Here is a 54154-nt window from a genome sequence, read left to right as displayed (position 1 = left end):
ATCGAAGTGGGCAGCCACCTGGCGGACGCCGTGGACCGCGCGCACCGCGAAGGCGTCCCCACGATCATCACGCGCGACGGCGCGCAGGAAGCCGTCGTGATCGGCATCGAGGAGTACCGCGAACTTCGCCGGCTCGTGGACGAGGCCGAGGACGCGTGGCTGAACAGACTGGCCGACGAGGCCGAGCGCGCAGGGGCCGCAGGGGCCGCCACGCTCGACGAGATGGCCGCCGTCCTCCGCCACGAAGAGTGCTGACCGATGGGACCGACCGCCTACGTCGCCCGCCTCACCCGGCACGCACAGCGTGACCTGCTCGGAGTCCCCCGCCCTGACGCCCTGCGCATCCTGGAACGGCTGGCCGAGTTCCAGACGGCCCTCACGGCGGGGGACACGAGGGCCTTCGACACCAGGGCCCTGCACGGGCACCCCGCACGCCGGTGGCTCCGCCTCCACGTCGGCGACTACCAGGCCGTCTACACGATCGAGGACGGCCGGCTCCTCATCTGGGTGCTCGCCTCCGAGCACCACCGCGAACCGCACCGGGACCACTGAGGAATCACCCCGGGGACCCAGCGCGCTTCCCGGCGCCGCGCGCTACCTGTGGCGGACGACCTGATAGACCGTCTGGGACACGGGCGCCGGGTGCGGGGTCTCGGCCTCGTTCCATCCGATCTCCTCGGCGCGCTTCTCGATGGCCTCGTGTGCAGCGCGAGCTGCGGCTTCGTCCTCGAAGAAGGCGACGGACAGTCCGTTGCCGGTAGCAGGATCGACGAGGTGGTACGCGCCGTGGACGCCGGGCACGGCTGCGGCGGCATCCAGCACCCAGCCCCGGTCGTCAGTCGGCATCGGTTCCCACACGGCCACCCTCGCGATCATCGCTGCCTCCGTCTCACTGTTCGGAGCCTCCAGAATGCAGCAGCTCCGCCCAGACCGTCTTCCCGACCAGCCGGTCCCTGACCCACCAGTCGGCGGCGACGGCCTCGACGATGCGCATCCCGTAGCCCGCCTCGTACGCGTGCGGCCGGACGGCCGGGCGGCGGTCCGGACGGCCCCTTCCGGCTCCTCGAAACCGAGGAGAACGAGTGCATGGGCTACGTCGAAGGCCAACAGACAGGCCAGGTGATCACGGACCTGAAAGACATCAGCCTCCTCCATCAACCGCCTTCGCGGGCGGGGTCACCGGGCCCTGAGCTGCGGGTACTTCGTAGAGCTGCCTCCGCACTTGTTCCCATCCCGACGCAGGCCGACCAGCCGCCGGGTGATTAAGTGGGGATCTTCAAAGTGCGAAGAATGATGGGGAGTTCAGAGTGAAGTCCGTTGTGCGGGGGACTGTGTGTGCCGTGGCGCTGGTAGCGGCGCTGACCGGCTGTGGGAGTGACGGGGACGCCGCGGATTCGCCTGTGGGCGTCGTCGGGATCGGAAGCGGCGACGGGAAGGGCAAGAAGTCCGGCACCCTCTCGGTGGACCAGGTGCGGGCGGCACTGCCGACCAACGAGGCACTGGGCAGCGTCTTCGTCGGCGACGACTTGGCGGCGATCGAGGGAGACCCGGCGCGCAAGCAATGCGAGAGCGACACCGGCACTCCGTGCACCGGCGTGGTGGCCGCCGGCCACAAGGAGGCTGCCGCGAGAGGGAATGCGGACGACGACGAGGTCGAGTTCACCCTCTTCTCGTTCGATTCGAAGGAGGCCGCGAGTGCCGCGGTGAAGGGCCTGGCAGCCAAGATCGCGAGCCGTGATCCCGCACCCCAGCCGACGAAGCTCACCACCGGCGCGGACGAAACCCAGGCCTTCACCAACGGCAGGTCCAGCACCCGTACCGTCATGCGCGTCGGCAATGTCGTGGCGTACGTCCAGGCGAGCATCTACGACACCGAGCACAGGAACCACATGTCCACGCTGCAGGTCGAGCTGATCAAGAAGGCCGGCTGACGGTCCTGACGGCCTGACGTGGGCCGCACTCCCTCACAGCCCGGTGGCCAGCCAGATGGTCACGGCCGCGGTGGTGACGAGCCCGACGTTGAGTGCGATCCGGCGGTCTTCGCCCGTCAGGTGGACGGCTATGGCCCCCGCCTGGAGGAGGACGAAGCCGCCGGCCGCTGCCGATGCCAGCGGGAGCGCGATGCCCGTCAGCGGCGGCAGGATCAGGCCGGTCGCGCCGAGGACTTCGACCGTCCCCAGCGCCCTGAGGGCGGGCAAGGGGATGCGGTCCACCCAGGACATCATGGGCCGGAGCTGATCAGGGCTGCGGATCACCTTCAGCGTGCCCGCGTAGAGGTAGAAGAGGGCGAGCAGTCCCGCGACGATCCAGTAGGCGATGTTCATGGTTTCCGTTCATCGGTGAGGGGTGCGGGGGCGAGGGGTGAGGGGTCCCGTCGGCTGCTTCAGCCGAGGCCGTCGGCAGGCTCGGTCGCGTAGCGGCTCATCGCGGCGGCATGGGCCTCGGGCGTCGGCGGCCGGCCACCGGCGAGCCCCTCCTGGAGGTCCCGGAAGTACTGCACGTACAGGTCGGGGGTGAACGTGCTGAGCATGACGGCGGGTTGGCCGGTCGGGTTGGCGAAGGTGTGCGGGGTGCCGGGCGGAACCATCACGAGCGTGCCCGCGGTGGCGTCGTGGTCCTCGTTCCCGACGGTGAACCGCACGGTGCCCGAGAGGATGTAGAAGCCCTCGTCGTGCTGGGCGTGGCGGTGCTGCGGGGGCCCCTGGGTGTGCGGGGCGAGGACGGACTCGGCGATCGCGAGACGGTGCCCCGTGTGGCTGCCGTCCTCCAGGACGCGCATGCGTGTGGTGCCCAGAACGATCGTCTCGCCGTCGTCGGGGCCCACCACCGATACGGCGGGAACGGCCTGCGGCCCGCCGGCCTCTGCTTCTTCGGTCATGCCCACAAGTGCACCGCCGGGGGCAGGCCCGCGTCCAAGACCCATCACGCGGGGCCGATACCCGGTGGGTATCGTTGCAGCGTGGAGCTAAGAACCTTGCGCTATTTCGTGGCCGTCGCCGAGGAACTCCACTTCGGCCGGGCGGCCACCCGGCTGCACATGAGCCAGCCGCCGCTGAGCCGTGCGATCAAGCGGCTGGAGGCCGAAGTCGGGGCCCTGCTGTTCGACCGCTCGGCCGGCGGCGTCACGCTCACTCCGGTGGGCGCCGTCCTGCTCGACGAGGCACGGGCCCTGCTCGACCACGCCGACCGCGTCCGTGCGCGCGTGAGCGCGGCAGCCGACGGCGCGACCCTCACCGTCGGCATCCTGGGCGACGGCACCGACCCGGGAGTGTCCAGGCTGGCCGCCGCCTACCGCCGGACCCACCCCGGCATCGACATCCGCATCCGCGAGACCGATCTGACCGACCCGACGTGCGGGCTGCGCTCCGGACTGGTCGATGTCGCCCTGACCCGGGCGCCGTTCGACGAGACCGCCTTGACGGTGCGTACGCTGCGGGCCGACCCGGTCGGTGTGGTCCTGCGCGCCGACGATCCGCTGGCCCGCTGCGACCGGCTGCGGCTGGCCGATCTGAACGAGCGCCGCTGGTTCCAGTTCCCCCGGGGCACCGACCCCGTCTGGCAGTCGTACTGGAACGGCGGCACGCCGCGTGAGGGCCCCGTGGTGCGCGCCGTCCAGGAATGCCTGCACGCCGTGCTGTGGAACGGCACGGTCGGCCTGGCCCCCCTCGGACACGACCTGCCCGCGGAGTTGGCCGTGGTGCCGCTGGTCGACATGGAGCCGAGCCGCGTGGTGGTGGTGTGCAACGAGGGCGACACCAACCCGTTGATCCGATCCTTCATCGGGATCGCGGCAGCCGCCTACCGCCACTGAGCCGGAGCGGCCTGCCTCCGGGCGCGGGCCTTCTTCGGTCGGCGGCGGTAGAGCTCCGCGAGCTCCCCCAGGGCCCGGGCCGCACGGGCGGTGAGGTCGGCAGCCGGGTCCGCGAGGCCCTGGCCGATCTGCCCGGCCTGGACCGCCTCAGACGGTGACGGCCTAGGCCTTCGGGAGCGGCTTCCAGTCCCGGGCCAGGAGGCCGTACAGGACCTCGTCCAGGAACTCGCCCATCACCCAGGCCGAGGAGCGCAGCACGCCCTCGCGGACGAAGCCGTTGCGCTCGGAAGCGCGGATCATCGGGATGTTGTCCGCCAGCGTCTCGATCTGCAGCCGGTGCATGCCGCGTACGACGAAGCCGTAGTGGCACAGGACCGCGACCACGTCGGTGCTGTAGCCCTTGCCGCGCGCGGACGGCAGCAGCCCGAGGCCGGCGTGCGCGGTCCGGTTGTGGTTGTCGATGCCCCACAGCGTCGCGGTGCCGACCAGGGCTCCGCTCTCCAGGTCCACCACGGAGAACGGCACGTGGCCCTGCTCCTTGTCGTCCACCTGGAACGGCAGGGCCTCCGAGCCGGCCATGAGCGGCCGCCACGGGTTCGCGGTGGCCCGTGAGGCGGTGACCACGTCGTCGTGAAGACCTGCATGGAGGAGGGGGATGTCGTCCTCGTGCCGGGCCCTGAGCCCCACCGTGTTGCCTTTTAGCATGCGAGCTTCCTATCCGACCGTCCGGTCGGCGACAACCCGATTGTTGCCGGAGCGCCCCTGCCCGCCGCCCGCAGCCCGCCCGTCGGTCCGCCCGCCCGTCCGAAAATCCCTTCCCCTCCCCCCACCCGTCCGGAACGATGACGTGCATGGTGTCCACTGACCGGCTGCTGGCGTTCGCCGCCATGTCGTTGCTCTTGATCCTCATCCCCGGGCCGAGCGTGCTCTTCGTCATCGGCCGTGCGCTGTCCCAGGGGTGGCGGGCCGCGCTGATCACGGTGGCCGGGAACACGCTCGGGGCGTACGTGCTCGTCGTCGCCGTGGCCTTCGGGGTGGGGTCCGTCGTGGAACGGTCCGTGCTCGTGTTCACGGCGCTCAAGCTCGCGGGGGCCGCGTACCTCGTCTACCTGGGGATCAAGGCCTTCCGGCAGCGGCATGCGCTGCGCGCCGAGTTCGGGGCGGGCGGAGCCTCGTACGGGAACTGGCGGTCGCTGTGGGAGGGGTTCGCCGTCGGAGTGGCCAACCCGAAGACGATCGTGTTCTTCGCGGCCGTCCTGCCGCAGTTCGTGGACCGCGACCAGGGGCACGTGACGGCCCAAATGCTCACGCTCGGCCTCGTGTTCAACCTCATCGCCGTAGTCTGCGACAGTGCCTGGGGCATGGTTGCCGCAACCGCCCGGAGCTGGTTCTCGCGGTCGCCGCAGCGGCTCTCCGCCATCGGCGGGGCCGGCGGGCTGGCGATGATCGGTCTGGGTGTGACCGTCGCCGTGACCGGGCGCAAGGACTGATCCGGAGCCCGACCCGAAACCTTCCCAGGGGGAAGCATGCGCGTCCGCTTACCGCTCGTGTCACTGGTCACCGTCGGCGCCGCCGGCGCCGCCCTGCTCACCGGATGTGCGGGGGAGCCCGAGGTCACCCCGCCGAAGACGAACGTGAGCTTCAAGCCCGCGCCGACCTTCACCGCCCCGACCCCCAGCGCCACGGGGCCGGTGGACCCCGGCCCGGGCGTCATCCAGTGGTACGGCACCGGCGGCGAGAAGCTGCTCCACGGGCTGATCTACCAGGCGCGGAGCGCCCAGGGCCAGCACGAGGACGGCGAGATCCTCATCGACCTGGGCCCCCTGTCGGCCCAGCTGGAGGAGGCCCGGGGGTACACCGTCGCCTACATCCCCGAGCAGAAGACCCAGGACACCTGGACCAAGGCCCGCGAGCGCCTCTCCTCCGGCATGGCAACGGTGCTGAACTCGTCGGGCCTCGCCGTGTCGCCGGCGAACAAGGAGAAGGCCGCCGAGGCCGCCGCCATCGGCTGGGCGGAGATCGGCGAGGGGATCCGGGGACTCAAGGAGACCGACGACCGGCTCCGCGCGCTGGGCTGCATGCCGACCAAGGACCCCTGGAAGTAACGGGGTTTCGGCGGGGCCGGATGATCTACTGAGCCGATGACCGGTCGGGGACTCAGTACGGGGTACGGGGGTATGGGCGTGGGCGCGGACGGAAACGCGGACGTGAGCGTGAGCGTGGACGTTGACGTGGCCGTTGAGGCGAACGCGAGCGGCGACGCGCACGCCGACCCGGACGCGCAGCGCCTCCTCGCCCTGCGCTTCGAAGAGCACCGCTCCCATCTGCGAGCCGTCGCCTACCGGATGCTCGGGTCGATCGGTGAGGCCGAGGACGCGGTCCAGGAGGCCTGGCTGCGGTTGAGCCGCACCGACGTCGGCGACGTGGAGAACCTGGGCGGCTGGCTGACGACGGTCGTGGCCCGGCTCTGCCTGAACGGGCTGCGCGCCCGCGCGACCCGCCGGGAGGACTCCCTCGACGACCGGCTGGACGGGGCCGGCCGTGCTCCGCGGATGCCCGACCCCGTCCTCGCCCGGGAGGGCGGCGTGGTCGACCCCGAGCAGGAGGTGCTGCTGGCCGATTCCGTCGGGCTGGCGCTGCTCGTGGTGCTCGAATCCCTCGCTCCGGCGGAACGGCTGGCGTTCGTGCTGCACGACATGTTCTCCGTGCCCTTCGACGAGATCGCCCTGATGATCGACAAGACACCGGCGGCCACCCGGCAGCTCGCCAGCCGTGCGCGGCGCCGCGTCCAGGGGCAGGCTCCCGCGCCGGATCCGGACCTGGCTCGGCAGCGCGAGGCGGTCAGCGCGTTCTTCGCGGCCACCCGCGACGGGGACTTCGACGCCCTGCTCTCCCTGCTGCACCCGGACGTCGTCCTGCGTTCCGACGGAGGCACGGCCGGTGCCGGCCAGTCGGTGGTGCTGACCGGCGCCCGGATCGTGGGGTCCCAGGCGGCCCTCTACAGCGCCCTCGCACCGTTCGTCCGTCCCGTGCTCGTCAACGGGGCCGCGGGCGTGCTGTGCGTGGTCGAGGGCCGGCTGATGTCGATGATGGCCTTCACGGTCACCGACGGCCGGATCACCGCCATCGACGTGCTCACCGATCCCGACCGGCTGGAGCTCGTCGACCTCGCCCCCCTCACCTGACGGGGCCGTACCCTCTCCTTCATGATCGACTCACGCGCGCACATCCGGATCGCCCGGCCCTCCCTCGACCTGGCCGCCGCCGAGCGGTTCTACGTGGGAGGGCTCGGGCTCGACGTGCAGTGGCGCACCACCGAGCGGGTCTCCGGGCACCACGACCTGCTGATGGTCGGGCCCCCCGGGGGCGGCTGGCACTTCGAGCTGACCCGCGACCCGGAGAACCCGGTGGCCCCCTCCCCCACCCCCGAGGACCTCTTCGTCATCTACCTCGGCGAGGCCCCCGACGAGGCCCTCGTGGCCCGGCTCGTGGAGCACGGAGGGACCCGTACGCCCGCCCACAACCCGTACTGGGACACCTACGGGGTCACCGTCACCGACCCCGACGGCTACCAGCTCGTCCTGTCCTCCCGTACCTGGGGCTGAGCGACGGCGGCGGGGCTGCACGCGCCGCGCGTCCGCCCCTACCGCCAGAACTGCGCCAGTGCCGCGTCCTTGTACGGCGCCGGGCTGACGCTCAGATCCCCGGCGAAGGGCCGGTCGAGGGCCATCACGAGCAGCAGGCTGAAGCCGATCAGCCCCGCCACCGCCGAGACGAACAGCAGCTGCATCTTCAGGCTCCGCAGACCGAAGAGGAAGGTCAGCGGGAGGATCACCAACGCGCCGCCGTACACGAGCACTTGGAGCAGCGGCGGCAGCGAGGTCTCGGCCATCGTCACGCGCGCCCGGCGCTGCGCGGCCACGTCGTTGAGGCGGCCGACGGCCTCCCCGTAGAAGGTCTCGCTCCGGGGGCCGGCGGGCTCGTAGGCCTGGAGGGCGGTGTACAGGGCGTGCGTCTGCTCGGCGGTGGCCTCGTAGCTGGGCCGGCCCTCGCGCATGAGGGGCCACTGGACCTCGACGACGGCGTGGACGTAGTCCCCCACCGCCCGGTCCACGCGGGCGCGTTCGGCCGGCGGGAAGACTTCGGCGCTGCGGACGACCAGGGCCAGGTCGGTGGCCTCGGTCGCGACGATGGTCTGGGTGTTCTCCAGTTGCGTCCACAGGGTGACGACGACGAAGGCGAGGATGATGCCGTAGATCGCGCCGAACATCCCGAGGGCCACCCCGACCATCTCGTTGTGGTCGCCGTCCGCGAGGTGCGGGAAGCGGCGGCGGGCGGCCAGGCTGCCGCCGATGGCGAGGGCGACGAAGCCGCCGACGAGCAGGACGCCGAGGACGGATGTGCTGAGGTGATTGAGCAACCAGAGGATCATGTCCTGCCCAACGAGCCCCCCGCCTCCTGAGCGTCGAGCAGTTCGTCCCAGTGCTCCCGCGTCCAGTCGCACGCCGCGTCCAGGGGGCCCAGCAGGCCCCGGCCGAGCGGGGTGAGGGCGTACTCGACCCGGCGCGCCGGGGTCTCGTACTCCGTGCGCACCACGAAGCCGTCGCGCTCCAGCCCGCGCAGGGACTGGGTGAGGGACTTGGCGGTGATCTCGCGCAGCGGGACCTTGAGCTCCGAGAAGCGGCGGGGGCCGTCCTGGAGGCAGCGCAGGATCAGCGTGGCCCATTTGTCGCCGATCCGGAACGGCACCAGCGGCGAGGGGCAGACGGGGTCGAACATCTCGGGATCGAGGGGTGGGGGCGGGGGTGGGGGCGGCGGCGGTGGCGGTGGCGGCACCTGCTTCTCGGTCATGATCCACACGGTAGGGCGGTATCCGATCGGTAACCACCCCTCCCCCTAGGGTCCGTGACATGACGAACCAGGGGACCACAATCAAGATCATCGTCTTCGGTGCGGGCGGCCGCGTCGGCCGGGCCGTCGTCGCCGAGGCGCGGGCCCGGGGCCACGAGGTCACCGCGGCCGGGCGGGCGGACGGGGACGTCACCTCGGCGGCGGACGTGGAGCGGCTCGCCGCCGGACACGACGCGGCGGTGGCGGCGGTGTACGACACGGGGGCCGTCCCCGGCGCGTTCTTCCCGGCGGCCGCCCGCGCGCTGGCGGCGGGGCTGGGCGGGGCCGGGGTCGGACGCCTGGTGTCCGTCGGGCTGGCGTCCGTACTCCCCACGGGGTCCGGGGAGCCGCTGATGGACACCCCGGGCTACCCGCAGGAGTGGCGGGAGTTCTACGTCGGCCACGGCGCCGGCACCGAGGCCCTGCGGGCGGCCGCACCGGCGGGCCTGGACTGGGCGGTGCTGAGCCCGTCGGGCGACTTCACCGCCGAGGGGGCGGGGACCGGGCGCGGCTACGCCTTCGCTCCCGCCGACGCCGGGGCCCGGATCCCGCACGCGGACTTCGCCCGGGCCGTCCTGGACGAGCTGCTGGCCCCGACCGTGCACCGGACCCACGCGGGGGTGACGGGGGCATGACCGGCACCCCGCCCGCGGCGCCCGCGACGCCCGCGCCGAGGGGCCCGGCCCCCACCGACAGCCCGAACCCCTGGGTGGCGGACCACATCCGCCGCTTCGAGGAGACCGGCGGGGTGCCGCGGCCCGGGATCCGCGACCTGCTGCTGACCACGCGGGGGCGCCGCTCCGGGGTGCCGCGGCGCACGGCGCTGGCCTACGTTCCCGACGGGGAGGCCGCCGACGCGGCGTACGTCCTCACGGCGTCCAACGCGGGGGCCGGGCACCACCCGGCCTGGTACCTGAACCTGTGCGCCGACCCGGCCGTCACGCTCCAGGTCGGCACTGAGACCTTCCCGGCGCTCGCCCGCCCCGCGAGCCCGGCGGAGACGGAGCGGCTGTGGCCGCTGGTGGTGGCCGCGATGCCCTCGTACGCGGCCTACCGGGACACGGCCGCCCGGACGGCCGGCCGTGACATCCCGCTGGTCCTGGTCACTCGCACGGGCGGCTGAACCTCGCGTGGCGAGCGCTCAGGCACGCACCTTCGGCGGCTTCGGCAGCCCGGACGACAGCGCGGTCCCGGCTCCGCCGAGGGAGGCGTCGGTCGCCTTCGACGCGTTGCCGGCGGCCGAGGCCGTGATCTCCACCGCCGTCTTCGCGTCCTTGACGGCGCCCCCGGGGTGGTCGACGATCTCGCCGACGCGCTGGGTGATCGGGGGCCCCTGGATGGCGGGCTCGTCGGCGGCGTGCGCGACGGCGGGACTGAGGGCGAGGGCCGCCCCTCCGGACAGGACGAGGGCGGCAAGGCTGCGCTTGATGGCGTTCATGCCCGACCCAACGACTCTCCCGACCCCGAGTCACCGCCCGGCCCCACCTCCTCACACGAGTCGAAGAACGGCCGTCTGCGACTCCCGTTCCACGACATAACACGTGCGTAATATGTCGTAAGGGTCATAGTCGACACAGCAGGAGGAGGACACTCCGTGAGTCCGACACCCGACCGCAGCGCCAAGGCAGCCCGCTGGGACGACCTCGTCGAGGAGTTCGCCTTCTCGCCCGCCGAGCAGGCGGAGATCGACCGGGGGGCGGCGGAGATGATCTCCGTCGTGCGCGCCCACCGCTTGGCGGAGGTCCGCAAGCGGCAGCACACCACTCAGGTCCAGGTCGCGGAAGCCATGGGGGTGACCCAGGCACGCGTTTCCCGGATCGAGAACGGCGAGCTGGAGCGCAGCGAGGTCGAGACCCTCGCCGCCTACGTGCGCGCCCTCGGCGGCAAGCTCAAGATCGTCGCCGAGTTCGGCGACGAGCAGTACACCCTCGGCTGACAACGCCCGCGGCCCCGGATCGGAGGATCGATCCGGGGCCGCGGGCGTGCATGACACAGCGGGGGGGGAGGGGCCGGGGGCCCCGGGGTCAGTCTTCGACCACCAGGGACGGGGTGGACTTCGTCAGGACCTCGCCGCGGAAGAAGGCGGGGCTGCGGCGTTCGGTGACGAACATGACGACCAGGCCGAGGGCCAGCAGGCCGACGCCGATGACGAAGACGTTGCCGACGTCGAGGCCGGGGAGCGTGGAGCCCGAGCCGTAGGACGGGTCCCACGCGTCGTACAGGGTCTTGAAGAAGACGGAGGCCAGCAGCACGCCGCCGAGGACCGGGAAGACGCCCTTGAAGAACAGGTCGCGGGCGGACTTGCGCAGGTCGCCGCGGAAGTACCAGACGCAGGCGAAGGCCGTCAGCGAGTAGTAGAAGCAGATCATCAGGCCGAGCGCGAAGATCGTGTCGGTCAGGACGTTCTCGCTGACCAGGGTCATCACCGTGTAGAAGACGCCGGTGGCGACGCCCGCCATGATCGTGGCGCGGCCGGGGGTCTTGAACTTCGGGTGGACCTTGGCGTAGGAGGGCGGCAGCGCCTCGTACGTGGACATGGCCAGCACCGTGCGGGCCACCGGGATGAAGGTGGTCTGCAGGGAGGCGGCCGCGGAGGCCAGGACCGCGACGAAGAGCAGGACGCCGAGCACCGGGCCCATGACCGGGCCGGCGAGGGCGGCGAAGACGTTGCCGGAGGTCTCCTCGTTGGCGAGACCGAGGCCTTCGGTGCCGGAGCCGACGACCATCTGGGCGGCGATGCCGGTGGCCAGGTACGAGCCGACCAGGACGACCATCGCGATGAGCGAGGCGCGGCCGGGGGTCTTCGCGGAGCCGGTGGTCTCCTCGTTGGTGGCCAGGCAGGCGTCCCAGCCCCAGTACATGAAGATCGACAGCGAGAGTCCGGCGGTGAAGGCCGCCATGGACTCGACCGCGAAGGGGTTCATCCAGGACCAGGAGAAGTCCAGGCCGGTGTCGAAGGTGCCTGCCGAGGCCTTCTGGAAGGCCATCGCCACGAAGATGGCGAGGACGGCGAGCTGGAGGCCGACGAGCGCGTACTGGACGCCCTTGGTGGCCGTCATGCCGCGGTAGCTGATGGCGGTCGCGGCGGCGATGAGGGTGAGGCAGGTGACGATGTGGACGAGCTTGTTGTCGTCCAGGGCGGCGATCGATTCGTTGCCCGTGACCTCCCCGGCCAGCAGCCAGAAGTAGGAGGTGGCGACGCCGGCCAGGTTGGAGAGCACGATGATCGTGGCGATCACCAGGCCCCAGCCGCACATCCAGCCGATCCGCGGGCCGAAGGCCTTCACGGTCCAGGTGAACGAGGTGCCGCAGTCCGGCATGGCCTTGTTGAGCTCGCGGTACGCGAAGGCCACCAGGAGCATCGGCAGGAAGCCCGCCAGGAAGATCGCCGGCATCTGCATGCCGACTTCACCGGCGGTGGAGCCGAGGGTGGAGGTCAGGCAGTAGACGGGGGCGACGGTGGAGATACCGATGACGGCGCTTCCCACGAGGCCGACGGAGCCCTTGCCGAGGCCCTTGCCGCGCACGTCACCATCGGAGCCACCCCGGGGGGTGGCTCCGCTTACCGTGTCTCCGGCCTGGGGCCGAACGTCCAGCTGTGTCATACGTCAGGACGTTAGACGCTGCGTTTTCCACATACGGAGGACAAAAGTCCGGTCCCTCACACGCCGAAAGCCCTTCGAATCTCGAGATCGAGACTCTTCACGAGGATGTAATGGAAGGTTCACAGGCCTGCCGATCATCGTTTCGGCAGGCCTGGACCTTTTGTTTCACCATGCGGAAACCGCAGCACTGTCCGTTTTGACCGGTTTCAAACTTTCCGGGTCAATATTTGGTCAAGCCCAGACGATCGACTGCATCTCGCTGTATGCGTGCAGTGCGTACGAGCCCACGTCCCGGCCGACCCCCGAGCGCTTGAAGCCGCCGAAGGGCGCCTCCATGTTCCGCCCGATGGTGTTCACGCCGACCCCGCCCGCCCGCAGCCGCCGCGCCACCCGGAAGGCGCGCGCCGCGTCCGCGGACCACACGTAGCTGATCAGGCCGAAGTCGCTGTCGTTGGCCAGCGCCACCGCCTCGTCCTCATCCCCGTCGAACGGCACCACCACGACCACCGGCCCGAAGATCTCCTCCCGGACCACGCGCATGTCGTTCGTGCAGTCGACGAGCAGGGTCGGGGCCACGTAGAAGCCCTTCCCCTCCGTACCGACCACCGGACGCTCGCCGCCGAAGGCGATCCGGGCGCCCTCCTTCTTGCCCAGCTCGACGTACGACTCCACGCGGTCCCGGTGCGCCGCCGAGATGACCGGGCCCACCACGGTGCCGCGCACCGACGGGTCCCCGACCTTCATGAAGGCCAGGTAGCCCTCCAGCTTCTCCACCAGCTGCTCGTACACCGACCGGTGGACGATCACCCGGGTCGGAGCCGTGCAGATCTGCCCGGAGTAGAAGGAGAAGGTGGTGCCGATCCCCATCACCGCCGCGTCCAGGTCCGCGTCCGCCAGGACGATCGCCGCACCCTTGCCGCCCAGCTCCATCAGCTGCCGCTTCATCGTGCGGCCGCAGACCTCGGCGATGCGCTGCCCCACGCCCGTGGAGCCGGTGAAGGACACCATGTCCACGTCCGGGGAGTCCACGGCCGCCTCGCCGACCTCCACCGAGGTGCCGGAGACCACGTTCACCACGCCCGCCGGGACCCCGGCCTCGTGCAGCGCCTCCGCCATCCGGAACACCGACAGCGGGTCCTGCGGGGCCGGCTTGACGACCACCGTGTTGCCCATGGCCAGCGCCGGGGCCACCTTGCCCGCCGGATTGGCCCACGGGTTGTTGTACGAGGTGATGCAGGTGACGACCCCGACCGGCTGGCGCACCTCCAGCGCCCCGAGGATGCTCGCCGCACCCATCGGGCCCGCCTCGGTGACCTGCGGCGGCAGCCCGCGCTCGACCGGTTCCAGCGCGCCCTTCGCGTACCGGCGGAAGCGGGCCACGCCCACCCCGACCTGCATGCCGCGCGCGATCCCGGTGGGGGCGCCCGTCTCGGCCTGGGCGAGCGCCGCCCAGGGCTCGTACTCGCGCTGGATGATGTCCGCGGCCCGGTCCAGGATCGCGGCCCGCTCCTCCGGCTTCGTCCGGGACCAGCCCTCGAAGGCCGCGGCCGCGGCGCGCGCCGCGTCCTCGACCTGCCCGCGCGAGGCCTCGGGGGCCAGGCCGACGACGGATTCGTCGGCCGGGTTGACCACCTCGTAGTGCCCGCCCGCCGGCTCGACCCACTCGCCGCCGATGTAGAGCTTCTGGGGGGTGTCGGAGCTCATCGGGTGCTCACCGTCCTCGTGTCCCGGCCCGAACGGAGCACGATCCCCGGGATCGCCCCCGTGACCTCGTCGTCGCGGATGGTCTCCACGCCGTTGACGCGTACGGACACCATGCCGATCGCCCGCGCGTCCAGCCGCGGGCTGTCCCCGGGCAGGTCGTGCACCAGGGTGGCCGGTCCCGCCTCGATCCGCTCCGGGTCGAAGAGCACCAGGTCCGCGTGGAACCCCTCGGCGATCCGGCCGCGCTCGCGCAGCCCGAACAGCTGGGCCGGGTCGTCGGTGAGCATCCGTACCGCCTGCTCCAGCGGCACCAGCTTGCGGCCGCGCAGGCAGTCCCCGAGGAAACGGGTCGTGTACGGGGCTCCGCACATGCGGTCCAAGTGGGCGCCGGCGTCGGAGCCGCCGAGCATGACGTCCTCGTGCTGCCAGGTCTCGGCGCGCAGCGCCCAGCTCGCCGGGTCGTTGTCGGTCGGCATGGGCCAGAGCACCGTACGCAGGTCGTCGTTGGCGCAGATCTCCACCAGGCACTGGAAGGCGTCCTGGCCGCGCTCGGCCGCGATGTCGTTGACCACGCGGCCGGACAGGCCCTCGTTCGCCTCGCTGTAGGTGTCGCCGATGACGTAGCGGCCGAAGTTGGCCAGGCGCCGGAAGACCCCGGCCTCCTTGCTGGCCGCGCGGCGCAGCATCTCGGCGCGCACCTCGGCGTCGCGCAGCTTCGCGATGCGCTCGGGGACGGGCAGGCCCAGGATCTCGCCCCAGCCGGGGATGAGGTTGAGGGCGCAGAAGGTGCCCAGCGACATGTTCATGGGGGTCAGGATCGGCATCGTCAGCGCGACGATGCGGCCGCCGGCCTTGCGGGCGCGCTCGCTGGGGATCAGCTGGCGCGGCACGCGCTCGGGGACGGAGGCGTCGATGGTCAGCACGTTCCAGTTCAGGGGCCGTCCGGCGGCCGCGCTCATCTCGACGAAGAGGTCGATCTCCTCGTCCGCGAACTGGTCCAGGCAGCCGGCGACGATCGCTTCGAGCTGGGTGCCCTCGTGTTCGGCGACCGCCCGGGAGAGCGCGAGGAGCTCTTCGGGCTTGGCGTGCCGGGAGGCGACGGGGGCGCCGGAGCCGTCGGAGTGGGTGGAGGACTGGGTGGTCGACAGGCCCCAGGCGCCGGCGTTCATGGCGTCGTGGAACAGGTCGAGCATCGCCTGCATCTGCTCGTCGGTGGGCTGGCCGCCGACGGCGTCCTCGCCCATGACGTGCCGGCGCAGCGCGCAGTGGCCGACCATGAAGCCTGCGTTGACCGCTATGCGGCCGTCGAGCGCGTCGAGGTATTCGCCGAAGGTGGACCAGGTCCAGTCGACGCCCTCTTCGAGGGCCTTGAGCGCCATGCCCTCGACCTTGCTCATCATGCGGCGGGTGTAGTCGGCGTCCTCGGGGCGGGCGGGGTTGAGGGGTGCCAGGGTGAATCCGCAGTTGCCGCCCGCGACGGTGGTCACTCCGTGGTTCATGGAGGGGGTCGCGTACGGGTCCCAGAAGAGCTGGGCGTCGTAGTGCGTGTGGGGGTCGATGAACCCGGGGGTGAGGACGAGGCCGGTCGCGTCCTCGCTGGTCGCCGCGGGTTCGCTGACCGCTCCCGGCTCGGCGATGACGGCGATGCGGCCGTCGCGTATCCCTACGTCGGCCACGCGGGCCGGGGCGCCGGTCCCGTCCACGACGGTGGCGCCCTTGATCAGGTGGTCGAGCATGACGTCCTCTCTGCCGGTGTTCGCATTGCGCGCCGTCTCCCGGGGCTCCGCCCCGGACCCCGCTCCTCAAACGCCGGAGGGGCTGGATGTTCCAGACCACCGGCGGTCACGTGCGGGCCGGATTCCCCGGACCGCCAACGGCCGCATGCGGGCCGGGTTTTGCCGACCGCCGACGGTCACGTGCGAGCCGGTGCCCGCCGAAATCCAGCCCCGCCGGCGTTTGAGGCGCCGCCGGAGGCACATGTGGCCGCGCCCACGAGCGAGACGCGGGAGGAGGCCGGCCTCAGCCGAATCCAGCCCCTCCGGCGTTTGAGGAGCGGGGGTCCGGGGGCTGGTCCCCGGCAGCGGCGCCGCACGGGTACCGCCGGGAGCCCCGGTCGGGGTCCGCCGGGCCGGCCGCAGCCACGGCGTGACTCCGGCCGGGGCCGGTTGTGGGGCGGCGGTCCGGGAAGACGCCGCCCCCGTTCCCCCGCGGGGCTATGCGCCTTCGCGGAAGCGCGTGGTGCGGTGCACCGGGTCGGTGTCGATGTGCGGGATGACGTGCTCGCCGATGAGCTTGATGGTGGTCATCGTGTCCTCGGGCGAGACGCCGGTCGGCAGACCGAAGGAGAGCTGGTCGGCGCCGGCCTCCTCCCAGCGCTTGCACTGCGCGCGGACCTCGGAGGGGTCGCCGCAGATGAGCAGCTCCTCCTCGATCAGCAGCTCGACGATCTCCGCGTTGTACTCGGGGAGGATCTCGGGCCACTCGGGGATGATCTCGGGGCGCGGGAAGGTGTCGTGGTAGCGGAAGACCAGCGACTGGAAGCGGTTCATGTTGGCGTTGACGGCGATCTCGACGGCCTTGTCGTGGGTCTCGGCGCAGATCGCGGTCGAGGTGACCATGACGTTGTCGTTGACGAAGGCGCCGATGGCCTTCGCCTCCTGGATCGCGGTCTTGTACTGCTCCAGCACCCAGGCCATGTCGGAGACCTTCTGGACGCTGAAGCCGAGGACTCCGAGGCCCTTCTTGGCGGCCATGGCGTACGAGGAGGGGGAGCCGGCGGCGTACCACATGGCCGGGTGGGCCTTGCCGTACGGCTTGGGGAAGATCTTGCGCGGCGGGAGCGACCAGTGCTTGCCCTGGAACCCCTCGTACTCCTCCTGGAGGAACATCTTGGGGAACTCGGCGATGGTCTCTTCCCAGATCTCCTTGGTGCCGTTCATGTCCTCGATGCCGGGAAGGAAGCCGAGGATCTCGTGGCTGCCGGCGCCGCGGCCGGTGCCGAACTCGAAGCGCCCCTTGGAGAGGTGGTCGAGCATGGCGACCTTCTCGGCCACCTTGACCGGGTGGTTGACCGGGGCGAGCGGGTTGAAGATGCCGGAGCCGAGGTGGATGCGCTCGGTGGCGTGAGCGAGGTACCCGAGGAACACCTCGTTCGCCGAAAGGTGCGAGTACTCCTCCAGGAAGTGGTGCTCGGAGGCCCAGGCGTACTTGAACCCGGACTTGTCCGCCTGGATGACGTACTCGGTCTCCTCGATCAGCGCCTTGTGCTCTGCCTCGGGGTCGACCTTGGACCGTGCCTCAGGCACGTATCCCTGCACAAAGAGCCCGAATTCCAAGGGGATTCACCGTCCTTCTGTTTCTGACGTTGCGTCAGATTCGATGTCACGACTGTTCCATCGCGGGGGCGGGAGCGTCAATACCTGACGCTCCATCAGATATGGTCGGGCGGAGCTAGAGGATGCTGACGCCAGCCATCCAGCCCCCGTCGATCACGAACGGCTGGCCGGTGATGTAGGAGGAGTCCTCGCTGGTCAGGAACAGCGCCAGCTTGGCTATCTCCTCCGGCCGGCCCACCCGGCCCATCGGCACCACGCGCTGGTAGAGCTCCGCCATGGCGTCCCGGGCCTCTTGGGGCAGGTCCGCCGGATTCGTGTTCCCGGGGGTGGCCATCGCAGTGTCCACGGCCCCCGGGCACATCGCGTTGACCCGGATGTTCTTCGCGGCCAGCTCCAGCGCGGCCACCCGGGTCAGGCCCAGGATCGCCGCCTTGGTCGCCGCGTACGTGCCCACGTACGCCATGCCCGTCAGGCCCGTGTACGAGGAGGTGTTGACGATCGTGCCGCCGCCGGCCGCCTCGATCTCCGGGGCCACCGACTTGATGCCGAGGAAGGCGCCGACCTGGTTGACCTGGACCACGTGCTGGAACTCCTCCAGCGGGGTGGCCGTCAGCTCGTTGAAGCGCAGGATGCCCGCGTTGTTGACCAGGCCGTTGACCTCGCCGAAGACCTCCTTCGCCGCCGCGATGGCGGCCGCCCAGTCCTCCTCCCGGCTCACGTCCATCCGTACGTACCGGGCCCGGTCCTCGCCGATCTCCTTGGCGACCGCCGCGCCCTGCTCGTCCAGCACGTCGCCCAGGAGCACCTTGGCCCCCTCCGCGGCGAAGAGCCGGGCCTCCTGCTCGCCCTGGCCGCGCGCGGCACCCGTGATGATGACGACGCGTCCGTCCAGCTTGCCCATACCCGTGGCTCCTAGTCGTTGAGGAGTGGGCCCACTTCGGACCCGAAAGCGGTGATCTGGTCGATTAGTTCGGCCCGGTCGCGGTTGCGGAAGCGGACCTGGATCTGGTCGATGCCGATCGTCTTGTACGCGCGCAGCGACTCGGCGAGCGCCTCCGCCTTGCCCGTGAGGGTGCGCCGGCCGGTGTCCCAGCCGGGCTCGCCGACGTACAGCGGCGCGGTGATCGCGCCGAACTCCACGGGTCCGGTGACCCCGGCCTCGGCGCGGAGCTCCTTGATCCGGGCGATCTGCGCCGGAAGCTTGTCGAGCGGGTCGCCCTGCGGCAGCCAGCCGTCGCCGCGCACGGCGGCCCGGCGGACGGCGGCGGGCGAGGAGCCGCCCACCCAGACCGGGATCCGGGCCTGGACGGGGCGGGGCAGCTGCCCGAGGTCCTTGAAGGAGAACAGCTCGCCCTCGAACTCCGGGTACTCCTCGGGCCCGAGGGCGGCGCGCAGCGCGTCGAGGGTCTCGTCGAGGACGGCGCCGCGGCGCGCGAAGTCCACGCCGAGCACCTCGAACTCCTCCTTCACGTGCCCGGCGCCGACGCCGAGGATCAGCCGGCCGCCGGAGAGGTGGTCGACGGTGGCGTACTGCTTGGCGCTGAGCAGCGGGTGGCGCAGGCCGAGGATCGCGACGTGGCTGAGCAGCCGCACGTTCTCGGTGATCCCGGCCAGGAAGGAGAGGGTGGCGATCGGGTCGTACCAGATGGTGCTCATGGGGCCGGCCATGTGCCGCGGGATGGCCACGTGGTCGCAGGTGGCGACGTAGCCGAAGCCGGCCCGGTCGGCCGCGCGGGCGACCGCGGCGAGATCGGCCGCGCCGGCCGTCGCCTCCCAGGGCTCGGCATAGATGGTGCTCTGCGACTGGATCGGGAGCTGCATCCCGTAGACCAGCCGACCTTCCGGAAACACGCGCGCCATGGGCCGTACCCGCCTCGTCCTCGACTGCCGATTCGTCATACCGGTGCGGGGGCCATCGTCGTAGCTGACGGGTCGTCAGGCAAGGGGTGGGTGCAATACACCCGATCGGGTGTTGCGGGGTGCCACCAAAACTGCGGCCGGGTAGCCGAGTCGGCTCGTACCGGTCCGCAGCCCGAAGGGATGTCTGAATCCCGGGTACCCCGCTAGGGTGCCGCCCGTGGATCTCTTTCTGACCCTGATCAGCGGGCTGGCCTGGACCCTCGTGTACGTCGAGGCGATCCGGGTGGGGCTGCGCGACCGGACGTACGCGATGCCCGTCGCGGCGCTCGCGCTGAACTTCGCGTGGGAAACCACCTACGCCTACTACGAGTTCCACAACTCCGGAGTCACGGCGCAAGCCGTCGTTAACGTAGTGTGGGCGGTCGCCGACATCGTCATCGTGTACACGTACCTGCGCTACGGGCGGGCCGAGTTGCCCGGCTTCGTGACCCGGCCGCTGTTCGCCGTCTGGAGCGTGCTCGTCTTCGGATGCGCCTTCGCCGTGCAGTGGCTCTTCGTCGCCCACTTCGGCACGCACGACTCGAGCCGGTACTCGGCGTTCCTGCAGAACCTGCTGATGTCCGGCCTGTTCATCGCCCTCTACGCGAGCAGGGGCGGCCGGCACGGGCAGTCGCTGGTGATCGCCGTCGCCAAATGGCTCGGCACGCTCGCGCCGACCTTCCTCTTCGGGATCATCGAGGACGCACCGTTCATCCTCGGGCTGGGGCTGCTGTGCGCCGTGTTCGACCTGGCGTACATCGCCCTGCTGGCCCGCGACCCGGCTGCGAAGCCCGCGGCGGGCGAGCCCGTCAGAAGCCCTGCGGCCCCATCACGATGACCGGCTTGGCCGCCGGGTCGAGGGTCTCCAGGACCTTCTGCATCGCGGCCTTCGGGATGCCCACGCAGCCCTGCGAGGGGCCGTCGTGGTCCACATGGAGCCAGATGTTGCCGCCCTTCTCCTCGCCCTCGGGCTTCGTCGGGTCGAGCGGACTCACCCCCGTCTTGCGGTTGAAGTCGATGGCGACGACATAGTCGAAGGAGCCGCGCAGCGACTCCCCGTTGACCCCACGGCCCGTCGCCACGAAGGAGCGGTCCTGGTCGTACGGGAACTTCGTGCCGGGCGGCTTCGCCAGCAGCCCGCCCGCGTCGGTGAGCGCGAACACGCCCTCGGGGGAGGTCAGGTCCCCGTACGTACGCTCCGTGGACCAGCCCTTGGCTCCGTTGCGTGCGGGCCAGCTGTCGCTCTTCGCCCAGTCGGCGCCGGCCGCCGGACGGGTGTACAGGGCCGCGGTGGACTCCGAGGAGTCCTTCGCCTTGCCGGTGACCAGGATGAGCTGGCGGGCGTCCGCGGGGATCTTCGCCCGGGTCTGCTCGCTGAGCGCGGGCAGGCCCTGGAGGGGGTCGCGCTCGGCCGCCCGCGCGGCCCGCTCCTGCGCCGGCGGCCGGGCGTCGGCCGCCACGCGGGCCGCGGCGTTGGCCGGCGGGTCGTGGGCCAGGTACACCCAGCCCGCGCCGAAGCCGAGCAGCCCGAGGGCGGCCGCGAAGGCGAGCGGGCGCGAGCCGCGGGCGCCCCGAGATCCCCGGGAGCCCCCGTCGGCGCGCCGCGTACCGCCGGCGCGGGAGCGTCGGGACGGGCGGGTCGTACCGGGTGTGCGGGACGGACGGGTCGCGCGGGAGCCGGCTCGGGCGTGCTTGCTCATTGACCCGACCGTACACAGCCGATCTTCATTTTTGTTGACCGGTCAAGCGCCCGGCGTTTCCCCGGCGGGTCGCGCAGCCGGTGACCCGGCCGGGAACCAGACCCGGACCATCAACCCGCCGCCCGGCGCCGGGTTGGCCCGCGCCGTCAGTTCCGCGCCGTGCGCCCGCGCGATCGACGCGACGATCGAAAGCCCCAACCCGGCGCCCTCGCCCGCCGTATGCTGCCGCTCCGCCCTCCGCCGGAAGGGCTCCAGCAGCCGCGGCACGTCCCCCGGCTCGATCACCGGACCGGTGTTGGAGACCGTCAGCACCCCCTCCCGGGAGGTCGCCACCTCCAGACGGCCGCCCGCGCGGTTGTGACGTACGGCATTGGCCAGCAGGTTCCGTACGAGGTGCCCCAGGAGGGTCCGGTCGCCCGCTACGGTCAGCGGCGCGAGGTCCCGTACCACCACCAGGTCCTGAGGGGCCGTCCCCTCGATGCCGGCCAGCTCCGCCTCCGCGAGCTCCGCCAGGTCCACCGGCTCCGTCGCCTCCAGACCCTCCTCCGAGACGGCGAGCAGGAGCAGCGACTCGACGAGGTGCTGACTGGAGTCCGCGACCTCGATCAGCTTGGAGCGGATCCGGGCCACCTTCTCCGGCGGCGGCTCCCCCGCCAGCCCGATCTCGGCGGCCGCCCGCTGCACGGCGAGCGGGGTGCGCAGCTCGTGGGCGGCGTTCGCGGCGAACCGGCGTTGCGCCCCGACCAGCTCCTCCATCCGGTCGAGCATCCCGTCGAAGGTGTCCGCCAGCCGCTTGAGTTCGCCGGGCGGGGCCCGGAGGCCGATCCGCTCGTGGAGGTTGGCGCCGGACAGCCGCCGGGCCGTCTCGGTGATCACGCCGACGGGGCGCAGGACGCGGCCGGCCATCCACCAGGCCAGCCAGATGGACAGGACGGCGAAGACCGCGAGGGCGACGAGGGAGACGACCAGCAGCTCGTGGAGGGTGGCCTGCTCGACGGCGGCGGAGAGGTTGCGGGTGGCCTGCCACTGGGCGAGCTGCTCGGGGCTCGCACTGGCTCCGGTGCCCGGAATGAGACCGGTGCCGGAGTCGAGCTTCTCCGCGGGCACGGGGACCCGCTGGCCCGGGATCACGGACGGCGGAGTGCCCTTGATGGCCGGCGCGACGGTCGTGACGGCGCCGCTGATGCGGCTGTAGAGGCCGTTGCGGAGCAGGATGTTGATCAGTGCGATGAGGCCGCCGCCCGCGAGGAGCAGCAGGGAGCCGTAGAGGACGGTGAGACGGGCGCGCTCGGAATGGAGCACTGCTCTCATCGCGGATCGCCGATCCGGTATCCGGCGCCCGGGACCGTCTCGATCAGGGGCGGCTCCCCCAGCTTGGCGCGCAGCTTGCTCAGGGTCACCCGTACCGCATTGGTGCTGTACGAGGTGTCCTCCTCCCACACCTGCTCGATCAGGTCGTCACTGCTGAGGACCGCGCCCTCCGCGCGCAGCAGCGACTCCAGGACGGCGAACTCCTTGCGCGAGAGCGCCAGCCGGCGCCCCTCCCGGGTGGCGGTGCGCCGCGCGACGTCCACGGACACCCCCGCCCGCTCCAGCACCGGCGGCAGGGCCGGCTGGGCGCGCCGGCCGAGCGCCAGGACCCGGGCGAGCAGCTCGTCGTAGGCGAACGGCTTGGTGAGGTAGTCGTCGGCGCCGAGGCCGAGGCCCTCCACCCGGTCCCGTACGGTCCCGGAGGCCGTCAGCATCAGGACGCGGGTCAGTAGCCGCTCGCGCACCACCTGGCGGCAGACCTCGTCGCCGTGCAGGCCCGGCAGGTCGCGATCCAGGACGAGGACGTCGTACGCGCCCAGGCGCAGACGGCGCAAGGCCTCCAGACCGTCGCTCGCCTCGTCGACGGCCAGCGCGTCGCCGCGCAGCCCCTCGGCGATCATCTCCCGCAGGAACTCCTCGTCCTCCACCACCAGAACTCGCATGGCGTCCTCTTTACCGGAGCGGCGCATTTCGCCGTTGTAAGCACGAGCCGTTAGAGAAGCGAAACCCGCTGTTCGCGCAGTCTCGAGCCCATGAAGCGATCAACGACCATGACCGCGGCCGCGCTCCTCACCGGCCTGACCCTCTTCGTCACCGCGTGCACGGGCGGCGCCGGCGGCTCGGACAAGAAGGAGGACGGCTCCTCGCAGTCCGGCGGATCGGGCGGCTCGGGCGGCGGCGCGGACGCCGACAACGCCCTCAAGCTGCGCAAGTGCCTGCGCGACAACGGCGTGGACGCCCCCGACCCGAAGCCCGGCGAGGACCCGCGCGGTATGACGGTGGGTGCGGGCGCGGACCAGGAGGCGCTGAAGAAGGCCATGGAGAAGTGCGGGATGTCGGCCCCCGGCGGCGGCGGTGGCGAGATATCGCAGGCCGAGAAGGACAAGGCCCTCGCCCAGGCCAAGTGCATGCGGGAGCACGGCTTCGACATGCCGGACCCGGAGTTCAACGGGAACGCGCGGACGGGGTTCTCCCTCCCCGAGGGGGCCGACAAGGACAAGTTCATGGACCAGCTCAACAAGTGCGGCGCGGACAAGTGAGCAAGCGCAGGAAATGGGTCCTGGGCTCGCTGTTCGTCGTGCTCGCCGTCACCGGCGGCGGGTACGCGGTCGTGGCCCAGCCGGCGACCGACGGCGGCGGCGCGAAGCAGGACCGCTCGGACGGGCTGCCGGGGGCCACCTCGCCGGTCACGCGCGGCGACCTGAGCTCCGGCTTCAAGGCCGACGGGACCCTCGGCTTCGCGAAGGAACGCAAGCTCAACGCGGTGGGCACGGACGCGCCCGGCGGGGCCGGAGGCGCCCCGGGCGCCGGCGGGGCCGGAGGCGCCCCGGGCGCCGGCGGGGCGGGAACGGGCTCCGGCTCCGGCTCCGGCTCCGGCTCCGGCTCCGGCTCCGGCTCCGGCTCCGCGACCCTGACCTGGGTGGCGCCCGCCGGCTCCTCCGTAGAACGCGACGGCAAGCTCTACGAGGTCAACGGCAAGCCGGTGCGCCTGATGTACGGCTCCACCCCCATGTACCGGTCCATGAAGTCCGGGGACAAGGGCGAGGACGTCAAGCAGCTCAAGCAGAACCTCCAGGCCCTCGGCTTCGGCACCGGCCTGGACACCTCCGACGGCACCTTCACCGACGGCACGGCCACCGCCGTCAAACGCTGGCAGAAGTCCCACAAGACAAAGGAGACCGGCGAGGTCGGCAAGGGCGACATCGCCTTCGCCTCCGGACCCCAGCGGATCCAGAAGAACGACATGGCGGTCGGCGACGAGGCGGCCGCCGGCAAGCCCGTCATGACCCTGACCGGCACCGAGCGGATGGTCCGCCTGCAGCTCGACGTGGCCAAGGCGGGCAAGGTCAAGACCGGCGACCCGGTGACCGTGAGCCTGCCCGGCGGCGGCACCGCCAAGGGCAAGATCAGCTCGATCGGCACCACCGCCAACGGCGACGACCCGTCCTCGGGAGGCGGCGGCGGGGGCGGCGGTGGCGACAAGAAGCCGAAGGTCGACGTCGAGATCGCCCTCGACAACCCCGCCGAGGCCACGGGCCCCGACCAGTCCCCGGTCTCGGTGGGCCTGACGGGCGAGGTCCGCAAGGGAGTGCTCTCCGTACCGGTCAACGCGCTCCTCGCCCTCGCCGAAGGCGGCTTCGGAGTCCAGGTCGTCGAGGACGGCAAGGTCCGCGAGGTCAAGGTCGAGCTCGGCATGTTCGGCCAGGGCCGGGTGGAAGTGAAGGGGGACGCCCTCAAGGAGGGCATGCTCGTAGGAGTCCCCGCGTCATGAACCAACACGCCCACGCGGTCGTCGAACTGACCGGCGTCACCAAGGAGTACCCCGGCGGCGTCGCGGCCCTGCGCGGAGTCGACCTCACCGTCCTGAACGGCGAACTCCTCGCCATCGTCGGCCCGTCCGGCTCCGGCAAGTCCACGCTCCTGCACATCGTCGGCACCCTCGACCGCCCGACCGCCGGCCGCGTCGCCATCGCCGGGTACGACATCGCGACCCTCTCCGACCGCGCGCTCTCCGCCCTGCGCTCCCGCCACGTCGGCTTCGTCTTCCAGTCCTTCCACCTGGTCCCCGGCATCAGCGCCCGCGCCAACGTCGCCGAAGGCCTCCTCTACTCCGGCCTCTCCCGCACCGAACGCGGACGCCGGGCCGAACGCGCCCTGGAGCGCGTCGGCCTCGGCGACCGCATGGACCACCGTCCCCACGAACTGTCCGGCGGGCAGAAGCAGCGCGTGGCGATCGCCCGCGCGGTGGCGGGCGAACCGGACCTGCTGCTCGCCGACGAGCCGACGGGCGCCCTGGACACGGCGTCCGGCGCGTCGGTGATGGAACTGCTGCACGAGCTCAACCAGGACGGGGCCACCATCGCCGTGATCACCCACGACAACGAGATCGCGGCGAGCCTGCCCCGGCAGGTCCGCCTCCGCGACGGCGAGATCGTGGCCGACGTGTGGAACGCGGACGCGCTGGGGGTGGGCGCGTAATGGGTGCCCGTACGAAGCCCCGCGCGGCCGGCAAACCAACACGCAAGCTGTCCCCTCCCCGGCTCGGCCCCCGCGACGTGTTCCACGTGGGATCGGCGGGGCTGCGCTCACGGCCCATGCGCGTCTTCCTGTCCGCGCTCGGGATCGCGATCGGCATCGCGACGATGATCGCGGTCGTCGGCATCTCCTCGTCCAGCCAGGCCAAGCTGCTCCGGGAACTCGACAAGCTCGGCACGAACATGCTGGTCGCGACGCCCGGCCAGTCGATGTTCTCCGGGCAGGACACCACGCTCCCCAAGGACGCCCCCGGCATGATCGCCCGGATCGACGGAGTCGAATCGGTCGGCACGACAGGAGACGTAAAGGAATCCGTCCGCCGCAGCGAGAACATCCCCAAGGAGGACACGGGCGGCATCGCCCTCAAGGCGGCGAAGGACGACCTCCTGAAGACCCTCCGCGCCCGGATGCAGAGCGGCACCTGGCTCAACGACGCCACCGGCCGCTACCCCTCCGTGGTCCTCGGACACGTCACCGCCGAGCGCCTGGGCATCACGGGGCCGGGCGGGCAGGTGTTCATCGCCGGGCAGTACTTCACGGTCATCGGCATCCTCGACCCGATCCCCCTCGCGCCGGAGATCGAACGCTCGGCACTCATCGGCTGGGACGCCGCCCAAAGCCTCCTGGGCTTCGACGGCCACCCCACCTCCATCTACGAACGCTCCGCAGACGACCGCGTCCAACAGGTCCGCAACCTCATCGCCAAAACAACGAACCCCGAGAGCCCGAGCACGGTCTCGGTCACGGACCCCTCGGCGGCCCTACAGGCGAAGGCCGCCACCGAAGGCGCCTTCAGCACCCTCCTCCTAGGCCTGGGCGGCATCGCCCTACTCGTCGGAGGGGTCGGCGTCGCGAACACCATGATCATTTCAGTCCTGGAACGCCGCCACGAGATCGGCCTGCGCCGCTCCCTGGGCGCCACCAAGGGCCAGATCCGCATCCAGTTCGTCACGGAGTCCCTGCTCCTGTCGGGCCTGGGCGGCCTGGCCGGCATCGCCCTGGGCGGCGCCGCCACGGCGGTGTACGCCCAAGCCGGCGACCTCCCCTGGGTCGTCCCCCTCTGGGCCGTCACCGGCGGCTTCGCAGCCACCCTCGCCATCGGCACGGTGGCAGGCCTCTACCCGGCGGTCCGCGCAGCAAAGCTGTCACCGACACTGGCCCTGCAGGCGGGGTAGGGAGGGCACGCGCCGGCAGCGGAGCGAGAGGATGGGGCCATGGCGAGCAAGCCGGACGAGATCGAACTGACCGAAGACGAGCTGCGTGCGATCACGGGCTACGCGGCGGATTGCGCACGGAGGGTCCTGCCGGTCTTCGAACAGGACCATCCCGGCGATGCCCGCCCTCGCGAGGCCATCGAGGCAGCAGACGCATTCGCCGCGGGCGGCCGCCGCACGGCCGCCCTGCGGCAGTGCGCGTGGGCGGCGTACAAGGCGGCGCAGGAAACCGATTCACCCGCGGCGATCGACGCGGCACGAGCGGCGAGCCACGCAGCCGGCGCCGCCTACCTCCACCCGAAGGCAAGCTCCCACCAGATCAAGCACATCCTGGGCGCAGCAGCCCACACGGCACGCGCAGAAGAACTGACCTCAGGACCAAACCCCCAGGCCGCTACCCAGACCCTCGAATGGGCAAGCCATCACGCACCCCCCGCGGTCGCCCGGGTACTCGCCCGCATGCCCGCCCCACCCACCGGAGGCGGCCGCGTAGGAGAGCTCATCCGCGCACTCGACGCCGCCCTGAGACCCACTCCCTGAGGGGTGGCTTAGGGTCTCCGCCATGACCCGAACGACGCCGCCGCGCCCCGTGCACGTTGAGGAGCTCTTCCCGGAGCTGGGGGCGTTTCGGGGTGTGACGACGCGACTGCACCCGCGGCCGGGACGTCCGGACGCGTCGGTCAGCTCGGTCGGTGGTCCGCTGCTGTGGCCGGCCGACGAGCCGTGGCCGGTCTGCACCGCGCCGCACAAGCGCAGCAGCGGGTACCGCGTCGCGGACATTCATCGTGGGCGTCAGGTCCTCGCGGATGCCTGGGCCCGTGACCGGCCCACCGACGAGGAGCAGGTCCTCCTCAAGGAGCTCGGCCACAGGCACCGCGAACGGGAGATCGCCGACACCGATCCGATCCCGCTGATCGGCCTGGTCCAGCTGTACCGGCGGGACGTGCCCGGCCTCCCGCCGGGCCCGGACGGATGCGACCTGCTCCAGGTGTTCTGGTGCCCGTTCGAGGCACACGGCCCGAGCCGCTACGGCCTGGCCCCCCATGTGCGCTGGCGCCACTCCGACCAGGTGGCCGTGCCCCTGGACGCTCCGCCGCAGCCGGCGCTGGTCGGCTTCGAGGGCGCGGTCGCCGAGCCGTGCGTGCTGCACCCCGAACAGGTCGTCACCTACCCGTACGCCGGCTCACTGCCGACGGGGCTGTGGAGGAGAATCGACGCCTGGGAGGATGCGGAGGAACGCAAGGCGGAGAAGCGCGGCCCGGACGACGAACCGGTCACGTACCACCATGACCTGTCCATTCCGCAGGGATGCCGAGTGGGCGGATTCCCCTCCTGGCACACGACCGACCCCCACCCGATGAACTGTGAAGCCTGTGCCGCACCCATGGTCCTGCTGCTGACCGTCGACAGCTGGGAGTGGAGCGGCGCCGACGGCAGCTGGATGCCCACCGAGGAACGGGACGTTCCCGAGCACCTACAGGACCGCTGCCCCACTCGACTCACGATCGGCCGAGACGGCCTGCTGAACATCTTCGCCTGCCCCACCGAACCCGGGCACCCGCACCGATGGAGCCTGCAGTAGGCGGGGCCCAACCCGCAGCCCGAGCCACCCACCCCCGGCCTCGAACACCCCCGCCCCCTCCGACCTCTCCCGCCCCCGGACCCCCCGTCGTACGCTGGTCTGATGCACACTTCACCGCGAACTCCTCGGCAGGCAGCCAGAATCGTCGTCCTCAACCCCGCCGGATCCGTGTTCCTCTTCCGCGAGAACAACGTGGAAGTCGGCATCCACTGGCTGCCGCCCGGCGGTGGCATCGATCCCGGGGAGACGCCCGAAGAGTGCGTGCGGCGGGAGTTGCGGGAAGAGACGGGGTGGACCGACCTGGAGCCCGAGCGGCTGCTCTGCACCTGGGAGCATGACTTCACCCACCAGGGCATCCCGGTACGCCAGTACGAGCACATCTACGTGACCAGCGGCCCGCACCGCGACCCGGTCCCGGAGTACCCCGAGGCCCATTGGCGGTGGCTGTCGCCGCGGAACCTCGCCACCCTCGGCGAACCGCTGTGGCCGCCGCGCCTCGCCGAGCTGCTCGACGAGGCCCCCGCCGAGCCCGTGCACCTGGGCCTGCTCGCCTGATTCAGCGCGGCATCCTCCCGGACAGCTCCCGGGCGGCCGCGCGCAGCGCTTCCTCCGCCGAGGCCTCGTAGGAGCCCGGGAGCGGCGGGACCCGGAGGCCGTCCACTCCCGCCCGCTCCGCCAGTACCAGCACGGTGGCGACGAAGCCCTCCGAGAGGGCGCGGATGACGGCGTGGCCGGCGTGGCCGTGTTGGGCAACGAGGGCTTCGGCGAAGACGCCGAGAGCGGCCGGGTCGATCTGGCACTCGTCCATCTCCATCGGGCCGATGCCCGACGGGAGGCCGAGTTCCTCCTCGAAGAGGGCCACTTGGCGGTGGAAGAGCCGGGCGGCGCCGCTCGAAGGGTTCCAGAGGGTCTCGTCCCCGACCTCGTAGTACTGGCTCACCGGCCGACGGTCCCGCCTGCCGCCCCGGTCCCCCCGGCCGTCGCGCGCGCGTACAGCTCCGCCGCGTAGCCGGTCAGGATCGTGCTCGTCGAGACGTCGTCCGTGTCCCCGCCGGTCAGGACGCCGATGATCTTCCCGTCGGCGGCGATCCACGAGCTGCCGCTCGTGCCCGTGGGGAAGTCCGCGCAGTCGAAGCGCTGTTCCGTGGCGCTGAGCCGCACCGCGCGGGACAGGCAGGTGCGCGGGACCTTGCGGTCCGACGGGTAGCCCGTCACGGTGACCTGCTCGTCCGTGCGACCCGTGGTGTCCAGGACGGCGGCGCCGGTGACGTCCTCGATGTTGCGGCCCGAGGCGTCGGGGGCGAGGCGGGCGAAGGCCAGGTCGTAGTCGTCGTTCGTCGCGTCCGACCACCGCGGGTCCTCGAAGACCTCCGCGAGCTTCCAGGTGCCGTACGGGGCCCGCCCGTCCGCGTACGCGGGTGCGAAGGAGGCTCCGCCTTCTCCGGCCCGGCCGGCGCGCAGGCAGTGGCCGGCGGTGACGATCAGGTTCCGCCCGGGGCTGTGCACGACGGTCGCCGTACAGAAGTGGTCACCCGTCACCTCGCCCTCGAAAAGCGCCCCGGCGAAGGCGGTGGGCCCGCCCGGCGCGGAGGGCGAAGCCGACGCGCCGGGCGTCCGGGCGGCGGACGACCGAGACGCGTCCGGCGCCTGCGGCCGCAAAGACGACTGCGCTTGCGATGGCAACGGAGTTGCAGTGGGCGACGCCCCTCCAGGCGCCGCCTTCACCTGCCCGGAGGCCTTGCCGTCGTCGGCCGGAACCACCTTCGTCATGGCAGCAGACGCGCCCAGCGCCGCCATCACACACAGCACCGCGGTCACCACGGTCCGCTTGTCCATCGCCGACAGCCCTCCCCAATTTGCTCCGGCGAAGCATGCCTTGCCCGCGGCGACCCCCGCAAGGGGGATCCCCGCCCGCAGCCATTGACAGCACCGCCACCACCCCCCACACTCATCCGTATCCACTGGAAACAGTTTACGGAGGACACAAAAATGATCGCCACCGCCGCCGCCATCACCGCCACCGCCGCCCTGGCCACCCCCGCGGCCGCCCTCCTCACCCACCGCGCCCTGCGCCGCGCACAGGCCGCCAAGACCCTGCGGATCGACTCCCCGCACGGCATCGACGAGCAGGGCTTCGTCCGCATCGGCGGCATCGACCAGTGGATCTCGGTCCGCGGCGAGGACCGCACCAACCCGGTCCTCGTCGAGATCCACGGCGGCCCCGGCGCCGCCAACTCCATCTACACGACCCGCACCCGCAGTTGGGAGCAGCACTTCACGATCGTCCGCTGGGACATGCGCGGCGCCGGCAAGACCTTCGGCCGCAGCGGCCCGGCCGGCCAGGGCGAGGCCACCTTCGAGCGGCTCTACGAGGACGCCCTGGAGGTCACCCGCTACGCCCAGGACCTGCTGCGCGCCGAGCGGGTGATCCTCCTGGCCAACTCCTACGGCAGCGCCTTCGGGCTGCGCCTGGCCCGCAACCACCCCGAGCTCTACTCCGCCTACGTGGGCACCGACCAGAACATCCACACCGCCGGCCGCGACACCTCCGCCTACGACGCCCTACGGGATCGGCTGCGCGCCGCCGGGAAGACGAAGCCGCTCGCGCAGGTCGAGGCGATCGGCGCCGACCAGCACGCGTGGACTCCGAAGGAGCGGGCGACGTACGCCAAGTTCTGCGCGCAGAGCGACCCGCTGACGTTCGCCACGCTCAAGAAGGTGGTCATGGGCTCGATGTGGCTGTCGCCGCTGCACTCGCTGCGCGATCTGCGGGACTTCTTCCGCGGGCAGAACTTCTCGGAGCAGATCACCGAGGGCACCGCGGACCTCGACGACCGGGCCGACGGCACCCGCTTCGAGATCCCGTTCTTCGTCTTCCACGGCGAGCACGACGTCATCACCCCCACGGCCTCGGCCAAGGCCTTCTTCGACGAGGTCGAGGCCCCGGTGAAGCGGTTCGCCCTCATCGAGGACTGCAGCCACTTCGCCTCGTTCACCCGCCCGGACCGCTTCCTGGAGCTCCTCCAGACCCACGTCCGCCCGGCGCTGACGGGCGAGCACCGCTCGGCCGTCTGACCACCCTGGCCCCGCCCTGAACCTCTCAGTCGGCCGTCCCCCGTGGCACGACCCACCGCATCGGCTGGCCGGTGACCTCGGCGATCATGTCGCAGTCGCCGTCACAGTGCAGCACGGTGGCTCCGTTCCGACGACCGGCGGCCCCGGGGGAACTCCCCCGGGGCCGCCGCGCCACCACCGTGCAACCGCCCCGCGCGCTACGCCCCCGGCCAGAGGCCTTCCGGGGTCAGGCCCAGGAGGTCGATCGCGTTGCCGCGGACGATGCGGTCCACCACGTCCGGGGCCAGGTGGCCCATCTGGGCCTCGCCGACCTCCCGCGACTTGGGCCACGTGGAGTCGGAGTGGGGGTAGTCCGTCTCATAAAGAACATTGGCGACGCCGATGGAGTCCAGGTTCTTCAGGCCGAAGGCGTCGTCGAAGAAGCAGCCGAAGACGTGCTCCGCGAAGAGCTCCGACGGCGGCCGCAGCACCTTGTCGGCGACGCCGCCCCAGCCGCGGTTCTCCTCCCAGACCACGTTCGCGCGCTCCAGGATGTACGGGATCCAGCCGATCTGGCCCTCCGCATACATGATCTTGAGGTTCGGGAAGCGCTCGAACTTGCCGCTCATCAGCCAGTCCACCATCGAGAAGCAGCAGTTGGCGAAGGTGATGGTGGAGCCGACGGCCGGCGGGGCGTCCGCCGAGGTGGAGGGCATGCGCGAGGAGGAGCCGATGTGCATGGCGATGACCGTGCCGGTCTCGTTGCACGCCTCGAGGAAGGGGTCCCACTCGTCCGTGTGGATGGAGGGGAGCCCGAGGTGGGGCGGGATCTCCGAGAAGGCGACCGCACGGACCCCGCGCGCAGCATTGCGGCGGACCTCGGCGGCGGCCAGCCGGGCGTCCCAGAGCGGGATGAGGGTGAGCGGGATGAGGCGGCCGTTCGCCTCCGGGCCGCACCACTCCTCCACCATCCAGTCGTTGTACGCGCGCACGCCGAGCAGGCCGAGTTCGCGGTCCTTGGCCTCGGTGAAGGTCTGGCCGCAGAAGCGCGGGAAGGTCGGGAAGCAGAGGGCCGACTGGACGTGGTTGACGTCCATGTCGGCGAGCCGGTCGGGAACCGAGAAGGAGCCCGGGCGCATCTGCTCGTACGTGATGACTTCGAGCTTGATCTCGTCGCGGTCGTAGCCGACGGCCGTGTCGAGTCGGGTGAGGGGTCGGTGCAGGTCCTCGTACACCCACCAGTCGCCTATCGGTCCGTCGTCGCCCTTGGCCCCCATCACGGGGGCGAACTTGCCTCCGAGGAAGGTCATTTCCTTCAGGGGGGCGCGGACGACGCGGGGGCCGACGTCGTGGTACTTGGACGGGAGCCGGTCCCGCCAGACGTTGGGGGGCTCAACCGTGTGGTCGTCCACCGAGATGATCTTCGGGAAGGTCTCCATGCCCTCACGGTAGCGCCAATCTGACGAACCGTCAGCTAGTTGAGCGCTGCCGGATGGCAGATCCACGGTGATCGGGTGCCGGATCCGCGCGGACCGGGCATCGGATCCGTAAGGACTGGGTCCGTTACGGACTGACGTGTACGCGCAACACAGGGCAGACTGGCCCTTACACCTAGGGAAGGCAGGGGGGAGACCAGATGGACGGCACACCGGCCATCCCGCACCAGCGGAACCACCCCGAGTCCGGTGACACCGCCATTGCCGCAGCCGCCGGACCCGGAGTCGACGCAGGGCCCGCCGCGGAAGCCAGAGCCGACGAAGCCGTCAACGGGACCCCGACCCCCTCCGCCGACGGAGGCAACCGGTTCGCCGTGCTCGGCCCCATCCGGGCCTGGCGCGGCGGCGAAGCCCTGAGCTCCGGGACCCCGCAGCAGCGGGCGCTGCTCGCCGTGCTCCTGCTCCGCGAGGGCCGCACCGCCACCGCGCCCGAGCTCATCGACGCCATCTGGGGCGAGGACCCGCCGCAGCAGGCCCTCGCGACCATCCGCACGTACGCCTCCCGCCTGCGCAAGATCCTCGAACCCGGGCTCCTCGTCAGCGAGTCCGGCGGCTACGCGATCCGCCTGCCCCACCCCGCGGCCCTCGACCTGGGCATCGCCCGGGCCCTCGCCGCCGACGCCGAGGCCGCGCGCGCCGGGAAGCCGCAGGGCGACACCCCCGGAAGGGGTGCCCGCAGCACCCCCGGCACCCCCGGCACCCCCGCCGACAAGGGCGACCGCGAGCTCGCCCGTACGCTGCTGACCCGCGCCCTGGACGTCTGGGACGGCGAACCGCTGGCCGGCGTACCCGGGCCGCACGCCGACACCGAGCGCACCCGGCTCGCCGAATGGCGCCTCCAGCTCCTGGAGACCCGCCTCGACCTGGACCTGGAGCTGGGCCACCACGCCGAGGCCGTCTCCGAGCTCACCGCCCTCACCGCCGCCCACCCGCTGCGGGAGCGGCTGCGCGAGCTGCTGATGCTCGCCCTCTACCGCAGCGGCCGCCAGGCCGAGGCCCTCGCCGTCTACGCCGACACCCGCCGGCTCCTCGCCGACGAACTCGGCGTCGACCCGCGCCCCGAACTCTCCGAGCTCCAACAGCGCATCCTGCGGGCCGACTCCGAGCTCGCCCGCGCCGAGGACCCGGCACCGGCCGCCGCGCCCGTCCACGTGAGGCCCGCCCAATTGCCCGCCACCGTCTCCGACTTCACCGGCCGCTCCAGCTTCGTCCGGGACCTCGGCGACATCCTCGCCGGCGCCGAGGGGCAGGTGATGGCGGTCTCCGCCCTCGCCGGCATCGGCGGTGTCGGCAAGACCACGCTCGCCGTGCACGTCGCGCACGCCGCCCGCCCGCACTTCCCCGACGGGCAGCTCTACGTGGACCTCCAGGGCACCGAGGCCCGCCCCGCCGAGCCCGAAGCCGTCCTCGGCTCCTTCCTGCGCGCCCTCGGCACCCCCGACTCCTCCATCCCCGACTCCCCCGCCGAACGGGCCGCGCTCTACCGCTCCACCCTCGACGGGCGCCGCGTCCTGGTCCTCCTCGACAACGCCCGCGACGCGGCCCAGGTCCGCCCGCTGCTGCCGGGCACCGCGGGCTGCGCCGCCCTCGTCACCAGCCGGGTCCGGATGGCGGGCCTGGCCGGCGCGCACCTCGTCGACCTCGACGTGATGAGCCCCGACGAGGCGCTCCAGCTGTTCACCCGGATCGTCGGGGACGAGCGGGTCGGCGCCGAGCGCCAGGCCGCCCTCGACGTGGTCGGCGCCTGCGGGTTCCTGCCGCTCGCCATCCGCATCGCCGCCTCCCGGCTCGCCGCCCGCCGCACCTGGACCGTCTCCGTGCTCGCCGCGAAGCTCGCCGACGAGCGCCGCCGCCTGGACGAGCTCCAGGCCGGCGACCTCGCCGTCAAGGCCACCTTCGAGCTGGGGTACGGGCAGTTGGAGCCCGCGCAGCAGCGGGCGTTCCGGCTCCTGGGGCTCGCCGACGGGCCGGACATCTCCCTCGCGGCGGCAGCCGCCGTACTCGACCGGGCGGAGCACGACACCGAGGACCTGCTCGAAGCCTTAGTCGACTGCTCCCTCCTCGAATCGGCCGCGCCCGGCCGCTACCGCTTCCACGACCTCGTACGCCTCTACGCGCGTGCCTGCGCCGAGCGCGACGAGCAGCCGCCGAGCGCGCGCGACGCCGCCCTCGACCGGGTGCTGGACTTCTACCTGGCCACCGCCGCCGGGGTGTACGGCCTGGAGCGGCCGGGCGACCGGCTCGTGGCCCACCTGTCGGCCACCCGCCACCCGGGGCTGGTCTTCACCGAATCGCGCACCGCGCAGGACTGGCTCTACGCGGAGGCCGACCCCCTGCTCGCGTGCGTCCGGCAGGCCGCCGTACGCAGCCCCGGCCGGGAGGACCTGCTGCGCCGGGCCGTCGACCTGCTGCTCGCCGCCAAGGACCTCGCGGAGTCGGGGGCCAACTCCAAGCAGTACGAGTCGGCCGCCACCGCCGTGCGGGACGCCGCGCACGCCGCACAGGACCTGTACTCCGAGGGCCGGGCCCGCACCACGCTGACCAACACCCACCTGGTCGCCGGCCGGTTCGCCGAGGCCGATGACGAGGCCCGCCAGGCCACCGTGCTGGCCCGCGCCGCGGGAGACCTGCTGTCCAGCTGCTGGGCACCGAACGACCGTGGCATCGCCGCCATTTACGAGGGACGCTACGAGGACGGCGAACGGTACCTCCTCGAGGCCATCGCCAACTTCCGGGCCGACTCCAACCACGTGGGCGAGGCGAGCGCCCTGTGCAACCTGTCCCGCATCCACGTGGAGCAGGGCCGGCTGGGCAGTGCCATAGAGCTCGCGCAGCAGGGCATCGACATCTACGACCGGATGGGACTCACCCTGCGCCTGGCCAACGGCCGTTACGCGCTGGGCATCGCCCTCACCCAGGCCGACCGGCTCTCCGAGGCGCACTCCCAGCTCAGCAAGGCGCTCTCGTTGTTCCACGAGAACCGACAGCCGCTGTGGGAGGGCGTGACGCACTTCCGGCTCGCCAAGGTCCACTTGGCCGCGCGCCGCCCGACGCTGGCCGCCTCGCACGCCGAACAGGCCATCGCGCTGCGCGGCATCGGCGGCGAGTGGCGCCGCGCCACCGTGCTGACCGTACTGGGCCGGGCGCTGCGCCAGTTGGGGCAGCGGGACCGGGCGCGGGTGTGCTGGCGGGACGCCGAGGTGGTGTTCACTCAGCTGGGCTCGCCGGAGCTGGACGAGGTACGGGCGCTGCTGGCGGCGGAGATCGCCGCATAGGGCTCCTCATCAGCTGAACGGCACGTTCATCGTTCGTTTATCGCCACCGGCCAGGATGGTGTTCATCGACTCGGCGTGTCGGGGGGCAGCCCGGGTCGGCTGGAGACACCCGTTCGGCGGTCCGCGGGGGAATCGCCGAACGGGCCCGACCCACCCATCAGGAGATCCGATGACGACGAACGACAACACCCTGCCGACCGCCGCCGACCTCGCGTCGCTCGACGACCCGGCCGTCCCGGCCACGGCGCCGAAGCCGGCCGACAACCTCACCTCGGGCACGCCGGCCAAGCCGCTCGACAACCACGTCTCCGACGAGGACATCGTGACGCTGGACAACCACGTGTCCGGGCCGCCGCGCCCGTAAGCCGGGCCACTGAGACGCGTACGACCCGGACCGGGGGGGCCGGGGGGCCAGGGGCCCGGGTCGTACGGCACGACGTACCACGGGGGGACCGGGGGTCGCGGGGGGACCACCGGAGGTGCACGCACGCATACGGCGGCCGCGGTGGCCAGGAGGGGGACCACCGCGGCCGCCGTATGCGTGCGTGCAGGCGGGCGGGGGGCCGGGCGCCTCACCCGCCGAGCTGGAGCCGCCGCTGTACGCCCCGCGCGGCTTCCAGCAGCGCCGGGGCGAACCGCTCCAGCTCCGCCCGCGTGCTCAGGAGGGCGGAGGCGGTCAGACCGACCCCGCCCACCGGCACGCCCGCCCGGTCGAAGACGGGCACGCCCAGGCAGCGGACCGAAGGCTCGTGCTCCTCGTCGTCGACGGCGTAGCCGCGCTCCCGGACGGTGCGCAGTTCGTCCGCGAGGTCGTCCCGACCGGTGACGGTCCGCCGGGTCAGGGCCGGCATCCCGGTGGCGCGCAGGATGCCCTCGGTCTCCTCGGGCGGCAGGTGCGCGAGGACGGCCTTGCCGATCGCGGTGGCGTGCAGGGGGACGCGCATGCCGACGCGCGAGGAGGTCGGGTGGGACCGGACGGTGCTCTCGATCTTGCGGATGTACGTGAGCGCGGTGCCGCTGCGCAGGGCCAGGTGGACGGCCTGACCGGTGCACTTCTGGAGGAATTCGAGCAGCTCGACGATGCCCTCGGGCCGGTCGGCGGCGATTTCGGCGGCCAGGGTGCGCAGCCGCAGGCCGACGCCGTAGCTGCCCTGCCCGTCGGTGACGGCGTAGCCCTGCTCGACGAGGGAGACCAGGATCCGGTAGGTGCTGGACTTGGGGACCCCGGCGGCGGCCGACAGTTCCGCGAGCCGGTGCGGGCCGCCGAACGCGGTCAGCGCCTCCGTGATCCGCAGGGTCTTCTCCAGGGCGCTGCCGCTCGTGGAGCTCCGGCCCACGCTCTGACCCGGCACCTCACTTCGTATGGCATTGACCACGGAATCCCCAAGGGTTGGCAAAACGTATCGATTCACCCTACGTCACGTGATGCCCGTTTTGCCCGGGGCCGAAGGGCCCGAAATGCCGGGCGCCCGCGCCCGCGCTGACTAGGCTGACCGTGTGTTCACCTCCCAGGGCCCGACCCTCCGCGAACTGGCCGTACAGGCCATGTCCTCCATCGAGCGGGGCTACGACCTGCTGGCCCCGAAGTTCGACCAAACCCCCTTCCGCACCCCCGACCGGATGCTCGACGCGGTCGAGGAGACGCTCGCCCGGCACGAGGCCCCCTTCGACGCCGGGCTCGACGTGTGCTGCGGTACGGGCGCGGGCCTCGGCATGCTGCGGCGGCTGTGTCGGGGGCGGGTGACCGGGGTCGACCTGAGCTCGGGCATGCTCGCCGAGGCGGGACTCGCCCACCCCGACGCGGACCTGCTGCGGGCCGACGCACGGCACCTGCCCGCCGCGCTCGGGGACTCGTACGACCTGGCGGTCAGCTTCGGCGCCTTCGGCCACTTCCTCCCGGAGGAGCGACCCTCGGTCTTCTCCGGGGTCCACGCGGCCCTGCGCCCCGGCGGGGTCTTCGCCTTCCCGATCGGCGCTCCGATCCCGCCGAGCCGCCCGGCGTGGTGGGCCCTGTCCGGCTTCGACGCGGCGATGCGCGTGCGCAATGCCGTCTGGCGCCCGCCGTTCGTCATGTACTACCGCACCTTCCCGCTGGGCGGAGTCCGTACGGACCTGCGCGCGGCCGGCTTCACGGTGGAGACGCTCCCCCTGGACCACTTCGGCCGCCGCCCGGACGGGACACCGAGGTGGCGACTGGTGCTGGCGCGCAAGGCGGCCTGACCCTGCCGCCCGCGCCTTGCCCGCCGTACGCGCGCCGAGCTCAGGTGGTTGATCCCGAGCCGCGCCACCGACGTAGTCCGGTACGCCTTCGGCGCCGCTATCTCGGTCTCTGCCCCATTTATCACGAAACGCGCCCGTGACCCAGGTCACATTTGCCATTTGCCACAGGGCGCGGGGGCGCCGTGTCGTTAGAGGGAGAACAACGAGCACCACACACCGAACGCCGCACCACAGCAAAGGAATCCGCCATGGCCGCTCGCCTGAACCTCTTCGCCGACCCGGTCGCCGTCAATGCGTGGAAGCACATCATCGCCGCGAGCAAGGCGCTGGGGGACTCGACCCTGCCGGCCTCGACCCGCGAACTGGTGATGCTCCGCGCCAGCCAGATCAACGGCTGCGCCGGCTGCATCGACATGCACACCAAGGACGCGGCGGCGGCCGGAGAGACCGCGGTGCGCCTCAACCTGGTCGCGGCCTGGCGCGAGGCCACCGTGTACACCGACGCCGAGCGCGCGGCCCTGCTCCTGACCGAGGAGGCCACCCGCATCGCGGATGCGGCCGGCGGGGTCAGCGACGAGGTCTGGGCGAACGCCGCCAAGCACTTCGACGACGAGCAGCTCGCCGCCCTGGTCACCCAGATCGCACTGATCAACGCCTTCAACCGCGGCAACGTCATGGTCCAGACCCCGGCGGGCGACTACCAGCCCGGCCAGCTCCAGCACTGACCCACACGCAACACGGCTCCGACCCCCACGCCGGAGCCGGCGCCCGGCCCACTCCCCTCCCCCTCCCCCTCCAAGGACCGAGGAGTCGCCCCATGAACATCGCGCTGTGGATCGTCACCGGACTGCTCGCCGTCGCCTACCTGCTGGGCGGCGCCTTCAAGGTGTTCACGCCGAAGGAGAAGATCGCCGCCAGCGGCGCCAGCGCGAAGTGGGTCGAGGACTTCACCCCCGGCGCGGTGAAGGCGATCGGCGCCGTGGAGATGCTGGCCGCGGCAGGCCTGATCCTCCCGGCCGTCCTGCACATCGCCCCGATCCTGGTCCCCCTGGCCGCAGTCGGCCTGGTCCTCCTCATGCTGGGCGCCGCCCTCACCCGCTACCGCCGCCACGAGCCCACGTACATGGCAGTAGACCTGGCCTACGTCCTCCTGGCCGCCTTCGTAGCCTGGGGCCGCTTCGGCCCGGAGTCCTTCACGGGCTGACACCGATTCCGGCTCACCAAGTTCCGGGCGCGGGCCCGTCGTTCGGTGAGTCCGGCGAGTCCGGCGAGGTGGCTCAGCGGACCCGGGGCAGGCTGCACGGAGTGCGATCGTGCCTTCCGCAGTCCGACGCCCGGCAAGTGCAAGGGTTGTAGAGGCGGCGGCAGCGGCAGTTGAGATACTCCGGCCATGGATGCCAGGGGGATGAGCGGTGCGCGGGTGGACACGGCCGGCTGGGTGCTGCGTTCTGCGGTGACGGCGGACGTCGAGACGATCGCGGAGTTGCGGGCCACGGTCATGCGGGGGGATCTGGAACGCCTCGGGCGGTATGACGAGCACCATGTGCGTCAGCGGCTTCGGGATTCCTTCTCCCCGCAGCACACGTCGGTCATCGAGATCGACGGCGCAACGGCAGGGTGCGTCACGGTCCGGCCCGCCGAGGACCGGCAGTGGCTCGAGCACTTCTACCTGGCTCCGCACTGTCAGGGCCGGGGGCTCGGCTCCGCCGTATTGCGCACGGTGCTGGAGCGGACGGACGCGCAGGGCCTGACCGTGGGCTTGAACGTCCTGCAGGGCAGTGCCGCCCGTCGGCTCTACGAGCGTCACGGATTCGTCGTGGAGGCCCAGGACCCGATCGACGTCTTCATGGTGCGCCCGCCGGGGGCGAGCACTGCCACTGCCCGGGTCTGACCTGCGGCGATGCAGGCGGATCGGCCCGGTTCGCGAGGTACTGGACCACGAACCGGGCCGTCTCAGGGCGCCTGCGTCAGCGCTCCAGGTCGATCGTGAAGCGCCGCTCGCCCGGAGCGATCGTCTCGGCGTGGATCGAGCCGCGGGCACGGTCGTACTTCCCGGTGCCGCCGGTGATCGCGTTGTCGAACGCGGGGGGCGGGCCCGGGACGAGGTGGCCGAAGACCATGCCCTGTGCGGTGATCTGGCCGCCCGGGAGGGTGTAGGTCACGGCGCAGGTCTCCGCTCCGCCGTTGTCGACCCGGGTGGTCGTGCAGGTGCCGCCGGTCTCGCCGACCTGCTGGCCGTCCTTGTCGAAGAGGATCGAGCGGAAGACGGTCCGGTCGCCCTGGGCCGCGGCGCCGCCCGGGTTGACGGGGAAGCGCGACTGCTCCGCGAGCCGGCCGGTCAGGGTGATGACCTGGCCCTTGCCCTTGTCCCGGGCGGAATCGGCGTCCGTCCCGACGGCGGACGCGACGGGGGCGCAGGCGAGAAGGGCGACCAGTGCGGTGGTGGCCGTGCCGAGACAGGCTGCCCTGACGGGGCGCATGGGGCGCAAGGTGCGCATGGGGAGGCTCCTGAGGTGGGGCTCATGGATGGTTGGACCACCCATGCATAGCCCCGGCCCCGCCACCGCCGGGAGCGTCCCGGTGCGACCCACCGGCAGATCCGACCGATCGGACCAGCCCGGGGGCGATCCCCCGGGCAGTCGACCCCCGGGACGGTCCGCCCCGGGCCGGGTGGCGGTGTCAGCGGGCCCCGGCAGCGGTGTCAGCGGGTGCGGAGTTCTCGCTTGAGGACCTTGCCGCTCGCGTTGCGCGGGAGTTCGGAGACGAACTCCACCTCCCGCGGGACCTTGTAGTTGGCCATCTCACGGCGGGACCAGGCGATCAGGTCGTCGGCCGTGAGGACCGCGCCGGGGCGGCGGACCGCGTACGCCTTGCCGACCTCGCCCAGGCGGGGATCCGGGATGCCGACGACCGCGACGTCCGCGATGTCGGGGTGCAGGCCGAGGAGTTGCTCGATCTCGGCGGGGTAGGCGTTGAAGCCGCCGACGATGAACATGTCCTTGATCCGGTCGGTGATGCGCAGGTTCCCGGCGGCGTCGAGGACGCCGACGTCCCCGGTGCGGAGCCAGCCCTCGGGGGTGATGGCCTCGGCGGTTTCGACCGGGTCCTCGAAGTAGCCGCGCATGACGTTGTGGCCGCGCACCCACACCTCCCCGGCCCGGCCCGCGGGCTGGGCCGCGCCCTCCGGGTCCACGATCCTGACCTCCGTCCCGGGGATGGCCCGGCCCGAGGTCGACGCGATGATCTCCGCCGGGTCGCCGCGGCGGCACATGGTGACGATGCCGCTCGCCTCGGAGAGCCCGTACGCGGTGAGGACGGTGCCGATGTGCAGCTCGCCGCGGAGCCGCTCCACGAGCTGGAGGGGGACGACCGCGGCGCCCGTGACGACCAGGCGCAGGGCGGAGAGGTCGTGGTGGTCGCGCTGGGGGTGGTCCAGGAGGGACTGGTGCAGGGTGGGCGGGCCGGGGAGTACGGAGATCCGCTCGGCGGCGATGTTGGCGAGGACGGTGTCCACGTTGAACACGGGCTGGGGGACCATCGTGGCCCCGCGCATCAGGCAGGCGATGACCCCGGCCTTGTAGCCGAAGGTGTGGAAAAAGGGGTTCACGATCAGGTAGCGGTCGCCCTCGCGCAGTCCGGCGAGCTCGCTCCAGACCTCGTAGCAGCGCAGGGACTGGGCGTGCGAGATGACGGCGCCCTTGGGGCTGCCCGTGGTGCCGGAGGTGAAGATGATGTCCGAGGGGGCCGAGGCGGGGATCGCGTCCGTACGGGCCCGGACGGCCTCGGCGGTGACGGAGTCGCCGCCGGTCAGGAACTCCTTCCAGGTGCGGAAGGAGTTCGGGGCGTCCTCGGACAGGACGACCACCTGTTCCAGGTGGGGCAGGCCGGGCAGCGGCCCGGAGCCCTCGCCCTCGGCGGCGGCGCGGCGCAGGGAGGCGACGTAGGAGGTGCCGAGGAAGGTGCCGGTGACGAAGAGGAGCCGGGCGCGGCTGCGCTGGAGGACGTAGGCGGCCTCGGAGCCCTTGAAACGGGTGTTGAGGGGGACGAGGACGGCCCCGGCGGAGACGGCTCCGAGGGCGGAGACGATCCATTCGAGGGTGTTGGGCGCCCAGACGGCGACCCGGTCCCCCGGCTCCACACCGGCGGCCATGCAAGCGGCGGCGGCGCGCTCGACGCGCTCGCCGAGCTGCGCGTAGTCGATCCGGACCCGCCCGTCGACGACGGCCTCGCGGCCGGCGTAGCGCTCGGCGGCGTGCCGGACGAGTCCGCCGATGCTGGTCCAGGCGAGATCGGCCCGTCCGTCTTCCGTCGTGTCCACGGCCCCGGCCCCGCGCGCGCGCTCGTCCTCGGTCATGGTCCGCCCTTCCCTGCAACCCAGTAGCTGACTATCCGTCAGATTAGCTGTAGCCTTCGCGGCTGTCAGTACTGGTGCACCCCGGAGGTGGCGATGGCGGCAACGCTCAAGGACGCTACGGCGATAGTCGGCATCGGGCAGACCGCCTTTGCCAAACAACTGCCGCAGTCCGAAAAGGAACTGGCCTGCCGGGCCATTCTCGCGGCGCTCGACGACGCGGGCATAGACCCGTCCGAGGTCGACGCCTTCTCCTCCTACACCATGGAGGAGACCGACGAGGTCGAGGTCGCCAAGGCCATCGGCGCCGGCGACGTCACCTTCTTCTCCAAGATCGGCTACGGCGGCGGCGGTTCCTGCGCCACCGTCGGCCACCTGGCCGCCGCCGTCGCCACCGGCCAGGCGAGCGTCGGCGTGGCCTGGCGTTCGCGCAAGCGCGGCTCGGGGCCGCGGCCGTGGAAGAACACGGCCGTCCAGCTCCCCACCCCCGGCCAGTGGACGCGCCCCTTCGGCCTGCTGCGCCCCGCCGACGAGATCGGCATGCTGGCCCGCCGCTACATGCACGAGTACGGCGCCACCCGCGACCACCTCTTCAACGTCGCGATGGCCTGCCGCAACCGGGCCAACGAGAACCCGGCCGCGATGATGTACGAACGCCCGCTGACCCGCGAGATGTACATGACCGCCCGCATGATCAGCGACCCGCTCTGCCTCTTCGACAACTGCCTGGAGACCGACGGCGCCCTGGCCTGCGTCATCGTGAGCGCCGAGCGCGCCCGCGACTGCCGCCAGAAGCCCGTCTACGTCCACTCCGTCGCCCAGGGCCTGCCCTCCCAGCACCACGGCATGGTCAACTACTGGAACGACGACCCGCTGTCCGGCCCCGCCTGGACCGCCGCCCGACACCTGTGGAAGCAGGCCGACTTCGGCCCCCAGGACGTGGACGTCGCGCAGATCTACGACGCCTTCACCCCCCTGATCCCGCTCTCCCTGGAGGGCTACGGATTCTGCGGACGCGGCGAGGGTGCCGCCTTCACCGAGGGCGGCGCCCTGGAGATGGGCGGCCGGCTCCCCATCAACACCGGCGGCGGCGGCCTCAGCGAGGCCTACGTGCACGGCTTCAACCTGATCAACGAGGGCGTCAAGCAGCTCCGCGGCATCTCCACCGCCCAGGTGCCCGACGCCGCGACCTGCCTGGTGACCGCCGGCGAGGGTGTCCCGACGTCCGCCATCCTGCTGCGTGCCTGAGGAGCTGCCGACCATGACGACGACCACCACACCCACCACGACCGCCACGACCGCCGACGAGCTCCTCGTCCCCGTCCCCGACGGGGACGGGGCCCCCTTCTGGGAGTACGCGGCCCAGGGCGAACTCCGCGTCCAGGCCTGCGCGGCACCCACCTGCGGGAAGCTGCGCTTCCCGCCCCGCCCCTGCTGCCCGCACTGCAGATCCTTCGACTCCGAATGGCGCCTGATGAGCGGGCGCGGCCGGATCTGGTCGTACGTACAGCCGCACCCGCCGCTGCTGCCCGCGTACGCCGCGCAGGCCCCGTACAACGTGATCCTCGTGGAGCTGGCCGACGCCCCGCAGATCCGCCTCGTCGGCAACCTCGTCACCGCCGCCGACGCCCCGCTGGACTCGATGGACCCGGCACGGCTGCGCATCGGCGCGCGCGTCCAGGTGGTGTTCACCGAGACGGGCGGGATGGCGGTGCCGCGCTGGGTGCTGGAGAAGTCATGACCGTGCGCGTCGAGCGGGACAAGGCCACCGGGGTCGCGGTCGTCACCCTGGACCGGGAGCGCAAGCACAACGCGATCGATCTCGGGACGGCAGCCGAACTCGCTCGGGTGTGGCGGGAGTTCCGCTACGAGGACGAGGTACGGGCGATCGTCCTGACAGGCGCCGGGCGGGCGGCCTTCTGCACGGGCATCGACCGGGGCGTGGAGGTGCCGCAGCCGTCCTCGCCGTACTCGGTGGACGACCCACTCGTCGCCATCGGGCCGAAGGCGAACGACCTGTGGAAGCCGGTGATCGCCGCCGTCAACGGCATGGCCTGCGGTGGGGCGTTCTACCTGCTGGGCGAGTCGGAGTTCATCATCTCCTCCGCGTCCGCGACGTACTTCGACCCGCACACCAGCTACGGGATGGTCAGCGCCTACGAGGCCATCTACATGGCGCAGCGCATGCCCTTCGGTGAAGCCGCCCGGATGTCCCTGATGGGCACGGCGGAACGGCTCTCCGCGCAGCGGGCGTACGAGATCGGCCTGGTCTCCGAGCTGGCGGAGCCCGAGGCGCTGCTCCCGGCGGCCCTGCGGGCGGCCGAGACGCTGGCCGGCTTCCCGACGGAGGGCGTGCAGGGCACCGTACGGTCCCTGTGGGCGGCGAAGCAGGCCGCGCTCCAGCAGGCGCTGGCGCAGGCTCCGGGGCTGATCGCCCTGGGGAACCTGCCGCCCGAGCGGCAGGCGGAGCTGTTCGCCGGGCGGCGGAGCGGGGCGGGACCGGAGCCGCGGGTGCGGTGACGGCGACGGTGTGCGGGGGAGCCCGGCCGGTTCCCCGTACAACCATCGGACAGGGTGCGCAGTCTCCTAGGCGGTCAGAACGAAGGATTGCTGGGGGACACATGAAGAAGCGAGTCAGTGCAGTTCTCACCGCGGCGATGGCCGTGGGTACCGTCTGGGCGGTGCCCACGGTCGCCCGGGCCGCGGACCCCTACCCGGAGGTCCATGCGGGCTCGTGGGAGGAACGGGTCGTCGTGCACACCGAGGACTGGGACGCGAAGGTGCCCCGAGGCCTCAAGGCGCACGTGCGCAAGAAGGGGTCGCCCACCCGGCTCGCCACGCTCACCAGCTTCACGCGCCGGCCGGACGGCCCCTGCGCGTGGGACTGCGGGAGCGAACCCCCGCAGAACTCGTCGTTCCAGAGCGACCCGGTGAAGCTCCCCGAGCTCGGGACCTACACCATCGACCTCGAGTACACCGGCACCGAGGGCGAGCCCGTCGTCCACGAGGACAGCGGGGTCCTGACCTACGCGGAGCGTCCGGTCATCTCGAACCTGAAGTCGAGCCCGGTCTCCGTGGAGCACCTCGACACGGTGCTCTCCGGCGACCTCTCGCTCTACAACCCGCTCGACGGCTCGTCCAAGCCGTACGCGGGGGGCGCCTTCACCGCCAAGAGGGGCTCCGAGACCACCCGGTGGACCGCCGACGCCAAGGGGCACTTCGAAGCGAAGTTCGGGATCGCCCACACCGACTTCCTCAAGGGCCCGGACGACTCCCAAGTGAAGTTCGACCTCCTCGCCGAGCTGAACGGCCACAAGGACCGCGCAGCCGTGACCGTCCCGGTGACGCCCGTCGACACCGTCATCGAGCTGAACTCCTCCACCGTGACCGGAGCCTACGGCACGGGTGCGAAGGTCAGCGGGGCCTCCAAGTGGAAGTCCGCCAACGGCACGTGGAAGCTCCTTCCGACCACGATGCCGATCTCCGCAGGAAACTGGAAGTCCGGCCGCACCGACGCGGCGGGCCGATTCACCATCGTCAGGCGGCTCACCGAGGACGGCGTGATGAACGTCAGGCCCGCCTCTGTTTGGTTCGACTCCAAGACGCCCCTGAAGGTGGACGTCACGCCCGGGACGTTCTTCCAGGACTTCAAGGCCTCCGCAGAGCCGGGCAGGTACGTCTACATGTCGAGCTGGTTCTTTCACGGCGAGTTTCCCGAGGAGACCACCACTTCCTTCAAGGTAGACGCCGAGTACTCGGCGGACGGCAAGACCGGCTGGACCAGCCGCAAGAGCTTCACCGTCACCATCGAGCCGGGGTCGTTCCCCAACTACAAGATCGAGGCGACCCTGCCCTACACGGGCCCCGGCTACGTACGGCTCCGGTACGCCGGTACGCCCACCATCCACGGCTCCGTGACGCCAGCCGTCCGGATCGAGGCCACCAACACGGCCATCCCGGAGTTCAACGCCACGCCCGAACCCGCCAAGAAGGGCAAGCCGATCACGATGACCGGCAAGCTCAACCACGCCGACCCCACCTGGAAGCCCTTCGCCGGCCAGAGCCTCGTCTACTACTTCCGGCCCGCCGGAAGCACCAGCTGGAGCTGGATGGGCACGTCCAAGACGGCCGCCGACGGCACCTTCAAGCAGAGCTTCACCGCGACCCGGACCGGCTCCTGGCAGGTCCGCTACCCGGCGACGTCCGGGCACCTCAACGCCGTCAGCCGCGTGGACGAGGTCATCGTCACCCCGTAGCGGGTGTGGCCCGGAGGGTCAGCGGGTCTTCCGGGTCGACTTGGGCTTCGGCTTGCCCGTGGTCCCCGGCGTCTTGCCGCCCGTGCTGCCGCCGGTGGTGACCGAGCCGCTGCTCCCGGAGCCGGACGTCGGGGTGGGTGACGCGGTCGAGACGGTCTGGATCGTGCCCAGCGTGCAGCGCTGCACCTCGCCCGCCTTGGCCGCGTTCGTCATCGGCAGGTCGACCGTCCGGCTCTCGCCCGCCTTGAGCGCGAGCTCCACGGAGCCGGAGTCGACCCGGCCGGAGGCGCCTTCGAAGACCAGCGGGACGCGGAAGGTGTGCCCGGCCGCCGCGTCGGAGGTGACCTTGACGGTCGCCTTCGCCGCGGACGGGCCGGCGCAGGTGACGACCTCCGCGTGCGCGAGCGGCCGGGTCTCGGTGGGCGTCGCCGTCGGCGTGGCCGTGGAGCCGCCGCCGCTGCCGCCCGTACCGCTGTAGCTCTTCTTCTTCGACTTGCTCTTGGAGCTGGAGCACCCGCCCCCGCTGCTCTTGCTCTTGCCCTTGCTCTTCCCGCCGCTGCCGCCCGTCGACGAGAACCCCGTCAACGCGAGCACCACGCCCACCAGCACCGCCGTGAGCCTGACCCGCCGCCCCGTGACCACCATGGTCCGAACCCCTCCCCGTTGAACAACGGGCGGCACGCTACCAGGGGGTGAGAAGCGCACAGCGGTACGGTGGCCGCCATCCGTTACGACAGCTTCCCGGGGGGACACACCATGACCGACGAGACCACGGCCACCACTGCCGACACCGCCGACGCCACGGGCGCCGGCGTCATCACGGCGATCGCCCGCCTCCAGGCCCGGCCGGGTCTGGAGGAAGAGGTCCGCGCACAGGCCCTGTCCCTGGTCGCGCCGACCCGGGCCGAAGCGGGCAACATCTCCTACCGCGCCTACGAGGACCCGAGCGCTCCGGGCGCCTGGGTCATCCTGGAGGAGTGGGCGGACGGCGCGTCCTGGGAAGCCCACCTGGCCTCCCCGCACCTGGCGGAGGCCCTGTCGCGCACGGCGGCCCTGCTGGCCGGGGCGCCGGTGCTGCGGGTGTTCCCCCCGGCGCTCCCCTCTTAGGCCTGGACCTCCGCAGGTAGGCCCGGACCTCCGCGTGCGGGACTCCGGGGGCGGGCGTAGCGTCGGGATCGAGATCCAGACCCACTCCCCCCGGAGGGCCGGGCATGATCCGCAACGTACTCGGCTCGTTCCTGGGTCTGATCGGAGCGACGGCCGCCGTCTGGAGCCCCTTCCGTGCCTGGTACGACGGCCGTCACGGACGCGACTACCGCATCGAGGAGCTCTTCTCCGCCGCCGGGATCACCGACGACAAGGCCGCCCTGCTGGGCTCGCTGCTGCTGCCGTTCCTCTTCGCCGCCCTGCTCGCGCTCGTCGCGATCGTGCTGCGCTCCCGGCTGCTCATGGCCTTCTCCGGGATCGTCGTCCTCGGCTTCGCCGTGCTGTGGATGGTCCGGCAGGGGCAGGCCGCGGGGAGCCTCTCGGTCGGCGGCTCCGGCACGGGGCTCGGCGACGGGGTCGGTGGGGCCTTCGGTGCCGGCGCGCTGCTCATCCTTGCGGCGGCCGTGATGAGCGGACGGCCCCGGCGGCGCGACCGGGTCGCCGGGGAGCCGGTCCCGGAGCCTTATCAGGCTCCGTACCAGGAGTCGTACCGGGATCCGTATCAGGAGCCGGTCGAGGACCCCGCCCGTCCCCCGTCGCCTTCGGCGTGGCCTCCGCCGCCGCAGGACCACTCGTAGCGCCTCGGGTGCCCTGCGGGGCTGTCCCCTACCCGCCCTTCCACCGTTCCCCGGGCGCTGCCCGGACCCGGTCCTCAAGCGCCGGACGGGCTGAAAGCAGGGGTACCGGGCTGCGCCCGGACCCCCTGGGGCTCCGTACCCAGCCCGCTGAACATGACGGCGGCCCCGTCCCCCTGAGGGGGCGGGGCCGGCCAGCCGTTGCGGGCGGGGTGGGGATCAGGCCTCGACGACGCCGGACGCCGCGATCTCGATCTTGCCGCGCGTCGAGCCCGAGGGGGTGCCGAGCTTCTCGATCTGGTCGACGAGCTCCTGGCCCGTGACGACCTCGCCGAAGACGACGTGCTTGCCGTCGAGCCACGGGGTGAGGACGGTGGTGATGAAGAACTGCGAGCCGTTGGTGTTGCGGCCGGCGTTCGCCATCGAGAGCAGGTACTTGCGGTCGTGCTTCAGGTTGAAGTTCTCGTCGGCGAACTTCTCGCCGTAGATGCTCTTGCCGCCCGTGCCGTTGTGGTTGGTGAAGTCACCGCCCTGCAGCATGAACTGCGGGATGACGCGGTGGAAGCCGGAGCCGGCGTAGCCGAAGCCGTTCTGGCCGGTGCACAGCTCGCGGAAGTTCTGGGCGGTCTTCGGGACGACCTCGTCGAAGAGGTTGAAGACGATGCGGCCGGCGGGCTGGCCGTCGATGTTGATGTCGAAGAATACGTTGCTCATGGGGTCCATCCTGTCACTCCTGGTGCGGTGCGCGACCCCGAGGGGGCCGCGACCGGGCCCCCGGACGGCTCAGCCCCAGCTCAGACGGCGGCCGGGCCGGGTCACCCGCCCGTACGGGTCCCCGTGCCCTTGGCGGCGTCCAGGGCGTAGACGCAGCGGTCCTTGCTGCACGCGTAGACCACCCCCGCCTCGGCCACCGGTGCGCCGGTGATCTCCCCGCCGGTGGCCAGCTTCCAGCGCAGCTGCCCGCCCGCCGCGTCGAGGGTGTACAGGCAGTGGTCGGCCGATCCGAAGTGGACGCGGCCGTCCGCGACCGCCGGGGAACCGGTGATCTCGCCGCCCGCCGCGAACCGCCACTTCGGGGTGCCGGTGACCGCGTCGAGCGTGTACACGGCGCTGCCCGCGGCCAGGTGGACGTTGCCGGCGGCGACGAGGACCGGGTCGGCGGACTGCCGGGGCTCGGTGGCGATGCGCCAGCGGTCCTTGCCGGTGGCCGCGTCCAGGGCGTAGACGGTGCCCAGGTAGTCCGCGAGGTAGACCCCGCCGCCCGTGACGGCCGCGCCCGGGGCAAAGGCCGGGGGCGCGAGGAACACGGCGGGGGCCTCGAAGTGCCAGCGGACCCGGCCCGAGGCCCGGTCGATGGAGATCACCCGGGTGCCGGCGGCGACGTAGACGTTGCCGTCGGGGGCGGGCGTGACCCGTACGGGCACGTTACCGCAGGAGCCGGCGTCGCCGACCGGATACGACCAGGACTCGCGGCCGGAGCGGGCGTCCAGGGCGCGCAGCCGGGCGTCCTGCCACACGTAGACCGTGCCGTCGTGCAGGACGGGGGCCGCCTCGGTGGTCTCGAACTCGCTCTGCGCGCCGGACAGCTCCCACAGCTTGTGCCCGCTGGACGACTCCCAGGCCTGTACGCCGCCTCCGCGCGTGGCGGTGACGACGGTGCCCCGGTCCGCGCGCAGGGCGTACACCCAGGCATCGGCGGACAGCCGCCACCGCTCGGAGCCGTCGCCGGCGTCCAGGGCGTAGAGGGAGGGGCCGTCGGAGGCGTGGATGCGCCCGTCGGAGACGGCCATGGACCAGGCGACGTCCCGGGTCTTGAACTGGCGGCGGCCGCTGGCCACGTCCAGGGCGTGCACCTCGAAGGAGGTGACGTAGAGCAGGTCGCCGGCGACGGTCGGGGTGCCCCAGACCTCGTTCGACATCCGGAACCGCCAGGGCCGCCAGCGGCCGCTGTCGGGGGCCGGGCCCGGGTTCGGTACGAGGACCGAGGGCGCGGGGCCCGACACCGGGGTGCCGGCGGGCGGCCGGATCCAGCCGGTCGCGGAGTCCGAGGCGGAGGCGTGGGCGGCCGGAGCCGAGGCGGAGGCCTGCGGGCCGGGGCCGATCGGCACCGGGGAACCGCCGAGCCGCACGGGCTCGCCCGAGGGTGCCATCGGGGGGTGCTCGGGCCGCTGCGGGACGGCCTGGCCGGTCCGCGGGTCGGTCCAGGGGTCGGCTCCGCCGCGCTGGCGGCGGTGCGTGGCGGGACCGGAGGCGTGTCCGGCCCCGGGTCCGGCCCCGGGGCCGACGCTCTCGATGGGCGCGGAGACCCCGGCCCGGGGGAGCGAGGGCTTCGCCGCGGCGGCCGCAGCCGCGGCGGCGTTGCGGTGGCCGGCCCGCCGGGCCTCGATCATCGCGACGGCCCGCTCGGGCAGCCACGCCGAAGCGGTACCGCTCTCGTCGCCGCCCTCGAAGAGGTGCGGGGCGAGCTGCGCCTGCAGGTCGGCCGGGGTGGGCCGCTGCGTGGCGTCCATCTGCATGCAGGAGTCGATCAGCGGGCGGAGCTCGTCGGGGAGCCCCTCCAGGTTCGGGCCCTCGCGCAGCAGCATGAAGACCGTCTCCACCGGGTTCGCCCCGTGGTACGGCGGGTGCCCGGTGGCGGCGAAGACCAGCGTGGAGCCCAGCGAGAACACGTCGCTGGCGCCCTTGACGCTGCGCGAGTCCTTCGCCTGCTCCGGCGACATGTACGCGGGGGTGCCGACGGCGACGTTCGTCATGGTCAGGCGGGTGTTGGAGACCCCGCTGGCGATGCCGAAGTCGATCACGCGCGGGCCGTCCTCGACGACGAGCACGTTGGAGGGCTTCAGGTCGCGGTGGACCAGGCCCGCCCCGTGGATCGACTGGAGCGCCTCGGCGATGCCCGCGGCGAGCCACCGTACGGCCTGGGCGGGCATGGGCCCGCACTCGTGGACGATCTCCTCCAGGGAGGGCGCCGGTACGTACGCGGTCGCCAGCCACGGCACGGCCGCGCGCGGATCGGCGTCGACGACGGCCGCGGTGTAGAAGCCGGAGACGGCGCGGGCCGCCTCCACCTCACGGGTGAAGCGGACGCGGAACAGCTGGTCCTCGGCGAGCTCGGTGCGCACCGTCTTGATCGCCACCCGGCGTCCGGACGCCGACCGGGCGAGATAGACCAGCCCCATGCCGCCGGCGCCGAGCCGTCCCAGCACCTCGAAGGGGCCGATCCGTCTCGGGTCGTGCTGCGTCAGCTGCTCCACCACTCGCCTCCACACCCATCCCCGTACGGGGACCTCCACGGACCCCGCTCTTCCAGCCATCGCCGGTGGCATCGCCGTCATCGCCGATCACGTCACCGGATGCGCACGAGCCGCCGCAGGTCCCTGCCCCGTGCAGCGTCTCACTCCGGGGGTCGGCCCGGGTCGCGCACCCCCGATTCTGTCAGGCCCGCGCCCGGTCCGGCCCCGGCACGGCGGGTGGTCGCGCACGGGGTGCGGGCAAAGCCGTACAACCCTGCGGAGAGTTCGTGGGTCTAGCTCCCGTTCATCCGATCAAGATCCGGGGGGATCCGTGCATCACCGTTTGACTTCGGCCATCATCATCACCGCAGCGGCACTCGGAGGGACGGCCTTGCCCGGGGTGGCGCACGCCGCCGGTGCGGACTGTCTCCAGGGGATGGAGACCACCCGTGAGGGGGCCATTCTCGTCAAGGGCGTATGGGACATGCCCAAGCCCGCCGCCGTCCACGTGCGGGACAAGAAGACCGGGCAGCGCATCGCGTCGGTCAGCGAGTTCCGCATGGAGCACCACCCGGACGGTGCGCCCGAGTGGGACCTGATATCCGCGCCCCTGAAGCTGTCCGCCCTCGGGATCTACACGCTCGAGGTCGGCGACGCGTCCTCCCCCGTCGTCTGCGGGGACTTCGACTACCGGCTCCGCTCGGAGATGACCACGCCCACGGCGGGCGAGGTGTCCCTGGACAACCTGAAGACCACCGTGTCCGCGAATCTCACCACCTTCGACCCGCGGACCCAGACGGCCGCACCCTTCAAGAACGCCCGGGTCAGCCTCACGGGCGAGGGCGTCTCCCTGGCGGCCACCACGGACGCACAGGGCCGGCTGGCCGCCCCTGTCACCTTCCGCGGCACGGAGAAGTCGACCCTGCTGCACGTCAAGGTCGAGGCCACCCCGGAGATGGACCCGGAGGACCGCTTCCTGTCCGTGGCCACGGACCGCCGGAATGCGGAGATCGTCCTCGACCCCGCGTCGCAGAAGATCAAGGCCGTCTACGGATCGACGGCGAAGCTCACGGGCCGGGCCTCGCTGGTCGCCGCGGACGGCACGCGCAAGCCCGTACCCGAGGGCACGCCCCTCAACGGCGACCTGGACGGCAAGCCCGGGACGGGAACGGACGGCCGGTTCGAGCGGCAGGTACGGGTCGCCACCACGGACGGCCAGCGGATCAAGACCACCTGGGCGAACAACAGGGCATATCCATGGCTGTCGTTCGCGTCGGACTCCACGGAAGTCGAGCTCTACGACACCACGTCCTTCACGAAGTTCACGGCCACGATCGACGCAGCGCGGCGGGTGACGTTCACCGGGTCCCTCGTCCGGCAGACCGGCTTCGGAACCCTCGGCGTCGAGGCGCAGTACTCGGCCGACGGCAAGACGGGCTGGACCACGCGCAAGACGTTCACCGTGTACGCGAACAGCGACTCCGCGTTCAAGCTGACACTGCCGGGCGAGGCCGACGGCTACTGGCGCCTCCACTACCCCGGCACGACGCACACCCAGGGGGCCACCACCCAGCCCGTCCGCCTGACCCGCACGGCGACGGCCTTCTCCTACTTCAACGCCGCCCCGGAACCGGTCCGCAAGGGCCAGACCTTCACCATCAAGGGCACCCTCCAGCACGGCACCCCGGCCAAGCCCTACGCCGGCCAGACGGTCCTCTTCTACTTCCGCCCCACCGGCAGCCAGGACTACACCTACCAGGGCCACTCCAAGACCGCCGCCGACGGCACCTTCACCCACCCCTTCAAGGCCGACCGCACCGGCACCTGGATCGCCCGCTACCGCGACGCCGACGGCAAGCACTACAACGCCGAAAGCCGCCAGGACGACCTCACCGTCAACCCGTAGAGCCCGTAAGGCCGTAACGAACCAGCCCGTAGCCCCTACCCCCCAGTCCGCTCCGCGGACAGGCGTACAACCCCCGAGGCCTGCCATGGGTCTAGCCCCCGTTCATCTCACCAAGATCCGGGGGGATCCATGCACCACCGCTTGACCTCAGCCATCGTCATCGCCGCGGCGGCCCTCGGAGGGCTGGCCGCGGGGGGGGGGGGGGAGGGCCCCCCCCCCCCCCCCCCCCCAGAAAACTCCGCCCACCCAAAAGGAGGCCCCCCCAGCCCTCTCTTT

Annotated in this window: 57 protein-coding genes and 1 pseudogene (1 of these 58 running past the window's edge); 33 read left to right on the top strand and 25 right to left on the bottom strand. The window is 71.9% G+C overall.

Going from position 1 to position 54154, the window contains the following annotated elements:
- Together ACFRU2_RS27235 and ACFRU2_RS27230 are read left to right on the top strand one after the other, a co-directional pair.
- On the top strand, nucleotides 1-255 hold the 3' portion of the coding sequence (locus ACFRU2_RS27235) for a type II toxin-antitoxin system prevent-host-death family antitoxin (protein WP_382976666.1). The gene continues 27 nt to the left of window position 1, outside the view; only the last 255 of its 282 coding nucleotides appear in the window; its start codon lies beyond the left edge, outside the window; the stop codon is at nucleotides 253-255.
- 3 nt (nucleotides 256-258) lie between these two features.
- Nucleotides 259-552, top strand: coding sequence for a type II toxin-antitoxin system RelE/ParE family toxin (locus ACFRU2_RS27230; protein WP_382976664.1), 294 nt, complete (start codon nucleotides 259-261; stop codon nucleotides 550-552).
- Nucleotides 553-594: 42 nt separating this feature from the next.
- On the opposite strand, the gene ACFRU2_RS27225 is transcribed toward ACFRU2_RS27230, so the two are convergent.
- Nucleotides 595-876, bottom strand: coding sequence for a hypothetical protein (locus ACFRU2_RS27225; RefSeq protein ID WP_382976663.1), 282 nt, complete (start codon nucleotides 874-876; stop codon nucleotides 595-597).
- Nucleotides 877-1340: 464 nt separating this feature from the next.
- Between ACFRU2_RS27225 and ACFRU2_RS27220 the strand changes: the two genes are divergently transcribed.
- Nucleotides 1341-1931, top strand: coding sequence for a hypothetical protein (locus tag ACFRU2_RS27220; RefSeq protein ID WP_382976661.1), 591 nt, complete (start codon nucleotides 1341-1343; stop codon nucleotides 1929-1931).
- Between the two features lie 33 nt (nucleotides 1932-1964).
- Here the strand turns inward: ACFRU2_RS27220 and ACFRU2_RS27215 are convergent, their stop codons facing one another.
- Together ACFRU2_RS27215 and ACFRU2_RS27210 are read right to left on the bottom strand one after the other, a co-directional pair.
- Entirely contained in the window at nucleotides 1965-2324 is a 360-nt protein-coding gene (locus ACFRU2_RS27215) for a DoxX family protein (RefSeq protein ID WP_382976660.1), read from the bottom strand.
- Between the two features lie 59 nt (nucleotides 2325-2383).
- On the bottom strand, nucleotides 2384-2878 hold the full coding sequence (locus tag ACFRU2_RS27210; RefSeq protein ID WP_382976658.1) for a cupin domain-containing protein: 495 nt from the start codon (nucleotides 2876-2878) through the stop codon (nucleotides 2384-2386).
- 81 nt (nucleotides 2879-2959) lie between these two features.
- On the opposite strand from ACFRU2_RS27210, the gene ACFRU2_RS27205 reads away from it, so the two are divergent.
- Nucleotides 2960-3811 carry a LysR substrate-binding domain-containing protein gene (locus tag ACFRU2_RS27205; RefSeq protein WP_382976656.1) on the top strand — a complete coding sequence of 284 codons (852 nt, stop codon included), beginning with the start codon at nucleotides 2960-2962 and terminating at the stop codon, nucleotides 3809-3811.
- Between the two features lie 162 nt (nucleotides 3812-3973).
- On the opposite strand, the gene ACFRU2_RS27200 is transcribed toward ACFRU2_RS27205, so the two are convergent.
- Nucleotides 3974-4516, bottom strand: a complete 543-nt coding sequence (locus tag ACFRU2_RS27200; protein ID WP_382976654.1) for a GNAT family N-acetyltransferase — start codon at nucleotides 4514-4516, stop codon at nucleotides 3974-3976.
- Nucleotides 4517-4662: 146 nt separating this feature from the next.
- Between ACFRU2_RS27200 and ACFRU2_RS27195 the strand changes: the two genes are divergently transcribed.
- The 4 genes from ACFRU2_RS27195 (at nucleotide 4663) to ACFRU2_RS27180 (ending at nucleotide 7416) form a co-directional block, all read left to right on the top strand.
- Entirely contained in the window at nucleotides 4663-5301 is a 639-nt protein-coding gene (locus ACFRU2_RS27195; protein WP_382976652.1) for a LysE family translocator, read from the top strand.
- Between the two features lie 36 nt (nucleotides 5302-5337).
- On the top strand, nucleotides 5338-5916 hold the full coding sequence (locus tag ACFRU2_RS27190; RefSeq protein ID WP_382976650.1) for a hypothetical protein: 579 nt from the start codon (nucleotides 5338-5340) through the stop codon (nucleotides 5914-5916).
- Nucleotides 5917-6024: 108 nt separating this feature from the next.
- Nucleotides 6025-6996: a sigma-70 family RNA polymerase sigma factor gene (locus ACFRU2_RS27185; RefSeq protein ID WP_382976648.1), complete on the top strand. Its 972-nt coding sequence runs from the start codon at nucleotides 6025-6027 to the stop codon at nucleotides 6994-6996.
- Between the two features lie 21 nt (nucleotides 6997-7017).
- Entirely contained in the window at nucleotides 7018-7416 is a 399-nt protein-coding gene (locus ACFRU2_RS27180) for a VOC family protein (RefSeq protein ID WP_382976646.1), read from the top strand.
- A 38-nt stretch (nucleotides 7417-7454) separates the two neighbouring features.
- Here the strand turns inward: ACFRU2_RS27180 and ACFRU2_RS27175 are convergent, their stop codons facing one another.
- Entirely contained in the window at nucleotides 7455-8243 is a 789-nt protein-coding gene (locus ACFRU2_RS27175) for a DUF4239 domain-containing protein (protein ID WP_382976644.1), read from the bottom strand.
- Nucleotides 8240-8662, bottom strand: a complete 423-nt coding sequence (locus ACFRU2_RS27170; RefSeq protein ID WP_382976641.1) for a winged helix-turn-helix transcriptional regulator — start codon at nucleotides 8660-8662, stop codon at nucleotides 8240-8242. The genes ACFRU2_RS27175 and ACFRU2_RS27170 overlap by 4 nt, the downstream gene beginning before the upstream one ends.
- Before the next feature lie 59 nt (nucleotides 8663-8721).
- Here ACFRU2_RS27170 and ACFRU2_RS27165 point away from each other — a divergent pair, with 59 nt between their 5' ends.
- On the top strand, nucleotides 8722-9336 hold the full coding sequence (locus ACFRU2_RS27165) for an NAD(P)-dependent oxidoreductase (protein ID WP_382976639.1): 615 nt from the start codon (nucleotides 8722-8724) through the stop codon (nucleotides 9334-9336).
- Nucleotides 9333-9824: a nitroreductase/quinone reductase family protein gene (locus ACFRU2_RS27160; RefSeq protein ID WP_382976637.1), complete on the top strand. Its 492-nt coding sequence runs from the start codon at nucleotides 9333-9335 to the stop codon at nucleotides 9822-9824. Before ACFRU2_RS27165 ends, ACFRU2_RS27160 begins: the two co-directional genes overlap by 4 nt.
- 18 nt (nucleotides 9825-9842) lie before the next feature.
- Here the strand turns inward: ACFRU2_RS27160 and ACFRU2_RS27155 are convergent, their stop codons facing one another.
- Nucleotides 9843-10139 (bottom strand): hypothetical protein, encoded by a 297-nt coding sequence (locus ACFRU2_RS27155; RefSeq protein WP_274548094.1) that lies wholly within the window; start codon nucleotides 10137-10139, stop codon nucleotides 9843-9845.
- A 156-nt stretch (nucleotides 10140-10295) separates the two neighbouring features.
- On the opposite strand from ACFRU2_RS27155, the gene ACFRU2_RS27150 reads away from it, so the two are divergent.
- Nucleotides 10296-10637: a helix-turn-helix domain-containing protein gene (locus ACFRU2_RS27150; RefSeq protein ID WP_382756828.1), complete on the top strand. Its 342-nt coding sequence runs from the start codon at nucleotides 10296-10298 to the stop codon at nucleotides 10635-10637.
- A gap of 88 nt (nucleotides 10638-10725) precedes the next feature.
- On the opposite strand, the gene ACFRU2_RS27145 is transcribed toward ACFRU2_RS27150, so the two are convergent.
- From ACFRU2_RS27145 to ACFRU2_RS27120, 6 genes and pseudogenes are all read right to left on the bottom strand, one after another.
- The gene (locus ACFRU2_RS27145; RefSeq protein WP_382976634.1) at nucleotides 10726-12306 is read right to left on the bottom strand and encodes an APC family permease; all 1581 of its coding nucleotides are present in this window, start codon (nucleotides 12304-12306) and stop codon (nucleotides 10726-10728) included.
- 231 nt (nucleotides 12307-12537) lie between these two features.
- Nucleotides 12538-14010: an aldehyde dehydrogenase family protein gene (locus ACFRU2_RS27140; protein WP_382976632.1), complete on the bottom strand. Its 1473-nt coding sequence runs from the start codon at nucleotides 14008-14010 to the stop codon at nucleotides 12538-12540.
- Nucleotides 14007-15794 (bottom strand): annotated as a pseudogene (locus ACFRU2_RS27135) (amidohydrolase family protein); the annotation flags it as partial. The pseudogene ACFRU2_RS27135 and the gene ACFRU2_RS27140, both read right to left, overlap by 4 nt.
- Before the next feature lie 429 nt (nucleotides 15795-16223).
- The gene (locus ACFRU2_RS27130; protein ID WP_250742633.1) at nucleotides 16224-17345 is read right to left on the bottom strand and encodes an LLM class flavin-dependent oxidoreductase; all 1122 of its coding nucleotides are present in this window, start codon (nucleotides 17343-17345) and stop codon (nucleotides 16224-16226) included.
- Between the two features lie 115 nt (nucleotides 17346-17460).
- Complete coding sequence (locus ACFRU2_RS27125; RefSeq protein WP_382976630.1) at nucleotides 17461-18246, bottom strand: SDR family NAD(P)-dependent oxidoreductase; 786 nt, start codon at nucleotides 18244-18246, stop codon at nucleotides 17461-17463.
- Nucleotides 18247-18257: 11 nt separating this feature from the next.
- Nucleotides 18258-19205, bottom strand: a complete 948-nt coding sequence (locus ACFRU2_RS27120) for an LLM class F420-dependent oxidoreductase (protein WP_382976628.1) — start codon at nucleotides 19203-19205, stop codon at nucleotides 18258-18260.
- Between the two features lie 217 nt (nucleotides 19206-19422).
- Between ACFRU2_RS27120 and ACFRU2_RS27115 the strand changes: the two genes are divergently transcribed.
- On the top strand, nucleotides 19423-20082 hold the full coding sequence (locus tag ACFRU2_RS27115; RefSeq protein WP_382976627.1) for a hypothetical protein: 660 nt from the start codon (nucleotides 19423-19425) through the stop codon (nucleotides 20080-20082).
- Here the strand turns inward: ACFRU2_RS27115 and ACFRU2_RS27110 are convergent.
- From ACFRU2_RS27110 to ACFRU2_RS27100, 3 genes are read right to left on the bottom strand one after another with little or no spacing between them, the layout of a single operon-like run.
- A complete protein-coding gene (locus tag ACFRU2_RS27110; RefSeq protein WP_382976625.1) occupies nucleotides 20054-20944 on the bottom strand; it encodes a hypothetical protein in 891 nt (296 codons plus the stop codon). The two genes, ACFRU2_RS27115 and ACFRU2_RS27110, sit on opposite strands and share 29 nt — an antisense overlap.
- A 42-nt stretch (nucleotides 20945-20986) precedes the next feature.
- Nucleotides 20987-22255: a sensor histidine kinase gene (locus ACFRU2_RS27105; RefSeq protein WP_382976623.1), complete on the bottom strand. Its 1269-nt coding sequence runs from the start codon at nucleotides 22253-22255 to the stop codon at nucleotides 20987-20989.
- The gene (locus ACFRU2_RS27100; RefSeq protein WP_382976621.1) at nucleotides 22252-22917 is read right to left on the bottom strand and encodes a response regulator transcription factor; all 666 of its coding nucleotides are present in this window, start codon (nucleotides 22915-22917) and stop codon (nucleotides 22252-22254) included. The genes ACFRU2_RS27105 and ACFRU2_RS27100 overlap by 4 nt, the downstream gene beginning before the upstream one ends.
- Nucleotides 22918-23007: 90 nt before the next feature.
- On the opposite strand from ACFRU2_RS27100, the gene ACFRU2_RS27095 reads away from it, so the two are divergent.
- The 7 genes from ACFRU2_RS27095 (at nucleotide 23008) to ACFRU2_RS27065 (ending at nucleotide 28861) form a co-directional block, all read left to right on the top strand.
- Nucleotides 23008-23514 carry a hypothetical protein gene (locus ACFRU2_RS27095; RefSeq protein WP_382976619.1) on the top strand — a complete coding sequence of 169 codons (507 nt, stop codon included), beginning with the start codon at nucleotides 23008-23010 and terminating at the stop codon, nucleotides 23512-23514.
- Nucleotides 23511-24746 (top strand): peptidoglycan-binding protein, encoded by a 1236-nt coding sequence (locus ACFRU2_RS27090; protein ID WP_382976618.1) that lies wholly within the window; start codon nucleotides 23511-23513, stop codon nucleotides 24744-24746. The genes ACFRU2_RS27095 and ACFRU2_RS27090 overlap by 4 nt, the downstream gene beginning before the upstream one ends.
- Nucleotides 24743-25453, top strand: coding sequence for an ABC transporter ATP-binding protein (locus ACFRU2_RS27085; protein WP_382976616.1), 711 nt, complete (start codon nucleotides 24743-24745; stop codon nucleotides 25451-25453). The genes ACFRU2_RS27090 and ACFRU2_RS27085 overlap by 4 nt, the downstream gene beginning before the upstream one ends.
- A complete protein-coding gene (locus tag ACFRU2_RS27080; RefSeq protein WP_382976613.1) occupies nucleotides 25453-26685 on the top strand; it encodes an ABC transporter permease in 1233 nt (410 codons plus the stop codon). Before ACFRU2_RS27085 ends, ACFRU2_RS27080 begins: the two co-directional genes overlap by 1 nt.
- Nucleotides 26686-26724: 39 nt before the next feature.
- Nucleotides 26725-27264 carry a putative immunity protein gene (locus ACFRU2_RS27075; RefSeq protein WP_382976611.1) on the top strand — a complete coding sequence of 180 codons (540 nt, stop codon included), beginning with the start codon at nucleotides 26725-26727 and terminating at the stop codon, nucleotides 27262-27264.
- A 22-nt stretch (nucleotides 27265-27286) separates the two neighbouring features.
- Nucleotides 27287-28306: a hypothetical protein gene (locus tag ACFRU2_RS27070; RefSeq protein WP_382976609.1), complete on the top strand. Its 1020-nt coding sequence runs from the start codon at nucleotides 27287-27289 to the stop codon at nucleotides 28304-28306.
- Nucleotides 28307-28408: 102 nt separating this feature from the next.
- A complete protein-coding gene (locus ACFRU2_RS27065; protein ID WP_250742649.1) occupies nucleotides 28409-28861 on the top strand; it encodes an NUDIX hydrolase in 453 nt (150 codons plus the stop codon).
- 1 nt (nucleotide 28862) lies between these two features.
- Here ACFRU2_RS27065 and ACFRU2_RS27060 read toward each other — a convergent pair whose 3' ends face one another.
- On the bottom strand, nucleotides 28863-29246 hold the full coding sequence (locus ACFRU2_RS27060) for a DUF6086 family protein (RefSeq protein WP_382976607.1): 384 nt from the start codon (nucleotides 29244-29246) through the stop codon (nucleotides 28863-28865).
- Nucleotides 29243-30142 carry a trypsin-like serine protease gene (locus ACFRU2_RS27055; protein ID WP_382976605.1) on the bottom strand — a complete coding sequence of 300 codons (900 nt, stop codon included), beginning with the start codon at nucleotides 30140-30142 and terminating at the stop codon, nucleotides 29243-29245. Before ACFRU2_RS27055 ends, ACFRU2_RS27060 begins: the two co-directional genes overlap by 4 nt.
- A gap of 153 nt (nucleotides 30143-30295) precedes the next feature.
- Here ACFRU2_RS27055 and ACFRU2_RS27050 point away from each other — a divergent pair, with 153 nt between their 5' ends.
- Nucleotides 30296-31381 carry an alpha/beta fold hydrolase gene (locus tag ACFRU2_RS27050; protein ID WP_382976604.1) on the top strand — a complete coding sequence of 362 codons (1086 nt, stop codon included), beginning with the start codon at nucleotides 30296-30298 and terminating at the stop codon, nucleotides 31379-31381.
- A gap of 197 nt (nucleotides 31382-31578) precedes the next feature.
- On the opposite strand, the gene ACFRU2_RS27045 is transcribed toward ACFRU2_RS27050, so the two are convergent.
- Nucleotides 31579-32799: an amidohydrolase family protein gene (locus tag ACFRU2_RS27045; RefSeq protein ID WP_250742656.1), complete on the bottom strand. Its 1221-nt coding sequence runs from the start codon at nucleotides 32797-32799 to the stop codon at nucleotides 31579-31581.
- Nucleotides 32800-32996: 197 nt separating this feature from the next.
- Between ACFRU2_RS27045 and ACFRU2_RS27040 the strand changes: the two genes are divergently transcribed.
- Both ACFRU2_RS27040 and ACFRU2_RS27035 read left to right on the top strand, forming a co-directional pair.
- Nucleotides 32997-36131: a BTAD domain-containing putative transcriptional regulator gene (locus ACFRU2_RS27040; RefSeq protein ID WP_382976602.1), complete on the top strand. Its 3135-nt coding sequence runs from the start codon at nucleotides 32997-32999 to the stop codon at nucleotides 36129-36131.
- A gap of 169 nt (nucleotides 36132-36300) precedes the next feature.
- A complete protein-coding gene (locus ACFRU2_RS27035) occupies nucleotides 36301-36495 on the top strand; it encodes a hypothetical protein (RefSeq protein WP_274548123.1) in 195 nt (64 codons plus the stop codon).
- A 208-nt stretch (nucleotides 36496-36703) separates the two neighbouring features.
- On the opposite strand, the gene ACFRU2_RS27030 is transcribed toward ACFRU2_RS27035, so the two are convergent.
- Nucleotides 36704-37483 carry an IclR family transcriptional regulator gene (locus ACFRU2_RS27030; protein WP_382976600.1) on the bottom strand — a complete coding sequence of 260 codons (780 nt, stop codon included), beginning with the start codon at nucleotides 37481-37483 and terminating at the stop codon, nucleotides 36704-36706.
- Nucleotides 37484-37628: 145 nt separating this feature from the next.
- Between ACFRU2_RS27030 and ACFRU2_RS27025 the strand changes: the two genes are divergently transcribed.
- The 4 genes from ACFRU2_RS27025 (at nucleotide 37629) to ACFRU2_RS27010 (ending at nucleotide 40242) form a co-directional block, all read left to right on the top strand.
- Nucleotides 37629-38351, top strand: coding sequence for a class I SAM-dependent methyltransferase (locus tag ACFRU2_RS27025; protein ID WP_382976597.1), 723 nt, complete (start codon nucleotides 37629-37631; stop codon nucleotides 38349-38351).
- A 248-nt stretch (nucleotides 38352-38599) separates the two neighbouring features.
- Complete coding sequence (locus tag ACFRU2_RS27020; protein WP_382976595.1) at nucleotides 38600-39076, top strand: carboxymuconolactone decarboxylase family protein; 477 nt, start codon at nucleotides 38600-38602, stop codon at nucleotides 39074-39076.
- A gap of 92 nt (nucleotides 39077-39168) precedes the next feature.
- Complete coding sequence (locus ACFRU2_RS27015) at nucleotides 39169-39555, top strand: DoxX family protein (RefSeq protein ID WP_382976593.1); 387 nt, start codon at nucleotides 39169-39171, stop codon at nucleotides 39553-39555.
- Between the two features lie 186 nt (nucleotides 39556-39741).
- Nucleotides 39742-40242, top strand: a complete 501-nt coding sequence (locus tag ACFRU2_RS27010) for a GNAT family N-acetyltransferase (protein ID WP_382976591.1) — start codon at nucleotides 39742-39744, stop codon at nucleotides 40240-40242.
- A gap of 76 nt (nucleotides 40243-40318) precedes the next feature.
- Here the strand turns inward: ACFRU2_RS27010 and ACFRU2_RS27005 are convergent, their stop codons facing one another.
- Entirely contained in the window at nucleotides 40319-40849 is a 531-nt protein-coding gene (locus ACFRU2_RS27005; protein WP_382976589.1) for a hypothetical protein, read from the bottom strand.
- Nucleotides 40850-41052: 203 nt separating this feature from the next.
- Nucleotides 41053-42705 carry a FadD3 family acyl-CoA ligase gene (locus tag ACFRU2_RS27000; RefSeq protein ID WP_382976588.1) on the bottom strand — a complete coding sequence of 551 codons (1653 nt, stop codon included), beginning with the start codon at nucleotides 42703-42705 and terminating at the stop codon, nucleotides 41053-41055.
- Between the two features lie 93 nt (nucleotides 42706-42798).
- Here ACFRU2_RS27000 and ACFRU2_RS26995 point away from each other — a divergent pair, with 93 nt between their 5' ends.
- From ACFRU2_RS26995 to ACFRU2_RS26980, 4 genes are all read left to right on the top strand, one after another.
- A complete protein-coding gene (locus ACFRU2_RS26995; protein WP_382976586.1) occupies nucleotides 42799-43950 on the top strand; it encodes a lipid-transfer protein in 1152 nt (383 codons plus the stop codon).
- A 13-nt stretch (nucleotides 43951-43963) separates the two neighbouring features.
- Nucleotides 43964-44443, top strand: coding sequence for a Zn-ribbon domain-containing OB-fold protein (locus ACFRU2_RS26990; RefSeq protein ID WP_382976584.1), 480 nt, complete (start codon nucleotides 43964-43966; stop codon nucleotides 44441-44443).
- Complete coding sequence (locus tag ACFRU2_RS26985) at nucleotides 44440-45222, top strand: enoyl-CoA hydratase/isomerase family protein (protein ID WP_382976582.1); 783 nt, start codon at nucleotides 44440-44442, stop codon at nucleotides 45220-45222. The genes ACFRU2_RS26990 and ACFRU2_RS26985 overlap by 4 nt, the downstream gene beginning before the upstream one ends.
- A 101-nt stretch (nucleotides 45223-45323) precedes the next feature.
- A complete protein-coding gene (locus ACFRU2_RS26980; protein WP_382976580.1) occupies nucleotides 45324-46958 on the top strand; it encodes a hypothetical protein in 1635 nt (544 codons plus the stop codon).
- A gap of 18 nt (nucleotides 46959-46976) precedes the next feature.
- Here ACFRU2_RS26980 and ACFRU2_RS26975 read toward each other — a convergent pair whose 3' ends face one another.
- Nucleotides 46977-47603: a hypothetical protein gene (locus tag ACFRU2_RS26975; protein WP_382976578.1), complete on the bottom strand. Its 627-nt coding sequence runs from the start codon at nucleotides 47601-47603 to the stop codon at nucleotides 46977-46979.
- Between the two features lie 111 nt (nucleotides 47604-47714).
- Here ACFRU2_RS26975 and ACFRU2_RS26970 point away from each other — a divergent pair, with 111 nt between their 5' ends.
- Nucleotides 47715-48065: a putative quinol monooxygenase gene (locus ACFRU2_RS26970; RefSeq protein ID WP_382976576.1), complete on the top strand. Its 351-nt coding sequence runs from the start codon at nucleotides 47715-47717 to the stop codon at nucleotides 48063-48065.
- 104 nt (nucleotides 48066-48169) lie between these two features.
- Nucleotides 48170-48742, top strand: a complete 573-nt coding sequence (locus ACFRU2_RS26965) for a hypothetical protein (protein ID WP_382976574.1) — start codon at nucleotides 48170-48172, stop codon at nucleotides 48740-48742.
- A 216-nt stretch (nucleotides 48743-48958) separates the two neighbouring features.
- Here ACFRU2_RS26965 and ACFRU2_RS26960 read toward each other — a convergent pair whose 3' ends face one another.
- Nucleotides 48959-49453 carry a peptidylprolyl isomerase gene (locus ACFRU2_RS26960; protein ID WP_382976572.1) on the bottom strand — a complete coding sequence of 165 codons (495 nt, stop codon included), beginning with the start codon at nucleotides 49451-49453 and terminating at the stop codon, nucleotides 48959-48961.
- Nucleotides 49454-49554: 101 nt separating this feature from the next.
- Nucleotides 49555-51996 (bottom strand): PQQ-binding-like beta-propeller repeat protein, encoded by a 2442-nt coding sequence (locus tag ACFRU2_RS26955; protein ID WP_382976570.1) that lies wholly within the window; start codon nucleotides 51994-51996, stop codon nucleotides 49555-49557.
- Nucleotides 51997-52408: 412 nt separating this feature from the next.
- Here ACFRU2_RS26955 and ACFRU2_RS26950 point away from each other — a divergent pair, with 412 nt between their 5' ends.
- On the top strand, nucleotides 52409-53878 hold the full coding sequence (locus ACFRU2_RS26950) for a hypothetical protein (RefSeq protein WP_382976567.1): 1470 nt from the start codon (nucleotides 52409-52411) through the stop codon (nucleotides 53876-53878).
- The last annotated feature ends 276 nt before the right edge of the window (nucleotides 53879-54154 follow it).

This window comes from Streptomyces sp. NPDC056883, assembly GCF_042788835.1.
Taxonomy (GTDB): domain Bacteria; phylum Actinomycetota; class Actinomycetes; order Streptomycetales; family Streptomycetaceae; genus Streptomyces; species Streptomyces stoeckheimensis.
The sequence above is the reverse complement of the archived record's forward strand: the minus strand, read 5'-3'. Positions and strand labels throughout refer to the sequence as shown.

Coding starts and splice junctions, on each gene's coding strand:
- ACFRU2_RS27230 (WP_382976664.1), top strand. CDS start 259: ATGGGACCGACCGCCTACGTCGCCCGCCTCACCCGGCACGCACAGCGT.
- ACFRU2_RS27225 (WP_382976663.1), bottom strand. CDS start 876: ATGATCGCGAGGGTGGCCGTGTGGGAACCGATGCCGACTGACGACCGG.
- ACFRU2_RS27215 (WP_382976660.1), bottom strand. CDS start 2,324: ATGAACATCGCCTACTGGATCGTCGCGGGACTGCTCGCCCTCTTCTAC.
- ACFRU2_RS27210 (WP_382976658.1), bottom strand. CDS start 2,878: ATGACCGAAGAAGCAGAGGCCGGCGGGCCGCAGGCCGTTCCCGCCGTA.
- ACFRU2_RS27200 (WP_382976654.1), bottom strand. CDS start 4,516: ATGCTAAAAGGCAACACGGTGGGGCTCAGGGCCCGGCACGAGGACGAC.
- ACFRU2_RS27195 (WP_382976652.1), top strand. CDS start 4,663: ATGGTGTCCACTGACCGGCTGCTGGCGTTCGCCGCCATGTCGTTGCTC.
- ACFRU2_RS27190 (WP_382976650.1), top strand. CDS start 5,338: ATGCGCGTCCGCTTACCGCTCGTGTCACTGGTCACCGTCGGCGCCGCC.
- ACFRU2_RS27180 (WP_382976646.1), top strand. CDS start 7,018: ATGATCGACTCACGCGCGCACATCCGGATCGCCCGGCCCTCCCTCGAC.
- ACFRU2_RS27175 (WP_382976644.1), bottom strand. CDS start 8,243: ATGATCCTCTGGTTGCTCAATCACCTCAGCACATCCGTCCTCGGCGTC.
- ACFRU2_RS27170 (WP_382976641.1), bottom strand. CDS start 8,662: ATGACCGAGAAGCAGGTGCCGCCACCGCCACCGCCGCCGCCCCCACCC.
- ACFRU2_RS27165 (WP_382976639.1), top strand. CDS start 8,722: ATGACGAACCAGGGGACCACAATCAAGATCATCGTCTTCGGTGCGGGC.
- ACFRU2_RS27160 (WP_382976637.1), top strand. CDS start 9,333: ATGACCGGCACCCCGCCCGCGGCGCCCGCGACGCCCGCGCCGAGGGGC.
- ACFRU2_RS27155 (WP_274548094.1), bottom strand. CDS start 10,139: ATGAACGCCATCAAGCGCAGCCTTGCCGCCCTCGTCCTGTCCGGAGGG.
- ACFRU2_RS27145 (WP_382976634.1), bottom strand. CDS start 12,306: ATGACACAGCTGGACGTTCGGCCCCAGGCCGGAGACACGGTAAGCGGA.
- ACFRU2_RS27140 (WP_382976632.1), bottom strand. CDS start 14,010: ATGAGCTCCGACACCCCCCAGAAGCTCTACATCGGCGGCGAGTGGGTC.
- ACFRU2_RS27125 (WP_382976630.1), bottom strand. CDS start 18,246: ATGGGCAAGCTGGACGGACGCGTCGTCATCATCACGGGTGCCGCGCGC.
- ACFRU2_RS27120 (WP_382976628.1), bottom strand. CDS start 19,205: ATGGCGCGCGTGTTTCCGGAAGGTCGGCTGGTCTACGGGATGCAGCTC.
- ACFRU2_RS27110 (WP_382976625.1), bottom strand. CDS start 20,944: ATGAGCAAGCACGCCCGAGCCGGCTCCCGCGCGACCCGTCCGTCCCGC.
- ACFRU2_RS27105 (WP_382976623.1), bottom strand. CDS start 22,255: ATGAGAGCAGTGCTCCATTCCGAGCGCGCCCGTCTCACCGTCCTCTAC.
- ACFRU2_RS27100 (WP_382976621.1), bottom strand. CDS start 22,917: ATGCGAGTTCTGGTGGTGGAGGACGAGGAGTTCCTGCGGGAGATGATC.
- ACFRU2_RS27095 (WP_382976619.1), top strand. CDS start 23,008: ATGAAGCGATCAACGACCATGACCGCGGCCGCGCTCCTCACCGGCCTG.
- ACFRU2_RS27085 (WP_382976616.1), top strand. CDS start 24,743: ATGAACCAACACGCCCACGCGGTCGTCGAACTGACCGGCGTCACCAAG.
- ACFRU2_RS27080 (WP_382976613.1), top strand. CDS start 25,453: ATGGGTGCCCGTACGAAGCCCCGCGCGGCCGGCAAACCAACACGCAAG.
- ACFRU2_RS27075 (WP_382976611.1), top strand. CDS start 26,725: ATGGCGAGCAAGCCGGACGAGATCGAACTGACCGAAGACGAGCTGCGT.
- ACFRU2_RS27070 (WP_382976609.1), top strand. CDS start 27,287: ATGACCCGAACGACGCCGCCGCGCCCCGTGCACGTTGAGGAGCTCTTC.
- ACFRU2_RS27065 (WP_250742649.1), top strand. CDS start 28,409: ATGCACACTTCACCGCGAACTCCTCGGCAGGCAGCCAGAATCGTCGTC.
- ACFRU2_RS27055 (WP_382976605.1), bottom strand. CDS start 30,142: ATGGACAAGCGGACCGTGGTGACCGCGGTGCTGTGTGTGATGGCGGCG.
- ACFRU2_RS27050 (WP_382976604.1), top strand. CDS start 30,296: ATGATCGCCACCGCCGCCGCCATCACCGCCACCGCCGCCCTGGCCACC.
- ACFRU2_RS27045 (WP_250742656.1), bottom strand. CDS start 32,799: ATGGAGACCTTCCCGAAGATCATCTCGGTGGACGACCACACGGTTGAG.
- ACFRU2_RS27040 (WP_382976602.1), top strand. CDS start 32,997: ATGGACGGCACACCGGCCATCCCGCACCAGCGGAACCACCCCGAGTCC.
- ACFRU2_RS27035 (WP_274548123.1), top strand. CDS start 36,301: ATGACGACGAACGACAACACCCTGCCGACCGCCGCCGACCTCGCGTCG.
- ACFRU2_RS27020 (WP_382976595.1), top strand. CDS start 38,600: ATGGCCGCTCGCCTGAACCTCTTCGCCGACCCGGTCGCCGTCAATGCG.
- ACFRU2_RS27015 (WP_382976593.1), top strand. CDS start 39,169: ATGAACATCGCGCTGTGGATCGTCACCGGACTGCTCGCCGTCGCCTAC.
- ACFRU2_RS27010 (WP_382976591.1), top strand. CDS start 39,742: ATGGATGCCAGGGGGATGAGCGGTGCGCGGGTGGACACGGCCGGCTGG.
- ACFRU2_RS27005 (WP_382976589.1), bottom strand. CDS start 40,849: ATGCGCACCTTGCGCCCCATGCGCCCCGTCAGGGCAGCCTGTCTCGGC.
- ACFRU2_RS27000 (WP_382976588.1), bottom strand. CDS start 42,705: ATGACCGAGGACGAGCGCGCGCGCGGGGCCGGGGCCGTGGACACGACG.
- ACFRU2_RS26995 (WP_382976586.1), top strand. CDS start 42,799: ATGGCGGCAACGCTCAAGGACGCTACGGCGATAGTCGGCATCGGGCAG.
- ACFRU2_RS26990 (WP_382976584.1), top strand. CDS start 43,964: ATGACGACGACCACCACACCCACCACGACCGCCACGACCGCCGACGAG.
- ACFRU2_RS26985 (WP_382976582.1), top strand. CDS start 44,440: ATGACCGTGCGCGTCGAGCGGGACAAGGCCACCGGGGTCGCGGTCGTC.
- ACFRU2_RS26980 (WP_382976580.1), top strand. CDS start 45,324: ATGAAGAAGCGAGTCAGTGCAGTTCTCACCGCGGCGATGGCCGTGGGT.
- ACFRU2_RS26975 (WP_382976578.1), bottom strand. CDS start 47,603: ATGGTGGTCACGGGGCGGCGGGTCAGGCTCACGGCGGTGCTGGTGGGC.
- ACFRU2_RS26970 (WP_382976576.1), top strand. CDS start 47,715: ATGACCGACGAGACCACGGCCACCACTGCCGACACCGCCGACGCCACG.
- ACFRU2_RS26965 (WP_382976574.1), top strand. CDS start 48,170: ATGATCCGCAACGTACTCGGCTCGTTCCTGGGTCTGATCGGAGCGACG.
- ACFRU2_RS26960 (WP_382976572.1), bottom strand. CDS start 49,453: ATGAGCAACGTATTCTTCGACATCAACATCGACGGCCAGCCCGCCGGC.
- ACFRU2_RS26950 (WP_382976567.1), top strand. CDS start 52,409: ATGGAGACCACCCGTGAGGGGGCCATTCTCGTCAAGGGCGTATGGGAC.